This is a genomic window from Micromonospora sp. CPCC 206171 (genome assembly GCF_036906755.1).
GTDB classification, from domain to species: Bacteria; Actinomycetota; Actinomycetes; order Mycobacteriales; family Micromonosporaceae; genus Micromonospora; species Micromonospora purpureochromogenes.
On the sequence record NZ_JBAKHT010000037.1, the window covers coordinates 1 to 51,363 of the forward strand.

Below are 51,363 nucleotides of genomic sequence, written 5' to 3' on the forward strand. Positions count from 1 at the left end.
GGGTTGGGGCACGGTCGAGCAGATCACCGACCCCGAGTACTCGACCAAGGCGTTCCTCAAGGGTCTCAAGCAGGTCGACGGGTGGCAGGACATGCCGCTGACCAAGGCCGCCCAGACCGTGCAGGTCTCGGCCTACCCGGACCACTACGCCCAGTGGGAGCAGCAGGCCGCCGACCTCGTCGCCAAGCACTGGAACAACTGACACCGTGAACGACACGCTGGCCGGCACCCCGAACAGGGGTGCCGGCCAGCGGCGTACCCGCACCCGATCCTTACGATCAACGAAAAGAACGCCGATGGGTCCACGCCTGTTCGCGCGGACCCATCGGCTACGACTCGGTCGTCCGTACGGCGGCTCAGACGGCGCGGCGGCCCTCGAAGGCGCGGCCGAGAGTGATCTCGTCGGCGTACTCCAGGTCGCCGCCGACCGGCAGGCCGCTGGCCAGCCGGGTGACCGAGATGCCCATCGGCTTCACCATCAGCGCCAGGTACGTCGCCGTCGCCTCGCCCTCGGTGTTCGGGTCGGTGGCCAGGATCAGCTCCCGGACCGTCCCGCCGCTGAGCCGGGTCATCAGCTCGCGGATGCGCAGGTTGTCCGGCCCGATGCCCTCCAGCGGGTTGATCGCCCCGCCGAGCACGTGGTAGCGGCCCCGGAACTCACCGGTCCGCTCGATCGCCACCACGTCCTTGGGCTCCTCGACCACGCAGAGCACCTCGTCGGTGCGGCGCGGGTCGCGGCAGATCCGGCACTGGTCGGACTCGGCCACGTTGTAGCAGGTGGTGCAGAACCGGACCAGCTCCTTGACCTTGCGCAACGCGCCGGCCAACCGGTTGACGTCGGCAGGATCCGCCGACAGGACGTGGAACGCGATCCGCTGGGCACTCTTCGGGCCCACGCCCGGCAGCCGCCCCAGCTCGTCGATCAGGTCCTGGATGGCACCTTCGTACATCAGCCGGCTCAGAACCCGGGCAGGCCGAGGCCGCCCATGCCGCCGGCGACCGGACCCATCTTCTTCTCGGTCAGCTCCTTGGCCGCCTCGGCGGCGTTGTGCAGGGCCGCGACGACCAGGTCCTCCAGGGTCTCCACGTCCTCCGGGTCGACCGCCTTCGGATCGATCTTGATGCTCTTGATCTCACCGGCGCCGGAGACGGTCGCGGTGACCAGGCCACCGCCGGCGGTGCCGGTCAGCTCGGCCTCGGCCAGCTCGGCCTGCGCCTTGGCGATCTGCTGCTGCATCTTCTGCGCCTGCTTCAGCATCTGCTGCATGTTCGGCTGTCCACCTGGGCGCACGGAGGGCTCCTTCTCGCACTCGTCTGCTCGGCCGCGCCCAGCCTAGTCGGGCGGCGGCACACGTCCTCGGTGGCCGGCGCGCGCTCAGCGCGCGTCGACCTCGTCGATCTTCTCGGCGCCGAACGCCTCCCGGAGCAGCTGCACCGCCTGCTCCTCGCTGGACTGCCGGGCGGTCCGCTCGTCGATCACCTCGTCCAGCGGCTCGTCACCGGGGTCGAACCCCTCGTACGCCGGGGTCGCCGCCGGCTGCGGGGGGCCACCGCCGCGCAGCGGCCCGTCGAAGTCCGGGTCGTACGGCGGCTCGCCGGCCCAGTCGGCGTCCGCGGTCTTCCGCGCCGCCTGGGCGGGGCGTGCCGCCTTGCCCGTGCCGGCCGCCGCCGCAGCCGCCCGCGCCGCCGCGATCGCGCTGCTCACCGGCGCGCCGCCGGTCGCCGCCGCCGGCGACGGTGCCAACTGCGGTCCGGCCGGTCTCGGTACGGCAGTCGCGGTGGCCGTCCCCCCACCCGGGCGGGCCGGCTCCGGCCAGTCGCCGCCCGGGGTGGCGGTCGCGGCACCACCCGGACGGGCCGGCTCGGGCCAGCCCTCGTCGCCGCCGCTCGCACCACCGGGCCGGGCCGGCTCGGGCCAGTCCTCGTCGTCTCCGGCACCGTCACCCGGGCCGCTCGGGCCGGTCCCGCCCTGGGCCGCCGGGCCGGCCTGGGCGCGGGCCGTCGGGCCACCGGTACCACCGGACTGCCCCGCACCACCGGTCCGTCCTGCGCCGAGCCGCCCTGTGCTGCCGGGCCGTCCGCCGTCGCTGCCCGCCGAGCCACCGGCACCGCCGATAGGATCGGAGGCACCGTGGGTCGAACCGGCTGCGCCCATGGCGGTCCCAGCTCCCCCGGCCCCCGGGCCGCCGACCGAGCCACGGCCGGTGGACTGGCCGGCCGGACCGCCGGCGGCTCCACCGCCGGAGGCACCCGCTGGGCCACCCGAGTCCGCGCCCTCGGAAGCATCGGACGCACCACGCGGGGCCACGCCGTTCGGGCCAGCCACGCCGCCCGAACCCACACCGCCGGGAGGACCCGACGCACCGCGCGGACCCGCGCCGTTCGGACCTGCCGGACCGCCCAGGTCTCCACCGTTGGTCGCGTCGGACCGGCCTACGCCGTTCGCCGGGCCAGACGGGCCTACACCGCTCGCTGAGCCGGATGGGCCGCTCGGGCCCACGCCGGTCGGGCCGGCAGTGGCCGGGCCGGCGGGCGTGGGGGTCGGCGGGGAAGCCGGTCGGGTCGGGGCCGCCGCCCGGCTCGGGCCACCGAGCGTGGCCGCGCCGCGCTCGCCGGCCACCTCGCAGCGGATCTGCCAGCGACCGCCGAACTCCTCGTAGAGCGCGTCGGACAGCACGGAGATGTGGTTGCCCATCATCTGGGCGAGGACCGGCGACTTGACGGTCAGCACCACGGTGTCGCCGTCCACGTCGCGGACCACGGCGTCGCGCATCAGCGCCGCCGCGGGCTTCTTGATCCGGTTGACCTTGGCGACGATGTCCGGCCAGGCACGGCGTACCGCGACCGCGTCCAACGCACCCGGGGAACTGCTGCCCGGGCGGGGCGGCGCGGGGGTGGCCGGGTCGGGCAGCACCGCCTCCGGCGGCACCCGACGGGGCGCGGCCGGCGGGGTCACCGGCTCCGCCGCCGGAGCGGCCGTTGACACGGAGGCGTCCCGCGACTCCACGACCGGGGCGGGCGCGCTCGGGGCGTTGGGAGCGGGCTCGGGGCGTACCTGGGAAGCGGGGGCGACCGGCGCGGGGCCGGCGGCGGCCGACGGCAGGCCGGCGCCACCCAGGGTGAGCCGGCGCTCCATCCGTTCCAGGCGCTGGAGCAGGCCGCCGGTGGTGTCGTCGGCGCCGGGCAGCATCATCCGGGCGCAGATCAGCTCCAGCAGCAGCCGGGGCGCGGTGGTGCCGCGCATGTCGACCAGGCCGTTGTGCACGATGTCGGCGCAGCGGGACAGGGTGCCCGGGCCGAGCCGCTGGGCCTGGGCGGCCATCCGCTCGATGTGGTCGGCCGGACCGTCGATCAGACCCTTGGCCGCCGCGTCCGGCACCTGCTGGAGCACGATCAGGTCGCGCAGGCGTTCCAGCAGGTCGGAGGCGAACCGACGCGGGTCGTGCCCGGCCTCCGCCACCCGGTCGACGGTGGCGTACGCGGCGGCGCCGTCCCCGGCGGCCAGTGCGTCGCACATCTCGTCGATCAGCGCGGAGTCGGTGACACCGAGCAGCGCGGCGGCCCGGGCGTAGGTGACCCCCTCCGGGCCGGCGCCCGCGATGAGCTGGTCGAGCACGGAGAGGCTGTCCCGGGCGCTGCCGCCGCCGGCGCGCACCACCAGCGGGAAGACCGCCGGCTCGACGGTGACGCCCTCCGCCTCGCAGAGCTGTTCGAGGTACGGCCGGAGCGTCTTCGGCGGGATCAGCCGGAACGGGTAGTGGTGGGTCCGCGACTTGATCGTGCCGAGGACCTTCTCCGGCTCGGTGGTGGCGAAGATGAACTTGACGTACTCCGGCGGCTCCTCGACCAGCTTGAGCAGGGCGTTGAAGCCGGCCGACGAGACCATGTGCGCCTCGTCGATGACGTAGATCTTGAAGCGGCTGCTGGCCGGTGCGAAGAACGCCTTCTCGCGCAGCTCGCGGGCGTCGTCGACGCCACCGTGGCTGGCCGCATCGATCTCGATCACGTCGATCGAGCCGGTGCCGTCGATGGCCAGCGAGCGGCAGGACGCGCAGGTGCCGCAGGGCTCCGGGGTGGGGCCCTGCTCACAGTTGAGCGAGCGGGCCAGGATGCGGGCGCTGGAGGTCTTGCCGCAGCCCCGGGGGCCGGAGAAGAGATAGGCGTGGTTGAGCCGCCCGCTGCGCAGCGCCTGCGACAACGGCTCGGTGACGTGCTCCTGCCCGATGACCTCGGCGAAGGTGCGCGGCCGGTACTTGCGGTAAAGGGCCAGTGCCACCCGTACCGCCTCCTCTCGACCGAGCCATTCTGCGCCGGTCAGGCGCGGGTGACCACCCACCACCCCGTGACCTGACCCGCAGGTACGGTACCGGCGCCCGGAGACAAAAAGGCCTCCCGTGCACCCGGCAGAGCTCGCTTATCCTTGCTGCCTTCCGGCCCTGGGGAGGTTCACGAGGTACCGCCGCACGGGAGGTGACACCAGCCTACCCGACTCCCGGTCGATCATCAGGGGGTGGTGGGGTGGCCGGCCCGCCGGGGACCTGTATCCTGGCTCGCGGAGGATTCGCCTAGAGGCCTAGGGCGCACGCTTGGAAAGCGTGTTGGGTTAACACCCTCACGAGTTCGAATCTCGTATCCTCCGCTCTTCTGAGCAGCACAAACGCGAGGGCCGGCCCCATCGGGGACCGGCCCTTCGTCGTCTCTGCGTCGCTCTCGTCTCAGTTGTCGTCTCAGTCGCTCTCGTCTCAGTTGTCGTCTCACTTGTCCTGTTCCGGCCGGTCTGCCACCGGCCCGTCGCCGCTCTCCCCCGGCCGGCGCGGCGGGTCGCCCCAGAGCAGTCCGCCGAGCTGCTGCGCGATGTCCCGGCGTACCTGGTCGGTCATGCCGCCACCGACTAGCAGCGGGCGACAGCGCCAGTCCGCATCCCCTCGACGGGGGTCGTGGCCGGCGGATCTGGAACCCCGTGGGCTGTTCCCTCGCGGCCCAGCCGCGTAGCCCGTGGGACGGGGCCGGCACGCTCGCCGGCCCCACCGGATGTCGTGCAGGGTCAGGGTGCGGTCATGCGCAGGAGGTGTTGGCGGGTTTGCTCGACGTCGCCGAGGGCGCGGTGACCGCCGCCGTTGCGCAGCCATCAGTGGGAGTGGGGGTGCCGGTAAGGATCGTGTCACCAGCCGCAAAACGAGCACGACCAGTCCTGATCGCTGCTGCTCAGGGGGAGGTTTGTTCGTCGTCGCGTTCGGCGAGGTGGCGGTAGAGGGTGGCGTGGCTGACGCCGAAGGCCGCTGCGACTTGCTCGACCGGTTGGCCGGCGGCGAGAGCGGCCCGGGCCGTGGCGAACTGGTTCGGGTCGAGCTCGCGGGGCCGGCCGGGCTGCTTGCGCTGGGCCTCAGTGAGATCTTCGAGTGCGCCGGCAGCAGGGGGCATCGCGAATGTCTGCACGAAGTCGATGGCTGCCCGCAGGGTGTCTTTCAGCGGGGCGATGTCGCGGGCGACCTGGGCGAGGAGCATGCCGCCCTGAAAGGCGGAGAGCAGGAGATAGGCCAGTCGGGTGGGATCCGCCTCAGCGCTGATGCGGCCGAGCCTCCGCATCCGTTCGAGTCCATCTCGGAAGATGTCTCTCCACTGCTCGAACGCGTTCGCGAGTTCCGTGCGAACGTCAAGGTCCGTCTTGATGATCTCGCTGGCGAGCGAGCCGAGGCTGCAGCCTTCCTGGTAGGAGCGCTCGTAGGCGATGTAGAAGCCCGCCCATTCCCGAAGGGAGTCGAGGCTTTCAAAGTGGGTGAACCGCTCACTGCGATGGAACGTGAGGACCCGCTCGGCCTGCCACTCGATGACCGCGAGGACAAGGCTCTCCTTGGTCGGGAAGTAGTGGTTGAGCTGTGACCCGCTGATGCCTGCCGCGCGACGGAGCTGCTCGTTGTTCGTCGCGTGGACGCCCTTGGTGTAGATGAGCTCCGCGGCGTGCTCGAGGATGCGGGCTCGGGTCGCCTGCCCCTTGTCCGTGAGCTTCTGCCGCCCCCGAGCTTCCGTTGTGGCTTCCATGACACACACGATAACCCGGATTGGGCTTGACAGCCCACATTCGCGTCGCGTTGACTGCCATTAGTGGGCCAGCAAGCCCAAAAAGCGGCGCACAGAGCCGACGAGCACGAGATATACGGAGGCACCCATGAAGGCAATCGTCGCGATGGATCAGGCCGCAGAAGCAGCCGGGATCACACTCGCGGAGCGGCCTGAGCCGACGCCGGCGATCAACGACGTCGTCGTTGAAGTCCATGCGTCGGGCTTCGTCCCCGCGGAGTGGGAGTGGCCTTCGACATGGGTCGATCGATCCGGTCACGATCGCGCCCAGGCGATCATCGGCCATGAGTTCGCCGGAGTGGTCTCCTCCCTCGGCTACGGCACGACGGGACTCTCGCTGGGGCAGCGGGTGTTCGGGATCACGGACTGGCACCGCGATGGAACGCTGGCTGAGTACGCGGCCGTGGAGGCACGCAACCTTGCGCCGCTGCCGGGAAACGTCGACTTCACGGTGGGTGCGAGCCTGCCGATCTCCGGCCTGACCGCGTGGCAGGGCCTGTTCCAGCACGGTCGTCTTCAGGCGGGGCAGAGCGTCCTCGCACACGGCGCCGCCGGCGCCGTCGGGTCAGTGGTGACGCAGCTCGCCCGGGAGTTCGGCGCCTACGTCATCGGTACCGGTCGGGCGGCGGACCGCCAGGCGGCGCTCGACTTCGGCGCGAACGAGTTCCTCGACCTCGACCACGAGGATCTCGACGACATCGGCGGGGTCGACCTGGTCTTCGATGTCATCGGCGGTGATATCCAAAGGCGCTCGGCGAGCATCATCCGGCCTGGCGGGACGCTGGTGTCGGTGGTCGGACCTGTTGAGGCTCGCCCTGTCGACGGCTTAGCGGTCGACTTCGTCGTCGAGTCCGTTCCGAGTCAGCTGGTGGAGATCGTCGACCGGGTGCGAGACGGGCGCCTTCGCACGCACATCGGAACAGTCGCGACTCTCGACGACGCCATCGCCGCGCTCAACCCGACCGAGCGGCGCAAGGGCAAGACCGTCATTCGCGTGCGCCCCTGAGCGTCCTGGAATAGGCCAACAGCGCCGTCATGCTGACGCCCTACTGACGAGATCGGCACCCGACCCGACGCCGACGACGTCAGTGGGGCCGCTCAGTGCGCACCAGAGCGACCTGGCCGCGCTTCCCGGGGCCGGCGGCGATCGCCTCGGCGTGCGTGGCGGCGAGCGCCTCGCGCAACCCCGGCCTAGAGTTCCAGCTGCCGCTGAGCGCCGAGGAACATCCGGGTGCACGTCGTGCCGTCCACTGTCGGTGCCTACGCGGGCCTCAACGGCCCTTTCGTAATCGCCAACAGCCACGACCACCGGATCGCCGGCTACCTCGACAACCAACTTCACGGACAAGTGGTCAGCGACCCGGAGGACATCGCGGCGATACTGGCCGCGTGGGAGAACGTGCGCGGCGAGGCGCTGTCCCACTGGCAGTCAGTCGATCTCCTCACGGAAGTGGCGGAGACATGGACCTGATCAACGCGCGGTGGCGCAAGAGCAGCCGCAGCAGCGGCAACGGCGGTGCCTGCGTCGAGGTCGCCGACAACCTGCCCGGCATCGTCGGCGTACGCGACTCGAAGGACCCGACCGTCCCGGCGCTCGTCTTCGCGCCGGCGGCCTGGCGCGCATTCGTCGCCCAGGTCACCGAGCGAGCCTGAGCCGATCCTCGCCGGGAGCGCGGGACCGGGACTCCGGCCGGCACGGGGCGGATGGCCGACGATCCGGCGGGTACCGTCCGGTGATCTGCGGCGGCACCGAATCCGTCGTACACATGTTCCATCCACAGCCTGTGGATGGCGGAGGGCTCGGATGAGTTACCAGCTCAGCGCGGTGGTCGCGTACGTCGAGCTGCTCCGCGAGCAGACCGCCGAGCTGGACCACGCCGTCCTCGCCGCGCTCCGGCAGGACTTCGCGCTGCTGCCGGTGACCCCCCAGCTCGTGCAGGAGTTGACCGGCGCGCTGCCCGATTTCGCCACCGACGAGCCGAGCGCGGAGCAGCCGTTCCAGTTGCTCCTCTCGCCGGCGTTGGCGGAGCTGCTGGCCCGCTGGTCGCGGCAGGGGCCGGTGGCGTATCTGGAGGCGGAGTTCGCCGGGGGCCTCGGCTACCAGTCGGCGGTGGTGTGGCTGGGCGGCGCGCTGAGCTGGGGCCCGCGGGTCGACCGGCTCCTCGACGGGCCGCGCGCCGAGTGGCCGATCAACGCGGCGCTGGCCCGGTTGGGCGCCGAACCCGGCCCGTGGATCGACCCCTTCGCCGAGCTGGGCCTGCACCTGGAGCGGCACACCGACGGCTGGCTGGCTCACGGACGGCGGGGCCTGTCCGCGGACTACTGGGACGAGCTGGCGGAGGAGTGGGAATACCGGCAATCCGGCCAGGAGCAGCAACCTGAGCGGCCCGGTTCCGTTGGGGACTGGGGGATTCCATGAAATTGCGACAATTCGTATTCATTGCCACACTGCTGACGGCTGCCTCGATCTCGGGGAGCGGTGTTCGTCCACAGGGGCCGGACGTGCCGGCCCGACCGGTCGGCGACACCGAGGTGGTCCGGCTGAGCGGCCTGGCCGAGATCGAGTTCGGCGACACCGAGCAGGAGCTGACCCGCCGGGGCGTGCTGCGCGCCGAGGCCGACGCCTGCGGTCCGACGCTGGCCGGGCACGGGGCGGCCAGCCCGATCTTCGTGGACGACCGGCTGGTGCTGCTCTGGCTGGACGACCCGATGAGCACACCCGAGGGGATCACCGTCGGCACACCCGTCGAAGAGGTGCTGGCCAGCTATCCGGAGGCGACCCGGCTCGACGCTCCACAGCGGACGCACCGGTTCGACGGGCTGCTCGCCCGCGACGGCGACCGGGCGTACCTCTTCCTGCACGACGGCACCTCGGTCCGGGAGATCATCGCCGGGTACGCCGACTGGGCGCGCCGGCTCTTCGACGAGGGCTACGGCCCCTGCTGAACCGGCGAACGGCCGGCCCGGAGGCTGATTGTCGAAGATCAGCTCTCGTGGAATCATCTCCTCGCCCGCGCTGTAGCGCGCGGCGTCTCATGGGGGAGTTGATGTGAGGACAACCCTCTCCGCCTGCCCGGGGAACCGGAGCAGCAGGGGATTTCCACGGCTCGCGCTGGCCGCCGCAGCCGTGCTGACCGTCCCGGCGTTCCTGGTCGGACCGTCCGCCGCCGGCCCCGGCGCGACCACGCCGGCCGCGGCCGTCACCGGCTCGTCCACGACGACACCCACCGGAGCCGTCTCCTCGACATCGGCGGCGGCCGGCGCGGCCGGTGCCGACACCCGGGCGACCGCAGGCGGTGACACCTCCCCGCCGCCGGTCCAGTCCGCGATCGCAGGACTGACGACTGAGCAGACGCGCACCCGGTCGGCCACCGTCAGCCCGGCGCAGCGGCCTCCCCGCTCCTTCTGTGGCGGTGCACTGACCTTCGGCACTGTCAACAACTGCGGACTGATCATCGGCCAGGCCGAGGACACCTGGACGTTCACCACGACCGCCGACTCGGATGTCCTGTACGTCCAGGTGGTCGAGATGTCCGGGGTCAGCCTCTCCATCCGGGTGAAGCACCAGGAGGGCTGGACGGCCTGCGAGATCAGCGCCTACCACGAATACCTTGAGCAGTGTCGGCTCGGTCCTGCCGGCGCCTACACGCTCACGGTCAGGACCACGAGCGGCAGCGGGAATGGTGGTTACACCCTCTCGATCGAGTCGAGGCGGACGCCGTCGACCTGCGAGCAACTGCCGGCGGACGCCTTCTCGTGGGCGTCGGCAGGGGTCGGCGGCACCCTCCCGGCCGGGTTGGCCACTCGGTGCTTCACGTTCGACCAGCCCACCGGCAGCAAGCTGTTCATTGCCGAGCCGCACCTGCGTGATCTCACCTACCTGCACGCGGAAATAACGGACGCGCGCCACCAGGAGCTCTGCCAGACCCACTACGCCGACTTCGACTGCACGCTGAGCTCGGCCGGGCCGTACCGGTTCTTCATCGACCACATCGACGGCAAGGCGGCGACGTACAACATCAGGCTGCCGCGCATCTCTCAGCCGGTCGGTTGCTCGGCGCTGTCCCCGACCGACGGCCTCGGCGCGGCCGTCGGCCAGGGCCGGCTGGAGCCGAACCGGCGGGCCTGCCACTCGTTCACCAGCGCCACCGCCGGCCAGGCCGAAATCCTCGTCGACCAGCAGGTCTACCGGTGGAAGTTGTACGACAACGCTGGCGGCTACATCTGCGACCAGTCCTCCGTGGAGTACTGCGTCCTGCCCGCGGCCGGGTCGTACCCGCTGCTGGTGTGGAGCGGCAACGACTACAAAGCGCGCGACTACCAGGTAACGGTGACCACCCCGACCGCCTGAGGTCCGGTGGGTCGACCCGCCGAGCAGGCCGTACACCCGGAAACGCCCGGTCGGTCCATCCGGACCGACCGGGCGTTTTCGCAGCTCATGAGCGGTGGCGGCAGGACCTGCCGGTGGTCGCCGCCTGGGCGGTCACCGTCGCGGCGCGACCCCGGCCGCGGGTTGCCGCGTCGTCGCGGTGGTGAACAGGGACACCTGCACGGTGACCGACCGGCTGGACGCCAGGTGGCCGGCATCGCCGGGGAAGGTGGCGGTGTAGGTGTTGGCCCCACCGAAGCGCGGCGTGTCGGTGAAGGAGAACGTCCCGTTCGCGGTGGTGGTGACGCTCGGCAGGACGTGGGTGCCGAAGCGGTCCCGCTTCGCCATCTGGAGCGTCCACGGCGACGACACGGCGGCACCGGTGAACGCCAGCTTGCCGGTGACCGTGATCTTCGTCCGGTACGTGCTGGTCGGCGCCGACAGGGTGAGCGAGGACTCGGCCTTCGTGAAGTCGGTCAGCAGCCGCAGGGTCGGGTTGGTCCCGGTGTGGTCGGTGGTGACGGCGTAGAGCGTGCGGTTGTCGGCACTGACGGCGAGGCCCTGCCGCTCGACGTGGGTGTCCGTCGGCAGCTTGTAGCTGCGCACCAGGGTCCCGTCGAGCCGCTCGACCCGGATCGTCGAGGACGTCTGCTCCGACCTGTTGGTGTTGGCGACGATGACGAAGGAACCGTTCGGGGACGTCGTCACGGCCGTCGGCCAGGTGCCGGACGGGTACCCGCCCGCCGCCGACAGGTCCGTGGTCGAGAACCCCACGTGCTGGGTGGCGGCCGCCGTCTGGTCGCCGTTCAGAAATGAACAGCCCAGGATCACCCTGCTCGCGTCGGGCGTCAGCGCGGCGTCGTGCAGGCCGGTGCAGGTGTCCGACGGCATGGACGCGACCAGCGCAGGAGTACCGGACGAGACGTCGTACACGGTCGCTCGGCCCGAGGAGGGGGTGGTGACGGAGGACCGGTCCGCCACGAAGAGCAGATCCGGGTCGGCCGTACTGCTCCGCAGCAACGGGGGCCGGACGAACGTGCCGTTGAGCGGCAGGCCGAGGGCCATGACCGGCGCCTGTCCGCGCAGGTCGAGCGAGCCCAGCAGGCCCTTGCCGTACGTGCAGCCGTACCCGAAGTAGAGCTTCCCGCCGGCGGGCGCCAGCCAGGTGGGACAGGTGCCGGCGCCGATGCTGTAGCGGCGGGTCTCGGTCAGCGTCCTGGTGTCGATCGCGGCGATGGCGCCCGCCCCGATGAGCGCCACGTGCAGCGTCGCCCCGTCCGGGCTCAGCGCCATGCCGGAAGCATCCGGCAGGTTCGGGATCGTCGTCTGCGAACCGCCCGCCAGGTCCGTCACCCGCACGCCCGACCCCGTCCGCCCGGGGCTGAAGAAAAGATGCCCGCGCGTCGAGTCGACGACCATCTGCGCGTACGTCCCGATGCCGAGCCCGACCGTGCTGTCGGCGTGCGCCACGCCGGAGTTCAGCGGCGATGCGACGCCGAGCGTCGCGCCGAGCGTCACGACCATGAGGCGTGCCAGCTGCTTGACCCGCACGTCCCACCCCCCTTTGCCACCAAGATCCACCGGTACGTGCGGAGCAAGCTTAGGGGTAGGCCCCGCTCGGCGAGGCCCGCCCGGGCACCGTCGGGACGCTACCGAGCCGAAGGTAGGAGGATCGGCCTGCCGGATCAGCTGATCTCCTGGGCCCGATCACGAAACGCCCGGCAGCTCGCGAGGAGCTGCCGGGCGTTGCCGTGCCGAAAGGGAGCGTCAGGAGAGCGGGCCGCCGCTCTGCGGTCCGGCGACCCGGATGCCGTACCGCTGGGGCCAGACCCGGTCGGTACGCAGGCTCGCGCCGCTCCACGAGACGAACTGCGGTACGAGCCCGCCGGTGGAGCCGTGGAACGGCACCATCGAACCGGACGGATAACCGGGGGTGTCGCCGGTCACCTCCTCCCCGACCGACGTGACGACGGCGTCCAGCGGACCGGTGCCGTTGAGGTTCAACACCGCGACCGACGCGCCGAACTTGTCACCACGCTCGACCGTGCCCGGGATGCTCGGGTGGTTCTGGTCGAAGGCCTGGGCACCGCTGCCGGTGATCCCCGAGGCGGAGCCCTTGAGCAGGGTGACCACCCCGCCCTCGTCGGTCGGGCCGACCTCCTCGCCGGGCGAGCCGACCAGCACGTCCGCCCTCCCGTCGCCGGTGACGTCGCCGGTTGCCAGCGACGCGCCGAAGCGGTCGTTGTCCTCCGGCTCGCCCGGCACCCCGGCGGTGCGCTGCGTCACGACCCGGACCGCACCGGAGGACAGTCCGGCGGTCCGCCCCGTGAACACGGCGACCAGGCCGCCGTAGATGTGCGGGGTCTGGGCGCTGGGCGCACCGGCGACGACCTCGCCCAGCCCGTCGCCGTTCACGTCGCCGATGGCGAGCGTCTCCCCCAGGTACCAGGCGATGGTGTCGGTCTGGCCGATCGAGCCGAGGATCCCCGCGCCGGTGACCGCGGTGGCGCCGGCGGACGACACGCCTGTCGGCGAACCCCACATCAGGGTCACCATGCCGGTGCCGTTCCAGGACGCCCCGTCGTTCTCGAAGGGCGCGCCGATCACCAGATCGTTGTAGCGGTTGTTGTTGACCTTCCCGATCGCCAGCGAGAAACCGAACTTGTCGTTTCGCTCGGCGGCACCCGGCACGCCGGCCTGATCCTGCTGGAGGAACTGGGCACCGGTGGCGGTGAGACCGGTCGACCCGCCGTAGAGGACGGTGACCGAGCCGGCTTCCGTCTTGGTCCCGATCGCCTCCCCCCATGCGCCGACGGCGAGGTCCTCGCGGCCGTCCCCGTTGATGTCGCCGGCCGCCAGCGCCCCGCCGAACCAGTCCTGGCTCTCCGCCGCGCCCGGCACGCCCGCCGAACTCTGGTTGAAGTGCTTCGCCGAGCCGAAGACCAGGCCGCTGCTGCTGCCCGGGACGACCCACACCCCGCCGGCGTGGGACTTGTTGCCAGCGTCGACCTCGTCGGAGTCGCCGATCGCCAGGTCGTCGTACCGGTCTCCGTTGAAGTCGCCCGCCGCCAGCGCCATGCCGAAGCAGCTGCAGCCACCGTCGGAGGACAGCACCCCGAGGTAGTAATCCACCTGCGGGGCGGACGAGTAGCGCACCACGACGACGCCGGTCGGGTGGTAGGGCAGGTTGGGGTTGAAAGGATCACCGGTGACGGCCACGTCGTCGACGCCGTCGCCGTCGAAGTCGGAACGGGTGCCTCCGGTGCCCCGCACCGGCGTGGTCGCCTTCGCCACCCGCTGATGCTGGAGGACGACGCCGTCCCGGGTGAGGGTCTGGACGTCGTCCGCCGCCTGCGCGGGGGCACCGACCGCCAGTCCGGCCAGCACCGCCACCAGCGACACGCTCATGGTTCTTCGGCCCACAAAAACCCCCGATCGTCATGGATTGCCCCGACACGCTAGAGGCAGCGACGAACGGCGATAACTGGGCGAACGGGCAGGTCCGCCGTCGACCGGGCGGCAGCGTCCGCCGAACGGTCGATGCGTCCGTACGACCCGGCCCGGCCGCGGAGTCGGCGCGCCGTGGGTGGGTCGGAGCAGGCGTGCCCGGTCCGACCCACCCACGGGAAGCGGAACGCCCGGCCGATCCTCGCGGACCGACCGGGCGTCTCCGTCGATGGCGCAGCCGGTCAGTACCTACCGCCGCCGCCCTGCGGCCCGGCGATTCGGACGCCGTAATGCATGGGCCAGATCCGGTCGGTACGCAGGCTCGCGCCGCTCCACGAGACGAACTGCGGTACGAGTCCACCGGTGGAACCGTGGAACGGCACCATCGAACCGGACGCGTAGCCGGGCGTGTCGCCGGCCACCTCCTCCCCGGTCGACGCCACGACGGCGTCCAGCGGGCCGGTGCCGTTGAGGTTCAACACCGCGACCGACGCGCCGAACTTGTCACCGCGCTCGACCGTGCCCGGGATGTTCGGGTGGTTCTGGTCGAAGGCCTGAGCGCCGCTGCCGGTGATCCCCGAGGCGGAACCCTTGAGCAGGGTCACCACCCCACCCTCGTCCGTCGGGCCCACCTCCTCGGTCAGCGAGCCGACCAGCACGTCCGCCCGGCCGTCGCCGGTCACGTCGCCCGTCGCCAGCGAGGCGCCGAAGCGGTCGTAGCCCTCGGGCTCCCCCGGCACGCCGGCGGTGCGCTGCGTGACGATCCGGACTGCACCGCCGGACAAACCGGCGGTCCGCCCCGTGAAGACCGCGATCAGGCCGCCGTAGATGTCCGGCGACTGGGCGCTGGGCGCGCCGGCGACGACCTCGCCCAACCCGTCGCCGTTCACGTCGCCGATCGCGAGCGTCTCGCCCAGATTCCAGGCGATGGTGTCGGGCTGGCCGGTCGCGGGGCGCACCGCCGCTCCGGTGACCGAGGTGGCGCCGGTGGACGCCACGCCACTCGGCGAACCCCACATCAGGGTGACCATGCCGCTGCCGTCCCAGGAGGTGCCCCTGTTCTCCAGCGGCGCGCCGATCACCAGGTCGTTGTAACGGTTGTTGTTGACCTTCCCGATCGCCAGCGAGAAGCCGAAGTAGTCGTCGCGCTCGGCCGCGCCCGGCACCCCGGCCTGGTCCTGCTGGAGGTACTGGGCGCCGGTGGCCGTCAGGCCGGTCGCGCCACCGAAGAGGACGGTGACCGCGCCGGCGCCCGTCTTGGCCCCGATCCCCTCCCCGTACGCGCCGATGGCGAGGTCCTCGCGGCCGTCCCCGTTGATGTCGCCGGCCGCCAGCGTCGCACCGAACCAGTCCAGGTTCTCCGACGCGCCCGGGACACCCGGCGAACTCTGGTTGAAGTGCTGCGCCGCATCGACCACCAGGCCGGCACTGCTACCCGGGATGACCCAGACCCCGCCGGCGTGGGACTTGTTTCCCGGGTCGAACTCGTCCATGTTGCCGATGGCCAGGTCGTCGTACCGGTCGCCGTTGAAGTCCCCGGCGGCGAGCGCCAGCCCGAAGGCGTTGCTACCACCTTCGGGCGTCGCGCCACCGATGAGGTAGTCGACCTGCGGCGCGGACGAGTAGCGCACGACGACCAGACCGGTCGCGCCCGAGGGCAGATTTTCGTTGAGAGGATCAGCGGTGGCGGCGATGTCGTCGACGCCGTCGCCGTCGAAGTCGGAACGGGTTCCTCCGGTCCCCCGCACCGGTGTGGTCGCCTTCGCCACCCGGTGATGCTGCAGGACAACGCCTTCCCGCGTGATGACTCGCACGTCGTCCGACGCCTGCGCGGGGGCGCCCACCGCCAGACCGGCCAGCACGGCCACCAGCGATGCACTCGTAATTCTTCGACCCACCAAAACCCCCGATCGTGGTGAACTGCCCCGACACCGTAAAGGGACGGACGTTCGGCGATAACTGGGCGAACGGGCAGGTCGACCACCGGCTGGCTGGCACCGTACGCCGATCGGTCGATGGGCGGCGACCGCGACGCGAACGCTCCAGAGTGGAGAAGCCACCAAATTCCGGTCGGCTGTGACGGATCGTCGGTTTCCGGCGCTGGATCATGGGACGGGCGCGGAAGCCCGCTCCGGCCGTGACTCCCGCCGGCCGATTCCTGCAACAGACAAGGATCTGATGCATCACACTCCTCATCCGACCCGCCGTACCCGGCTCGCCGGGGCGTCCGGCCTCGCCGCGCTGCTCTCGCTGGCGGCCGCGACGCTCCCCGCCGCGCCGGCCGCCGCCGCGCCGCCCCGGGCGGACCTGGCGGTCACCGCCACCGCCATCGCCCCCCGCGACCAGGTCGTCGACGTGGGCGGCGGAGCCACCGTCGAGGTCCAGGTCCGCAACGCCGGCACCCGGTCCGCGTCGAACGTCACCCTGACCTACGGCCTGCCGGACGGCGCCTACTTCACTGACGGCAACGGCCCACCGGAGGGCTGGACCTGCGACTTCGGCCCGGCCGCCACCTGCACGTACGGGGCGCTGGCCGCGGGGGCGAGCGCACCGCCGCTGCGGTTCGACTTCTATCTCCCGCCCGCGCCGGCGGGCACCGTCTCGGCCGTCACCGCGACTGCGAAGACCACCAGCCCCGAACTCTCCACCAGCAACAACATGGGCAGCGCCCCGATCACGTACGTGCGAGGGGTGACCGACCTGGAGGTCCTCGCGACCCAGGCCGACCCCGCCCAACCGATCGTGGGCGACACCGTCAACGTCTCCGTGCAGGTGCGCAACGCCGGGAACATGACGGCGGAGCTGGTCCACGTCACGGTGCCGCTGCCGGCCGGCCTCACCCGGGTCAGCGAGGACTACAACAGCCCCTGGTACTGCGAGTTCGGCACCAGCCTCGTCGCCGGCCAGCCCGGCTGGGACTGCCTGTACTACCAGATGGTGGACGGGTGGACGCCCGAGCCGCTGCACCTGTCGGCCACCGTCACCGCCGCCGTCCCGGGCGACGTGGTGACCTTCACCGCCAAGGCGACCACCACCTCCCCGGAGGACAACCTCGCCAACAACACCGGTCAGACCTCCGTCACGGTGGCCGAGCCGGGGACGGTACGCGGCACGGTCTGGCTGGACACCGACCGGGACGGGGTACGCGACGCCGACGAGACCGGCGTGACCGGTGCCCAGCTGTCGGTCTGGGTACAGGACGACCAGACCGGCCAGACGTACGTGCGGGCCACCGTGGCCGCGGACGGCACCTGGACGGCGCTGTTCCGTTCCGGCGGGGTGGTCGCCAGCTTCACCGTTCAGGCGCCGTACTGCTTCGCGGACTCGGTCGACGGGGATCTGGCGATGTACCACAACTACTCGTACGGCGGCGGCAGCGCCTCCAGCAACCCGGCGACCCTGGCACCGGCCGGCGAGGCGATCATAGACGCCGCCGTGGTCCGCTGCTGACCTGAGACCACAAGCGGAACGCCCGGCCGATCCTCGCGGATCGACCGGGCGTTCTCGCTGTTCACGAGCGGTGGCGGCGGGATTTGAACCCGCGGAGGGGTTGCCCCCTCACACGCTTTCGAGGCGTGCTCCTTAGGCCACTCGGACACGCCACCGCCGACGAGGGTACAGGACCGCCGGTCTGGATGCCGAACCGGTATGCCCGCCTCCGGCCTGGCAGGATCTTTGCCATGAGTACGCACATCGGCGCGAAGCCGGGAGAGATCGCCGAGCGGGTCCTGATGCCGGGCGACCCGCTGCGGGCCAAGTGGATCGCGGAGACCTACCTCGAGGACGCCACGTGCTACTCGACGGTCCGGGGCATGCTGGGCTTCACCGGCCGCTGGAACGGCGTGCCGGTCTCCGTCCAGGGCTCCGGCATGGGCATGCCGTCCGCCTCCATCTACGCCCACGAGCTGGTCAACGAGTACGGCGTGAAGACCCTGATCCGGGTCGGCTCCTGCGGTGCCCTGACTGAGGACCTCCAGCTGCGCGACGTGGTCGCCGCGATCGGGTCCTCCACCGACTCGAACATGAACCGGATGCGGTTCGACGGGCTGATCGACTACGCCCCGGTCGCCGACTTCGGGCTGCTGCGTACCTCGGTGGAGGTGGCCGAGCGGCGCGGCATCAGCATGCGGGTCGGGCCGATCCTGGCGGCGGACGCCTTCTACACCGACCGGCCGGACCTCTACGACACCCTGGCCGACTACGGCGTGCTGGCGGTGGAGATGGAGTCGGCGGCGCTCTACACGATCGCGGCCCGGTTCAAGGCGCGGGCGCTGACCATCCTGACCGTCAGCGACCACATCAAGACCGGCGAGAAGACCACCGCCGAGGAGCGCGAGCAGACCTTCAGCCAGATGGTCGAGATCGCCCTGGACACCGCCATCGCCTGATTTCCCCTCCTTTCTCGGCGCCCCGTCATCCGCCCCGGATGGCGGGGCGTCGCCGTGTCCGGAGTGAGCACGGTCACGTGGTGAAACAATACGACCGGTCGTGCTTTTTGATTAGCCTCTCCCCATGACAGTCGACGGACGCGTCGCCCGCGGCGACCGGACCCGGGGCGCCGCGCTGGACGCCGCGGTGGTGCTGGCCACCGAGGTCGGACTGCACGGGCTCTCGCTCGCGCAGCTCGCCGACACGCTCCGGGTGAGCAAGTCCGGCCTGTTCGCGCACTGGCGCTCCAAGGAGGCGCTCCAACTCGCCACCGTCGACCGGGCGGTGGAGCAGTGGCAGGAGCGGATCATCGACCCGGCGCTGCGCGCCCCCCGGGGCGTCCGGCGGCTCTGGGCCCTGCACCAGGCCCGGATCGACTTCTACGCCGCCCGGGTGCTCCCCGGCGGCTGCTTCTTCGCCAGCACCGACTTCGAGTACAACGCGCGACCCGGCCCGGTCCGGGACCGGCTCGCCGAGGTGTTCGGCCGCTGGACCGCGTTCCTCGAACACCTCGTCGGGGAGGCGGTCGCCGCCGGCGAACTCCCCACCGACACCGACGTCCCGCAGTTGGCGTACGAGATCGACGCGCTCGGGATCACCGCCGCTCTGCGGTCCCGGCTGCTGGACCCCGACACCGCCTACCGGCACGCCCGCCAGGGCCTGCTGCACCACCTGCGGGCGTTGTGCCCCGATCCGACCCTGCTACCGGAAGGCCTCTCATGAGCCACGCCGTCGCCACCCCCTCCGCCGTCGAGTACGGCCACGTCGAGCACGTCAGCGTGTACTTCGACGACCTCGACGCCCTCGGCATCCTGCACAACTCCCGGTACGCGGTGCTGCTGGAGCGGGCCCTGACCGCCTACTGGGCCGAGCGGGGCGTCTCCTACCAGGGCGGGCAGCGCAGCGCGCCGGACACCTTCCACGCGGTCCGCGAGTTCACCATCACCTACCGCGCCCCGATCGCGGCCACCGGGCCGGTGGCGGTGCACTTCTGGCTCGAACACTTCGGCACCAGCAGCGCCGAGTACGCCTACCAGTTCCGCTCGCTCGACGGCAGCGTCGTGCACGCCGAGGGCCGGCGGGCGATCGTCCGGCTCGACCCGGCGACCCTGCGACCCACCCCGTGGACCGAGACCGGCCGCGCGGTGGCCGCGAACCTGCTCCGCCCCGCCCCGACCCCGGCCTGACCGGGCGGCGGGCGGTCAGCGGAAGAAGGCGCGCAGCAGGGCGGCGCTCTCGGACTCCAGGACGCCGCCGTACACCTCCGGCCGGTGGTTGAGCCGGCGGTCGCGCAGCACGTCCCAGAGCGAGCCGGCCGCCCCGGTCTTGGGCTCCCAGGCGCCGAAGACCACGGTGGACACCCGGGCCAGGACCAGCGCGCCCGCGCACATCGTGCAGGGCTCCAGGGTGACCACCAGCGTGCAGCCGTCGAGCCGCCAGCGGCCCAGCCGCTCGGCGGCCCGACGCAGCGCCAGCACCTCCGCGTGCGCGGTCGGGTCACCGGTCAGCTCGCGCTCGTTGCGCCCGATCGACAGCTCGGTCCCGTCCGGGCCGTAGAGCACGGCGCCGACCGGGATGTCGTCGGCGGCGTCCGCGCCGTCGGCGCCCGGGGCGGCCGTGTCCGGGCCGGTGACGGCGACCTCCAGCGCGCGGCGCATCCACAGTTCGTGCCGCTGCCGGCGGCCCGCCCCGTCCGGGTCGGCCAGCCCCTCGTCCGCGCCGGGCCCGACCCGACCGACGGCGCCGGGGGTCGGCTGCCCCCGACGTACGGTCTCCAGCGCCGGGTCGGTCGAGTCGACCGGCTCGGCGGCGCCGGCCTGCGGCGAACCGCCGCCCGACAGGGCGGCTCCGTCGCCGGACGGCGGGTCAGACCTCACGCAGTTCCTCGACCTCGTCGGCGCACCCGAGCACCTGGCACACCTCGGCCGTGACATCGGCCGGGAGCATCCCCTCGTGGGCGCAGAGCCGGAGCAGCTTCTGGGCGGAGATGCCCAGGTCGGCGAGGATGTCCGCGTCGCCCACCGGGTCCGCCTCGGGGTCGACCGCCGGCTGCTCGCTCTCCTCGGTCCCGGTGGACGGCCGGGGCTCCTCGCTCTCCTCCAGCCCGGTGACCGAGGTCTTCAGGTCACCGACGAGCAGCGCGCCCAGCCGGGACTCCTCGGCGTACGCGGAGTCGGAGCCGAAGATCCGCAGGTCCTCCCCCTCGTCCAGGCGCAGGATCACCAGGTAGGCGTCGTCCGCCTCGACGAAGAGCAGCGACAGGTCGGCGTCGGGCTCGACGTCGCGCAGCCGGTCGGCGACGTCGTCGATGTCGGAGGCGCCCCGTAGGTTCACCTCGGCGGCGCTCCACTCGCCCTCGTCGCGCACAGCGGCGGCAGCGAAGTACGACACGGTCCCCCCAAAGGCCTCGGCACAGCACGCCGACTCGTTACGCGATGCACGTTAACCGGTCGGGTCGGCAGGCGACCGGTCAACGCCCCGAAGGGCCGGTCAATCCTGAGAAAGTCGCCTCAGCCGGCGACGCGACGCCGGGTGGCGATCAGTTGTCGCAGCCGCTCGGTGCGCTCCCGCTGCGGCTTGTCCCGCTGTCGTACCGCGCGGGCCCCCGCCAGCTCGGCGAGAATCTGCAGGCGGCGACGGCTCCGCTCGGGGTCGAGCCGCGGGGTGGTCCAGGCCATACCGGAAAGCGTCCCCAGTCACAGCGAGTACGTCAAGATGGCGTTCGAAACGAAGCCGGGTGATGACACAGCGTCACCACATCGGCCAGTCCGCGCTGGTCGCCCAGCGCACGACCACGATCGCGAACGCGATGCTCCAACCACCCGCTGTGACGATCGCCACCCCGGTGCCCACGCCCCGGTCGCCGTACCGGACGAGGCCGAGGGCGGCCAGCCAGGCCACCACGCCGGCGATCACGGTCCACCACGCGTACCCGGAGACGCCGCGGCCGAGGAGGCCGAAGAGCACCAGCCAGGCGGCGGCGAGCGCGCCGCCGGCGGCCACCCCGCTGCCGGTCACCGGGTGCGGCTCGCGCCACGTCGGCCGGCGCGGCGGCCCCGACGGAAACAGACCCGAGGGGGTACGCGCCATGAACTGCCCGGCGGCCGGCCCGGCCGGGTACGTGGGCTGACCATCCATCGCCGTCACCGCTCCCGTCCACGCACCCCCGGCGCTCCGGGGGACCCTCCCACCGTAGCCGTCTGCCAGGATGTCCGGATGTCGTCGCGATCGACCGGCCGCCGTGCGCGTCCGGCGTACCCGGTCCTGCTGTTGCTGGCACCGGCGTTGCTCGCCGGCTGTGCGCCCGGCGACCGGCCGGCCGCCGCGCCGAGCACGGTCTGGGACGCTCCCTCCGCGACGGCCACCGCGGACCAGCCGGCGCCGGCCACGGCCGCACCCTCGGCGACCCCGGCCGCCCCGTCGGCGTCGCCGAGCCGCCCGCCGCTGCGTCGGGTCTTCCCGGTACGCGCCGGCAAGGTCGCCTACCACCCGACGCACTCGGCGTATCCGGGCACGGACATCTTCGCCGACTGCGGTGAGCCGGTGGTGGCGGTGACCGACGGGACGATCCTGGAGGTGAGCCGGGTGGACCGGTTCGACCGGCGGGGGCCGTTGGGGCCGTACAACGGCGGGCTCTCGGTGTCGTTGCTCGGTGACGACGGGGTGCGGTACTACGGCTCGCACCTGAGCGCGATCAGCGCCGGTGTGGACGCCGGCGTGCGGGTCCGCGCGGGGCAGCAGCTCGGCAAGGTGGGCCGGACGGGCAACGCCAACAACGTCTGCCACCTGCACTTCGGCCTGTCGCCGAAGTGCACCGGCCACGACGACTGGTGGATCCGCCGGGGCGTGGTGTGGCCGGCGAAGTACCTGGATTCGTGGCGCCGCGACGGCAACCGGTCGCCGGTCGCCGCGGTGACGTCCTGGCAGCGCGAACACGGCTGCCCGAAGGCCCCGCGCACGACCACGGACGCCGGCTGACCGGAGGCACGGGAGCCCGCGCAACACGGTCGTCACCCGACTGACACATTGACGAAAGTCTTGTCAATCGTTAACGTCCGCCTCAGAGAGCGCTCTCACAGATAACAAACCTCTCGATTCCGACGAACCGCGACCTCGGGCCCCCGATCCGGCGCCGCGCTGGAGGAACCATGAACCCTCCCGTCCCACCCCGCCGCACCCCCTGGGTGCTCGCCACCACCACCGCCCTGGCCGTCGTCGTCGCCGGTCTCGCCCTCACCGCCACCGCTCCCGCCGAGGCCGCCACCGTCGGCGCCGGCAGCTACACCACCGACCGGGTCGGCCCCCTGCCCACCGGCTGCGGGGACCTGTCCACCAACCCCCGGCAGTTCGTCACCGCCAACGCGCCCGCCGGCCCGGTCCCCACCAACGACTGGTGGTCGTCGTTGCTGTGGAAGCGGACCAACTGCGCGTACAGCGAGCCGCTGCACGCGCACCCCGCCTCCTACCAGCCGTTCGGCGACGGCCTCGGCTTCTCCGCCACCTCCACCCCCACCGTCACCGGCACGGCGACCGGGGTGGGCGAGTACAAGTACGCGTACGCCGAGGACATCCGGGTCGGCGTGACCGGGCTCGGCGCGCCGGTCGTCAAGGTCGACGACTGGACGGACTGGACGGTCAGCCCGTACTGGAGCGACGGAACGCGTACGCTGCGGGCCACCATCGGCCACGGCCTCCCGTTCGCCTACTTCCGGACCAGCGGCGGCGACGCGCTGATCAACCCCACCGGCGGCAGCCCGACGGTGTGGTCCCAGAACGGGGCCACCATCGGTTTCACCGTCCGCGGCCACGACTACGTCGCGTACGCCCCGACCGGCGCCACCTGGACCGTCGCCGGCGGACGGATCACCTCCACCCTGGCCGGCAAGGGCTACTTCTCCGTCGCCCTGCTGCCCACCACGCCGAGCACCGACGCCATCGCCCGCGCCGACCTCGCCACCACCTACGGCCGGTACGCCCACGCACACGTCACCGGCACCCGGGTCTCCTACTCCTACGACCAGGCCAGCAGCCGGGTCACCACCACGTACGCCGTCACCACCACACCCCGGGAGGGCACCGCCACCCAGACCGTGGTGAGCCTCTACCCGCACCAGTGGAAGGCGCTGGCCGGCGCCACCCCGATCGGCCAGAGCTATCCGTCCGCCCGGGGCCGGATGAAGGTGCTCACCGGCGTCAGCCAGTTCCGCACCGCGATGACCTACCAGGGGGTGCTGCCGGAGCTGCCCGCCGTCGCCACCGGAGCCGGCGCCGACCTGGCCCAGCTCAGGGACCAGCTCGCCGCGGTGCGGGGCAACCCGATGGACCAGCGTGGCACCGACACGTACTGGACCGGCAAGGGCCTCGGGCGGGCCGCCCGGATCGCCGAGATCGCCGACCTGGTCGGTGACACCGAGACGCGTACCGCCGCGCTGAACGCCATCCGGTCCACGCTGAACGACTGGTTCACCGCCACCCCCGGCAAGACAGCCCGGGTCTTCTACTACGACCGGAACTGGGGCACCCTGATCGGCTACCCCGCGTCGTACGGCTCCGACCAGGAGCTCAACGACCACCACTTCCACTACGGGTACTTCATCGCGGCCGCCGCCACGCTGGCCAAGTTCGACCCGACCTGGGCCACCACCGCTCAGTACGGCGGCATGGTGGACCTGCTCATCCGGGACGCCAACAACTACAGCCGCGAGGACAGCCGCTTCCCCTACCTGCGGGACTTCGACATCTACGCCGGGCACGACTGGGCCTCCGGGCACGGCTCGTTCGCCGCCGGCAACAACCAGGAGTCGTCGTCGGAGGGGATGAACTTCGCCAACGCCCTCATCCAGTGGGGACAGGCCACCGGCAACACCGCCGTCCGGGACGCCGGCATGTTCATGTACACCACCCAGGCGGCGGCGATCCAGCAGTACTGGTTCGACGTCGACGACGAGAACTTCCCGGCCGCGTTCGGGCATTCGACGGTCGGCATGGTCTGGGGCGACGGTGGCGCGTACTCCACCTGGTTCAGCGCCGACCCGGAGATGATCCAGGGCATCAACATGCTGCCGGTCACCGGCGGCCACCTCTACCTGGGTTACCGCCCGGCCTACCCCCGGACCAACTACGCCGAACTGGTCCGCAACAACGGCGGCGAACCCACGGTCTGGCAGGACATCCTCTGGCAGTTCCTGGCCCTCGGCGACCCCGACGCGGCACTGACCAGGCTGCGGGCCAACCCCGGCTACACGCCGGAGGAGGGCGAGAGCCGCGCCCACACGTTCCACTGGATCCGCAACCTGGCGGCACTGGGCCAGGTGGACACCGGCGTCACCGCGAACCACCCGCTGGCCGCCGTCTTCACCCGCAACGGCGCCCGCACGTACGTGGCCAGCAACATCACCGCCGCGCCGCTGACGGTGACCTGGTCCGACGGCACCCGGCTGACGGTCGCGGCCGGACGGACGGCGACCACCGGGGCGTACACGTGGAGCGGCGGCAACGCCAACGGCGGCGCGAATCCGAGCCCGACGCCGACCAGCCCGACGCCGAGCCCGACACCCACCACCCCGAGCCCGACACCGACCACGCCCCCGCCCAGCGGCTCACCGACGCGGTACCTGCTCCCCGGCGGTGGCCTGGGGGCGGCCGGCGGCACGGCGACCACCACGGTGGCCGGCGCCGGCGGCACCAACCACGACGGCACGCCGACCAACCCGGTGGTCTTCACCGCTACCGGGCTGACCATGGCGTACTCGGGTGGGCAGACCCGGTTCGACCTCTTCCTCGACGCCGGCTCGGCCGTCGGCAACGGGGTGCAGGCGCGGGTCTCCTACGACCTGACCGGTGACGGGACCGTCGACCGGATGGAGACGTACCGCTACTTCGCCACCGACCCGGTCGCCGGCTACGAGCACTACACCCAGAACGCCGGGCTGCTCTCCGCCACCGGCGCCCTCGGCAACCTGTCCAACGGCACGGTGAAGGTGGAGGTCTGGTCCGCCATCGGCACGAACCCGACCACCCTCGGCATCGGCGACCGCTCCGTCGTCACGCTGCCGTACGCCTGATCCGGCGTACCTATCACCAGCCCGCGCCGCCGGTCGTACTCCCGACCGGCGGCGCGGGCGCGTAGTTTGCAGGTCATGACCGCCCGGGATCCCATCGCCGACCTGCGCCGGATCGCGTTCCTGCTGGAACGGGCCAACGAGGCCACCTACCGGGTCCGGGCGTTCCGATCGGCGGCGAAGGCCCTGGCCGAGCTGCCGGCGAAGGAGGTCGCCGAGCGCGCCCGCACCGGCAAGCTCACCGAGCTGACCGGGGTCGGCGACGTCACGGCCCGCTGCGTCGCCGAGTCGCTGGCCGGCGAGGAGCCGGTCTACCTGCGCCGGCTGGTCGCCACCGAGGGCACCGACCTGGACGCCGCGGCCACCGCGCTGCGGACCGCGCTGCGCGGCGACTGCCACACCCACTCCGACTGGTCCGACGGGGGGTCGCCGATCGAGGAGATGGCGCTCGCCGCGGTCGAGCTGGGTCACGAGTACGTGGTGCTGACCGACCACTCGCCGCGGCTCAAGGTGGCCCGGGGCCTCACCGCGGACCGCCTGCGCAAGCAGCTCGACCACGTCGCGGCGGTGAACGAGGCCCTGCCCGCGGGGTTCCGCATCCTCACCGGCATCGAGGTGGACATCCTCGCCGACGGCTCGCTCGACCAGACCGACGAGCTGCTGGCCCGGCTGGACGTGGTGGTCGGCTCGGTGCACAGCGGGCTGAACGACGAGCGGGCGAAGATGACCCGCCGGATGCTGGCCGCGATCGACAACCCGCACCTGGACATCCTCGGCCACTGCACCGGGCGGATGGTGTCGTCCCGCCCGGCCGGGGTGAAGGGTCCGGGTGACCGCGCGCACCGGCCGCGTACCCGGGGCGAGAGCGACTTCGACGCGGACGCGGTCTTCGCCGCGTGCGCCGAGCGCGGCGTGGCCGTCGAGATCAACTCCCGGCCGGAGCGGCAGGACCCGCCGAAGCGGCTGATCCGCCGGGCCCTGGAGGCCGGCTGCCGGTTCGCCATCAACACCGACGCGCACGCGCCGGGGCAGCTGGACTGGCAGCGGTTCGGCTGCGAGCGGGCGGCGCTCTGCGGCGTCCCCGCCGACCGGGTGGTCAACACCTGGCCGGCCGACCGCCTGCTCAAATGGGCCCGCACCCGCCGCTGACCGCCCCGGCCAGATGGAGGGGGCCGCGACGTCGCCGAAACGGCGGTGTCCGCGAGCCGGGACACCGCCGTTTCGCCGCGATGGAGTGGATCAGTGTCGGACCGGCACGACGCCAGGTCCGGGCCGGCGGGGTCAGCGGGCGGCGGGCTCCGCGGCCGGAACGGCGGGGATGCCGGTGACGGCTTCGGCGCGCGGGCGGCGCCGGCCGACCAGGCCCTGCGTCACCGCGACGCCGAGCAGCACCACCAGGGCTCCGACGGGCTGGTGCCAGTTCAGCCGCTCGTCGAGCACCACCGCGCCGATCAGCACCGCGAAGATCGGGATCAGGTAGGTCACCGTGGAGGCGGTGCTCGCACCGGCCACCCGGATGTTGCGCAGGTTGATCACGAACGCCAGCCCGGTGCCGAGGGCGCCGAGCGTGAGCACGCTGCCCACCACCGGCGCCGACAGCTCGGTCGGCACCGGCGGCGCCCCGACCAGCAGCGGACCGACCACCGCGAGCTGCGCCGTCGCCACCAGCAGCTGCGCTGCGGAGAGCGACAGCCCGGAGTACGCGCTGCCGGCGATGAACTTCTTCTGGTACGGGATGGCCACGCCGTAGCAGGCCGCCGCGCCGAAGCACATCAGCTGGCCGGTGAAGTGCGAGCCGCCGACGCCCTCCCAGACGCCGAGCACCACCAGCACGCCGAGGAAGCCCAGCCCGAGCCCGACCGCCCGGCGCGCGGTCAGCCGCTCGGTGCGGAAGGCCAGCACCGCCAGCGGCAGCACGATGAGCGGCGTGGTGGCGTTCCAGATGCCGGCGAGCATCGACTCGACGCGCTGCTCGCCGTAGCCGAAGAGGGTGAACGGGAGCGCCACCCCGAACGCGGCGACCACGACCAGGTGCGCCCAGACCCGGGGCTCGCGGGGCAGCCGGTCGCGGAGCACGGCGAGCACCACCAGCAGGGTGAGCGCGCCGGTGGCCACCCGGTAGAGGGTGAGATGCAGCGGGTGCAGCTCCTCGATGCCGACCTTGATGAAGAGGAAGCTCGCACCCCAGATCGCGGCGAGCGCCAGGAAGCCGGGCAGCCAACTGCGCAGCGGCGCCCGGTCAGGGGTCACATGGGTGGTCACCCCTGACACTCTGCCGCAGGGGTACGACGATGTCCCGCGAAAATCGGACGCCGTGTCGACCGCCACAGCGGTCCCGCCACCGCGCCGTCGTCGACCGGTCGAGCCGGCGCGGGATCACCCAGGAACCCCGGCGGCGCACCGTCGTTGATCAGCCGGGAGGGGTGAGGCGTTGATGCTGCTGACGCGCGGGTCGGATCCGGTGCTCGACCTCGACGGCGGGTGGACGGTGCAGCGCGCGGAACGTCACCTGCGGGTCGGTGAGCTGGCCGGCGCCCGGCACGAGTGCGTCGACGGCCGGCTGGTGGTCACCCCGTTCCCGCCGGCCATCGAGAGCATCGCGATGGCGAGCCTGGCGAGCGCCCTGGTGCCGGCGGCCGAGGCGACCGGGCGGCACGTGCTCGGCCGGGTCAACCTGACCTTCTCGCCGACCTGCTGGATCCAGCCGGACGTCACCGTGCTGCACACCCTTCCCGCCACCGACGAGGAGGAACGGTGGGTGCCGGCGCAGCTGTGCGCCCTGGCCGTGGAGTTCGTCCGGCCCGGCGGGCCGGCGCCGGGCGGGGCGGACAAGCGGCGCCGCTGCGCCGAGGGCGGCGTGCCGTACTTCATGCGGGTGGAGATCGGCGGCTGGATGCGCCGGGTGGCGGTGGAGCTGTTCGGCCTCGACGGCGACGGGCACTACGTGCGCACCGCGCGGGCGGTCGGCGGGCAGCGGCTGCGCGCCCGGTCGCCGTTTCCGATCGACGTCGACCCGGCGCGACTGCTGCCCCGGACATGCCAAACACGCTCGACATCAGGGTCGGTCGGTCACGTAGGGTCGCAGCGTGGGACGAATCGATGACCTCGCGAACCGCTACGTGGCCGACTGGGCCCCGCTGAGCCCGACCGGCGCCACCTACGTCGGCATCGCCGGCTACGACGACCAGCTCGACGACCTCTCCCCGGCCGGCTACGAGGCCCGGGCCGAGCTGACCCGGCGCACCCTCGCCGACCTCGACGTGACCGAGCCGGACACGGAGACCGAGCGGACGGCCAGGGAGGCCATGCAGGAACGCCTCGGCCTGGACCTCGCCCGGTACGACGCGGGTGAGGTGACCAGCGAGGTCAACGTGATCGCCAGCGGGCTGCACGAGATCCGCATGGTCTTCGACCTGATGCCGACCGAGGGTGAGGCCGCCCAGGCCAACATCGCCGCCCGGCTCAACCGGTTCGCCACGACGCTGGAGGGCTACAAGACCACCCTGCGCGAGGCGGCCGCCGCCGGCCAGATCAGCTCGAAGGTGCAGCTGGTCGAGGTGGCCAAGCAGTGCGACGTCTGGACCGACCCGGACGGCGACAACTTCTTCCACGGCCTGGTGGAGCGGCTCGGCGTGGAGGGCACCCTCGGTGCCGACCTGCGCCGGGGCGCCGCGTCCGCCACCGCCGCCACCGCCGAGTTCGGCCAGTTCCTCCGCACCGAGCTGGCCCCGCAGGGCCGGGACAAGCAGGCCGCCGGCCGGGAGCGGTACGAGCTGGCCTCCCAGTACTTCCTCGGCGCGAAGGTCGACCTCGACGAGACGTACGCCTGGGGTTTCGCGGAGCTGGCCCGCCTGGAGGCCGAGATGCGGACGCTGGCCGCGAGGATCGTCGGCCCGGGCGCGACCATCGACGAGGCGGTGGCCGCGCTCGACGCCGACCCGGCCCGGACCATCAAGGGCAAGGAGGCGTTCCGGGACTGGATGCAGGCGCTGGCCGACAAGGCCATCAGCGACCTGCACGGCACCCACTTCGACATCCCGGAGCAGGTCCGCCGGATCGAGTGCTGCCTGGCGCCGACCAGCGACGGGGCGATCTACTACACCGGGCCGAGCGAGGACTTCTCCCGCCCTGGGCGGATGTGGTGGGCGGTGCCGCAGGGCATCACCGACTTCTCCACCTGGCGCGAGGTGACCACCGTCTACCACGAGGGCGTGCCGGGGCACCACCTCCAGGTGGCGCAGACGGCGGTCCGGGCCGAGCTGCTCAACCGCTGGCAGCGGCTGCTCTGCTGGGTCTCCGGGCACGGCGAGGGCTGGGCCCTCTACTCCGAGCGGCTGATGGACGACCTGGGCTACCTGGAGGATCCGGGCGACAAGCTCGGCATGCTCGACGGGCAGGCCATGCGGGCGGCCCGCGTGATCGTTGACATCGGCATGCACCTCGAGCTGGAGATCCCGAAGGACAATCCCTTCGACTTCCACCCGGGCGAGCGGTGGACGCCGGAGCTGGGCTGGGAGTTCATGCGGGCGCACTGCCGGGTGCCGGACGAGAACCTGCGCTTCGAGCTCAACCGCTACCTGGGTTGGCCGGGGCAGGCGCCGTCGTACAAGGTGGGCGAGCGGATCTGGCTCCAGGCCCGCGAGGAGGCGAAGGCCCGCAAGGGTGCCGACTTCGACCTCAAGGAGTTCCACCGGCAGGCGCTCGACCTCGGCTCGCTGGGGCTCGACCCGCTGCGCAAGGCGCTGGCCCGCCTCTAGGGCCTGCGTCAAAGCCCTGACCGGCCTGCGGCGGGCCCAGGCGACGCGGCTCGACCGAGGGCTTTTGGCACCGGCCCTGGGTGCGGTGCCGGGGGCGGGCGGGACGGCCCGCCCCCGGTCACCAGGGTGGTGGGACGAAGGTCAGGGGAGAGTGAGCTTCAGCGCCGGCCGGGCGGTCAGCGTGTTCGAGTCGACGAACGCCAGGTCGATCACCGGGTCGGTGAAGGTGACCGAGATCGGCAGGGTGACCGGGATGCCGTCCGGGAACGGCAGGTCCGGCGTCAGCGTGATCTTGATGCCGAGCAGCCGGCCGACGAAACGGGTGGCGTAGAACGCCACGTCGCCCTGCACGGTGAGCCGGTCGGTGACGTACTGCTGGTTGCGCCCCGCCGGGCCGTCCGCCACCAGCTTGAAGTCGTCGGTGACCGCCTTGCTCATGCTGAACTTCAGCGCCTTGAGCGTGCCGTTCGCGGTCGGCAGGTCGACGATCCCCTCGAACCGCAACGAGCTCATGGTGACCGAGGAGCCGGTCAACTTGGACGGCTGCTGGTCCACCGTCGGCTGCCCCGGCTCGGGGGCGATCCGCGGCAGCAGCTTGCCGGGCTCGACCTGGCCGGGCCGGCTCGGCTGACTCGGCCGACTCGGCGCGCAGCCGGTACGGCTCGACGTCCGACCGGTGGGGGTCGGACTGGCGGTCGGCGCGGCCGCCTTCGCGCTCGGTGTCGGGCTGGCCGAGGGGCTGGCGCTCGGCTCCTCACGCCCGCCCCCGGTGAAGAGGTCACCGATCCCGCGCAGGATGTCGCCGAGCACGCCGCCGTCGCGGGTGGGGGTCGGCGACGGGCTCGCGCTGGCCGACGGCGTGGCGGTCGGCGCGCTCCGGCTGGGGGTGGCGGAGGGGATGGCGGCCGGCGCGGACGGGCAGGTGGTGGTCGCGGCGGGAACGGGGACCGCCGGGGCGGCCTGCACCGATGACGGGCGGGTGGCGACCAGCCCGGCGGCGGAGAGGCCGAGCACCACCAGCGCCATGGCGAAGTAGCGCGGGTCGCGGGGCCCGGCCGGCGGGGCGTCGTAGCCGGTCGGAGCCGGGGCGGGACGTTCCGGCTCGTACGCCGGCGCGCCGCCGCGCTGGTGGGGCAGGGTCGGCAGCAACTCGTCCGCCAGCGTGGGGTCGTCGGATCCGGCGGTGTCCCGGTCCTCGTCACCCGGGGCGTCCACCGCGGTGGTGGGGGTATCGGTCGACCGGATCGGCGTCCAGGCGAAGCCGAGGGCGCTGCCGACCATGCCGAGCAGCAGGCCGACGAAGAAGCCGCCGAGGTTGAGACCCATCAGCGAGTAGATCGTGGTGACCGCGGCGACGATCGAGTAGAAGAGCCGCTGCCCCGGGCTGAACCAGAGCAGCAGCCCGCAGGTGAGCAGGATGACGGGGATCAGCAGCGAGTAGAGCCCGGTGGCTCCGGAGTGGAAGCTCAGGCCGTTGAGCGTCATCCGGGTGGAGGCGAACATCTCCACCCCGGCCAGCGCGGTGAGCAGGCCGCCCCAGAACGGCCGGGTCCGTCGCCAGCGGCGGAACCCCCGCCAGGCCCGGCCGAGGCCACCGGCGCGGACGTGTTGCGGTTCGGCGGTTGTCACGTACTCCTCCTCCTGGCGGAGCGGGGGAACGAGGGACCGGGACGTGGCCCGCGGCGCGTGCCCGCCGCGGGCCACGCTTCAGCTCAGAAGCATTCCTTGCCCTTGGCGGCGTCCCCGACGTTGACCTTCAGGCGGAGGCCGGTCAGGTTGAAGGTGGCCGCCGTGGTGTAGCGGGACACCTGCTCCAGGCCGGTGATGGTGACGTGCTGGGCGTCCTGGCCGAACGAGCCGGCCTGCGCCGACGCGTTCAGGTCTTTGGCGTCGCGGCCGATCCTGATGTTGGTGAACGTCGCGTTGCCGTCCAGGCTGTCCATCGCGATCAGCATGTCCTTGGCGGTCGCCGGCTTGTCGTCACCGGCGTTGATGGTGAGGACCACCGGCAGGCCGGGCAGGTCGGCCCGGACCGACTGGCAGAGCTTGTACAGCTCGGCGCTGCTGATCTCGGAGAGGGCGACGGGGTGGACCTTGCCGTTCTTCTCCTTGACGATGCCGCCGTACTGCTTGAAGCCGTCGCCCTCCAGGCGCTCGGCACCGATCTTGAAGGTCTGGCCGGAGACGGTGATGTCGGACGCGATGGCGCCGGACTGCATGCCGAACAGGACAGCGCCGGCGGCTGCGGTCGCGGGCACCATCATCGCGGCGAAACGCCGCCACCGGGTCCGTCCCGGGTTCTCGATCCGATCCTGCACGGGTTCCTCCTGGGTGGGGGGCGGTGCTCTTCGGGGTGGTGGTGTGTGCCGGTCGGTGGACGGGGGGCGTTGCGGGCCGGGCCATGTCACCTGTTACCGGCGGGTAACGAACGTGCGCATGATGGTGCACCCGGTGAGGCGTGGGTCACAAGACCCCACCTACGGTCCCGTAACTTGTGGACCACCCGCAGATCGACTGTCGTCACCCACGGTGGAACGAGACCCCGGACCCACGATCGGATCAAGCCCTCAAAAGGGGCATTCCGCCGCCGCATCGGTGACTCAGCGCAGTCAAACCATCGACAAGTTACGATTAAGTAACAAGTGCCGAGCGTGACGATGCGAACGCGAAAAGAGAGGGCGGGTCGACGAATCGACCCGCCCTCTTCGGAGTGCTACCGCGTCAGTGCTTCTCCCGCTCGCCCGACGCCGGCCGCTGGGCCGGCACCGTCGGCTCGTCGTCCGCGCGCCAGTTCGTCGACGCGGGCGGGATCTCGTCGGTCAGCGGTCCACCCTCGGCGGACTGCCGGTTCTCCACGGACTCATCCTGTCGCGTCGGCGCCTCGACCGGCGCCGGGGCGTCGTCCGCCCGGTGACGCGCGGCGGCGGACGCCCGGCGGCCGGCGATGACCAACCAGAGGCCCACCAGCAGCAGCAGCGCGCCGAGGACCGCCAGGGCGATCGGGAGCGTACGGCTGATGAGCTGGAGCTTGTCCCGAGTCTCCCCGGCCGACTTGGTGCTGTTGGCGATGGTCGCGTCGTCGTAGACGAAGTCCGCGTCCAGCAGGGTGACGGTGCTGCCCTGGTCCGGCACGAAGGTCTTCTTCTGCTGCTCGCGCACCTTCACGAAGTTGCCGCTGGTCGGCTCGACCCAGATCGTGCGGGTGTTGGTGTAGGTGACCTTGCCGGTGGTGGCACCCGGTGCCAGGGCGTTGGCCAGCGCGGTGAGCGAGCCGGCCGCCGTGTTCAGCTCGGTCTCCGGGATCGTCTGCACGTACCGGTACGCGTCGGTGCCGTTGACCTTCTCGGTGCCGTCGAACTCGATCGGCAGCCCCTTGCGCAGGTCACGGTCGAAGTAGACGTAGTCCTTCTTGTCCGCGTTGAAGGGGAACTTGTAGGTCTGCCCCTCGAAGGTCACCGAGTCGTTCTCGCTGGCCTCGCCGTCGGTGTCGAGGAACTGCTTGTCCCATTTCCGCGCCGCCGCCGTCTCGCGGTCGAGCGCCAACTCGGCCGAGTACAGGCTGACGTCCGAGTTGTTGTCGGTGCGGACCACCCGGCCGTACGCCTGCCAGACCACCGCCTCGCCGGCCAGGTCGCCGGTCATCTCCTTCTCGGTCGTCGACGCCTGCGGGACCACCTCGGTGGTCGCCTTCAGCGTGCCGGTCTGGATCGTCGGCTTGCCACCGACGACCTGCATGAACGTGGCGTTCTCGGCGACCGCGACGCTGGCTTTGAGGCAGCCGTCCGGCTTGCCCTCGGCGTTGCAGAACGTCAAGTCGTACGGCAGCTTCGTCACCGACGGAGCCACGTAGTAGGCCGTTCCCGCAGCGACTGCGAGAGACAAGACGCCGATGCCGAACAGCACGGCACCCAGGCGAGCCTTCACTGATCCTCCCCAACAAAGACGGTCAGCCGGTGTCCGGCGAGCGGTCGGTCTGTAAAACTGGGCCGCACGTTACTCCCGAGTCACATATCAACGCGACCCTCTGGACGGCTGATGTCTGCTCCGATCCCCGATCAGGTTCTGCGGCGACTGCCCGCGCTCGACGCGGTCCGGGTCATCGGCGCGCTCGCCGTCGTCGGTCACCACGTCGGTTTCGCCACCGGACGCAACACCGGCGACGCCGCCTTCGGCGCCTGGTTGTCCCGGCTCGACGTGGGTGTCGCCGTGTTCTTCGTCCTCTCGGGGTTCCTGCTCTTCCGGCCGTACGCACACGCGCAGGCAACGTACCAGCGTCCCCCCGCTGCCGGTAGATACCTCTGGCGGCGCGCCACCCGGATCCTGCCCGCCTACTGGGTGGCGGTGGTGGTCTGCCTGCTGGTGCTGCCGCACAACCGGGACGCGACGACCGGCGACTGGCTGCGGCACGCCACACTGACGCAGATCTACCAGCACGGGCAGCTCAAGCACGGCATCAGCCAGACCTGGAGTCTCGCCACCGAGGTCACCTTCTACCTGCTCCTGCCGATGCTCGCCGCGCTGCTGCTGGGCCGGCGCCCCCGCCCGGACCGGGTGTCCAGGATCGCGGTGGCCGCGCTGGTGGTGACCGGGGCGTGGGTCGCGCTGATGCACCTGGGCCTGCTCAGCCTCGGCCTGCACACCATGTGGCTGCCGTCGTACGCCGGCTGGTTCGGCGCCGGCATGGCGCTGGCCAGCGCGCACGTCGCACTGCGCACCGGCACCGGTGTCCGCTGGCGGTGGCTGGACGACCTCGGCCGCGCCCCGCTGGCCTGCTGGGCGATCGCCCTGGCCGCGCTGGCCGTCGCCACCACCCCGGTCACCGGCCCGCGCGACCTGGCCGAGCCCACCGCCGGCGAGTTCGCCACCAAGCTGGTCCTCTACCTGGTCGTCGCGGTCATGCTGATCATCCCGGTCGCGTTCGGCCCGCAGACCCGCACCAAGAGCGTCTTCGACAGCGTCCTCGGCCGGTGGCTCGGCCGGGTGTCGTACGGGCTCTTCCTCTGGCACCCGTTCGTGCTGGAGGGCATCTACCTCGTCGACGACCGGCCGGAGTTCACCGGCGACCCGCTCGGCACCTTCGCGCTCACCGTCGCCGGTGGGCTGGTCCTCGCCGCGGTCAGCTACTACGCGGTGGAGAAGCCCTTCCAGCGGTGGGGCGCTCAGTGGCCGCGCCGGAAGCGGCGCAGCACCAGCGAGAGCCAGAGCAGCGTGACGGTGGCGACCGCGGCCAACTGAGGCTGCCACGCGGTGTGCCCGCCACCGGTCGCCACGAACCACCCGGCGACCGCGAAGCAGGCCACCGGCAGCCAGCGCACGGTGCCCCTGCGCAGCCGGTGCATCCCGCGCCGGTCCGGCGGATGCAGGTGCGGCTCCAGCATCCGCCCGGCGAGCACGCCGACGAACACCAGCAGCGCCACACCGACCGCCGCCGGACCGCCCACCAGCAGCAACGCGCCGCCACCGACGAGCGCGGCGAGGAACCGGCCGCGCCGGCGGCGGGCCACGGCGGGCACCCGTGCCGGAGTACGCCTCGACGGCAGCACGGCCAGCACCGCGATCCCGGCGAGCAGCACCGCCCCGGCGCCGAGCGCCAGCACGTACCCGTCGTCCGGGGCGAAGCGGAGCTCCACCTTCCCGCGGTATCCCGCGGGCACCAGCCAGCCCTGCTGCCAGCCGTCCACCACGAACGGAGTCAGTGTCTTCCCGCCCGCGGTGGCGACCCAGCCGGCGTTCGCGTTCTCCCGCAGGGCCAGCACCCGCTCGCCGGCGTAGCCGGTGAGGTGCAGGTCCCGGCGGGTGGCGGACCAGCCGTCGATGCGTACCGCCGTCCGGGTGGCCGCCGGCTCCCCGGTGCCGGCCGCCGCACCACCGGTGGCCCCCGGCGTCGCCCCCAGCGGGGTGAGGGTGAGCTGCGTCGGCACGGCGAGGCGAGTGCCCGCCGCCAGCAGCCGGGTCTCGCCGAGGGCCAGCTGCAGCGGCTCCCGGGCGCCCGGACCGCAGAGAACGGCGTTCACCTCGCGCATCTCCAGCAGGTCGCGACGGTTGGCCACCAGCGCCGTCTGGCGCTCTTCGCCGGCCACCGAGACGGTGGGGCCGCTGCCGCAGGGCAGGACGACCCGCTTGAGGGGGTCGGCCCGGGTCACCGGGGTGGCCGGCAGCACGGTCAGCTCTCCCACCCCGACCGACAGGTTCCGGGTGAGCCGCCGGTACGGGTCGTACGAGCGGGCGGGGACGATGTCCGAGATCAGCACGGTGATCTCGTCGCTGCGCAGGGGCCGGTCGAAGAGGATCGTGCCGCCCGCGTCCAGCGCCCCGCCGCGCATTCCCTCGTCGCCGATCACGGTGACCCGCCACGGGCGGGCCGCCGCCGCGGTGGGCGGCAGGGCCATCCGCAGCCCGGTGATCGTGCGCGGCTTCGGCCAGGTGATCCGCAGCCACGGCTGCTGGTCGGAGTCGGCGGCGTACCAGGTGGTCGAACCGTCACCGTCGACCACCGCACCGGGCCGGGCGGCCGGGTCGGGCACGCCGACGGTCGAGGCGGCGATCGTCGGGGTGACCCCGGTGGTCACTACCGCCGCGCCACCGGCGTCGAGCAGCGCGTTGAGTGCCGCCCCCGGCCTCGGCCGGGCCCGGAGGGCGACCTGGTAGCCGGCGGCGACCGGCAGGTCCACGGTGCGGTCGATCTTGTCGGAGTCCTCGGAGGTCCGCACCAGCCCACCGTCGCAGATCGGCCGTCCCCGGTCGAAGACGCATGCCGGCACGGACGGCGCGGCGGTGAGCACCATCGAGGCGGGCGCGTCGGTGGCCGGCGGGGACGGCAGGACGAGGGTACGGGCTGCCCGCACGCCAGGGATGGTGAGCTCGGAGATGCCCACCCCGCCGAAGCCGGCCCGCACGTCGAAGACCTGCTCGACGGTGACCCGGACGACCCGCGTCGGGTAGCCGTCGGGCAGGGCGACGTCCAGGACCCGGCCGGAGGTCTCCACCGTGGTCTGCTGCCGCCCGGCGGTCACGGTGACCTTGGTGGGCAGCGAGTCGGCCCCGGTGTCGAAGGTGATCCGCAGGTTGCGGACGACCTGGGGCTGGAGCAGCTCCACCTCGAACCACTGCCCGGTCGCCACCGTGCCCGGTGCGGACCGCCAGGACGTGCTCAGGTCACCGTCGACGGCCGCGTACGGCTGGTGCTCGGGGCGGGCGCCGCCCAGCGGCTGCGCCTGCGACCAGGCGCTGGACGCGGAGACCCCGCCGATGCCGAGGTACCGCACCACGGTCGACGCCGCATCGCCCCAGTCCGGCAGGTAGTCCCGGGCCGGGGCGTCGAGGCGGGGCCGCTCGCCCGGGGTCAGGGTGGCTGAGGCGTTGTCGTGCTGCTGCCCGAAGGCGACCTCGCGGCGGCGCAGCCCGTCGGTGAGCGTGACCGGCGTGTCGCCGAGCTGGGCCGGACGGTCGCCGGCGAGCACCGTCGGCGCGTCGGAGAGCCGGCCGGACGCGGCCAGCGGCAGCAGTGACTCCGCCCCGCCCACCACGGTGGTCACGTCGTCCGCGTCGTACGCGACGACCGCGTCGACGGAGCGGCGTACCTCGAACACCTCCAGCGCCCGGACCTTGGCGTCCAGACCACGGTCGACGAAGTTGCCGGGGAGCCAGCCACCGCCGACCTCGGGCCCGAACCCGCGGACGGGGGCGATGCCGGGCGAGCGGAGCAGCGCCTGGCGCACCACCACCGGCTGGGTGGCGCCGCTGCGGCCGTAGTCGAGGTCGGAGCGGAGCAGCAGGTATCGCACTCCGGAGCGGGCGAGCAGGTCGGCCAGGCCGGCCGAGCCCTGCCCGTTGGCCAACGCCGACTCCACCGCGTCGAGCAGCCGGATGGTGCCGGGCGGAGTGAGCGGCACCGAGCTGCGCACCGCCCAGGGGCGTTCCAGCAGCGGTTGGGTGATCTCGTCGCTCGGGCTGCCCCAGAGGTAGCGGGGGAACCGTGCGGCGGGCACCACCAGCACGCGGTCGTCGCCGACGTTGCGGTCCAGCCAGGTCGTCGCCGCCTGCCAGTATCCGGGGACGTCGCGGAAGCTGCCCGCTGCGGCCAGCCCGCCGCCGAGCGCCGGGGCCGCCACCGCGCCGACCGCCACCAGGGCCGTCCCGGTGACCAGGGCGGCGCGCAGCCGGACCGGCTGCAGGAGGCGGGGCAGCAGGGCGGCCAGCTCGGGGCGGTCCCCGGTACGGGCGGCCCGCAGCACCAGCCCGACCAGGTGGGCCAGGCCGAGGATGAGCGGCAGCCGGAGCACCACGTCGAACTTGTGCACGTTGCGCAGCGGCGCGCCCGCCGCGTCGAGGAAGGTGCGTTGGGTCTGCGCGCCCAAGCCGTCGAGCTGCCCGACGTGGCCGAGCCCGACCAGCGCCAGCCCGACCAGCAGCCCGGTGACCAGGAAGCGCCGGTACGGCATGCCGCGCCGGGCCAGCCCGGCGATGCCGAGACCGGCCACCACCAGCGTGGCGACCACCAGCGGCTGCTCGGTGGCCAGCCGCCAGCCGGCCGTCCACGGCGGCCCGTACGCCCCGTTGAGGTACGCGTGCCAGTGCGACGCGCCGCGCAGCACGGTGGTGGTGTCGGTCGGCGCGGTGGTCACCGGCGCGGTCTCGATGTAGTCCAGGAAGGGTGGGCTGAACCGGCCGAGCAGCAGCAGCGGCACCAGCCACCAGGCGGTCGCCGCCGCCACGGCCAGCCCCCAGGCGAACAGGGCCTTCACCCGCAGCCGGAACGGATGCAGGCCGACCAGCCAGAGCGCGGCCAGCGGCACCACCGCCAGCACCGCGGTCGCGTTGACCCCGCCCGCGCAGGCCACCACCAGCGCCGACCGGGTCACCGCCCGGCGCACCGACGCCCCCCGCGCCAGCCCGACCAGCGGGACGAGCACCCAGGGCGCGATGGCGCTGGGCCACGCCTCGACCGAGATGGGGCCCAGCTCGGTGAGCAGCCGGGGGGAGAGCGCGAAGGCCACGCCGGCGAGCAGCCGGGCCCACGGGGTGCCGATGTGCAGTCGCTCGGCGAGCCGGACCACGCCGGTGCAGGCCACTGTCATCACCAGCGCCCACCAGAGCCGCTGCACCACCCAGGCGGGCAGGGCCAGCAGCTTGCCGGCCAGGAAGAACGGGCCCATCGGCCAGAGGTAGCCGTACGCCTGGTTCTGGAGCTGGCCGAAGGTCCCGTCCGGGTCCCAGACGTGCAGGGACCGGGTCAGCCATCCGGCCGGATCGATGGCGAGGTCGACCTTGGTGTCGATGACCACCAGCCCGGGGTCCTGGAGGAACGCGAGGGCGGACAAAGCCACACAGACCGCGACCAAGCGAAGGCGCCACACCATTCTCGGCGTGGTGTCCGGCCTCTCGGCCGGCCCCGGGCGGCCCGGCGACTGCAGCATCTCGTCTCCGATCGGGCATTGCGGCTTTCGTGACGCAGCCCATAGTGTGACGCGACTGTGAAGATTACTCGGCAGTAGGAGTGAGCGTTGGAAGCACCGGCTGCCGCCACCACCCGGCACGTACTGTTCCTCAACTGGAGAGACACCCGGAATCCGGAGGGCGGCGGATCGGAGGTCTACGTCGAACGGATCGCCGGGGAACTCGTCCGGCGCGGTCACCGGGCGACCCTGCTCTGCGCCACCCACACGGCGGGCCCCGCCGAGGAGACCACCGCCGACGGCGTACGGGTACTGCGCCGCGGCGGCCGGCATACGGTCTACCTGCGCGCCGCCCTGGTCTACCTGGCCGGCGCCCTCGGCTTCGGCCCGCTGAGCCGCCGGCAGGGCGGCCGGCCCGACCTGATCGTCGACGTCGGCAACGGCCTGCCCTTCCTCTCCGCCCTCTACGCCCGCCGCCCGGTGATCGCGCTGGTGCACCACGTGCACCGGGAGCAGTGGCCGGTGGTGCTCGGCCGCTGGCTCGCCAGCTTCGGCTGGTGGGTCGAGTCCTGGCTCGCCCCGCGCGTCTACCGCCGCTGCCAGTACGTCACGGTCTCCGCCGCCACCCGCGACGAGCTGGCCGGCCTCGGCATCGACCCGGCCCGGGTCGCCATCGTGCACAACGGCACGCCCGACATGACGGTCGGGCCGGTGACCCGCTCACCGCAGCCCTCCCTGGTGGCGCTCGGCCGGCTGGTCCCGCACAAGCAGGTCGAGGTCGCACTGCAGGCCCTCGCGCAGCTCGGCGACGAACTGCCCGGACTGCACCTGACCGTGGCCGGTCAGGGCTGGTGGGAGCCGCAGCTGCGCCAGCTCGCCGCCGACCTCGGGGTCAGCGACCGGGTCCGGTTCACCGGCTTCGTCACCGACACCGAGAAGCGGGAACTGCTCGCCGCCGCCTGGGTGGCGCTGACCCCGTCGCTCAAGGAGGGCTGGGGGCTGACCATCGTCGAGGCCGGCGCGGTCGGCACCCCGACGGTGGCGTTCCGGGGCGCGGGCGGGGTCGAGGAGGCGGTGGTCGACGGCGAGACCGGCCTGCTCGCCGACGACGTCGACGACTTCGTGGCGAAGGTACGGCTGCTGCTGACCGACGACGCCTACCGCAGCACGATGGGGGAGGCGGCCCGCGCCCACGCGGCCCGGTTCACCTGGCCGGTCTCGGGCGAAAAGTTCGCGGCCCTCGTGACGAGGGCCGCGAACGTGCCGGCGGGAGCGCCGGTGAAGCAGATGGAGCAGTCCTACTTGTTGCCGTAGATCAGCGGCAGGTTGGCACCACCGTCGCCGCTGCCGCCCGACTCGGTACGGGCGGCCTGCTCGGCCTCCGCCGCCTCGGACGCCGTCGTGCCGGTCAGTGTGGTGGCCAGCGCCACGGTGCCGAAGGCACCCAGAGCGATCGCGGCGACCGCGACCAGAACCAACGAGAGAGCACTGCGCATGGCGCTTTCTTCCTCCTCCTGAGCTGCGTGCGCGGGACGTTACCACCAAGTAGTCAGCGCCGGGAGGGCCGCGAGGCCGATCAATGAGGGCCCGTACGGCGGCCGGGTCAGCGGGCGGCGGGATTCTCGTAGAGGCTCAGCTCCGGTCCCGCGTACACCTCGCGCAGCCCGGTCAGGGCCGCCGGGTCGACCGGCCGACCCCTGGCGGTCCGCTGCACCACCACCCAGCGCACCCCGGTCGCGGTGACCGGGCCGCCCGCCCCGAGCACCCGCCCCACCTCCGCGGCACGCTGGTTCTCGCCGCTCACCTCGGTCGTACCCACCCAGAGCGTGTCGTCGACCAGCACGTCGGCGTCCACGTAGCGGGGCAGCGGGTCGAGCACCGTCCGCCCGCCGTTCCACGGGTAGGCCCGGTAGGCACCGAACGGCAGCGACAGGACCTCCCCCGGCTGCCCGTCCAAGCGCCGGGCGACGGCGTCCCAGTCCGCCGGGTACTGCACCGGCCGCAACCGGCCCGCCGCGCCGAACGCCAGGTCCGGCATGACCACCACCGGCAGCAGCAACGCCGCGCCGAGCAGCGCCCGGCCACCAGCCACCGCACCCCGGGTGGTCACCATGGCGGCCAGCCGCTCCGCGCCGAGCGCGCCGGCCAGGACCAGCAGCAACGCGTACGGCACGAGGAACTTCTGCCCGTCCCGGAGCAGCCCCGCCCCCGGCACCGTGGCGACCGCCCAGCCCAGCAGCGTGGCGAGCCCGGGCAGCACGCCGAGCAGCGCGGCGAGGAATCCGCCGGCGGCCAGCACCGCCAGCCGCGTCGCCACCCCCGCCGGCCAGCGCCGCCGCAGGGTCCGGAAGCCGAGCACCGCCAACGCCAGCAGCAGCACCGTGGCGACCGGGGCCAGCGGGGAGGACCGGCTCACCGGGGTGGTCTGCGCGTTCCAGATCCCCCCGGTGCCGGCCAACGCGCCCAGCACCCCGCTCCAGTTCTCCGCCCGGGCGGAGAAGGCCGCCACCCCGTCCGGGTCCGACCGCGCGTCCGCTCGCGTCAACGCGGTCACCAGCAGCCAGGGCAGGTTCAGCAGCAGCACCGCGCCCACGGCCAGGGCGGCCAGCCGGGCCGCCCCGCGCCGGGCGACCAGCACGGCGACGGTGACCAGGGCGACCACGCCGCCGGTCGGGGTCACCACCGCCGGCAGGGCCGCCAGCACCAGCCGGCGCAGCGCCTTCGGCCGCTGTTCGGGTACGGCGACCGCGGCGGCGACCAGCCAGGGCAGCGCACCGTACGCCAACAGCAGCCCCCAGTGCCCGATCAGCAGCCGCTCGGCCAGGTACGGCGTCCAGGTGTAGCCGACCGCGGCCACCGCCCGGGTGGCCGGGTGCCGCGCGGGCACCAGCCGGCCGGCCCCGATCGCGGCCGTCAGCAGGATCGCGGCGAGCGCCACCCGTTGCAGCAGCCAGCCCGGCGCCACCTGGCTGGCCAGCGAGATCAGCGCGTCCAGCGGCACCGCCCGGGGCAGCGACTCACCCGGGGCGACCAGCTCGGCCCGCCACGGCTGGTCCGGCACGAACACCATGTCGTAGCTCAGCACCAGACCGGGCGCCGCCAACGGGGCCAGCACCGCCACGGTGACGGCCAACCCGGTCGCGACGAGCATCGACCTCTCCCGCAGGGTTGACCTCCTCACTAGGCTGACCCGGCAAAAGGGCGCGCCGGCGTGGCGACACTGTACGCGCGCCCGGGCAGGCCCGGCGGAGCCGGCGACACGGGGCGGACATGGTGACAGGGTCGGACGACGAACAGGGCCGCGCGGCCGGGCTCGGCAGGGCCGGGGTCGCCGTCACCCTGGCCGGCGTCTTCGTCAACGGCCTGGCGTACGTGGTGCCCGTCCTCGGTGCCCGCCACCTCGACCCGGCCGGGCTGAGCGCGCTGGCCACCCTGCTGGCGCTCGGCGCGATCGGCGGCGTCGCCAGCACCGGCCTGCAGATCGCCGTGGCCGTGCACCGCGCGCGGCACGGGCGGGCCGCCACCACGCGCCCCACCCTGGTCACCGTATTTGTCACCGCCGCACTGCTGGCCGTGGTCCTCCCGGTCTCCGCCGTCGCGCTCCGGCTGACCGGCCCGGCGGTGCTGCTGCTGGGCGTGCTCACCGTCGCCGTGGTGGCGGCCGGCCGCTGGCTCGGGGAACTCCAGGGCGACCAGCGCTTCCTGCGCCTGGCCGTCGGGATGGCGCTGCTCGCCGCCGGCCGGTACGGCGGCATGATCGCCGGGCTGGCCCTCGGCGGCGGGCTGACCGGCGCCCTGCTGGCCGGCGCGGTCACCTCACTGCTGGTGCTGGCCCTGCTGGTCCGCCTCAACCGGGGGGCCGGCATCGACCCGGTCTCCCCGACGCTGGACTCCCGTACGGTGCTCACCGCCAGCGGCGCCACCCTCGCCATGCTGGTCGTCTCGTACGCGGACCTCCTGCTGGCCCGCCGGTACCTCCCGCCGGACGCCTCCGGCGTTTACGCCGTCGGCACCGTACTCACCAAGGGGGCGCTGTGGGCGCCGCAGGTGGTGACCGTGATCGCCCTGCCCCGGCTGGCCAAGGGCGACCGCCGTACGCTGCTCGCCGCGCTGGCGCTGGTCGGCGCGGCGGGCGCAACATTGGTGCTCGCCACCGCGGTCGCCGGCGGCCTCGCCTTCGGCCTGGCCGGCGGCGCCGAATACACCGCCTACGGCCGGTACGCGCCCCTCTTCGCCGCCACCGGCGCCCTGTACGCGCTGGTCTTCGTCCTGATCAATGCTCGGGTGGCGGCGTCCACGCGGTGGCCCTCCGCGCCGATCTGGGCCGCCACCGTCGCGTTCGTCGGCGCGGTCGCCACCGTCGTGCCGCACTCCGTCGCCGGGATCGCGGGCGCCGCCCTGGCCACAGCGGCGCTCACCACGGTGGTCACCGGGGCGATGACGATCCGCCGCGAACCGGACAGCACGTCCACTTCGACCCGTCCGGCCCCTACCGTGACGTCCGTGGGTCATGACACCCTGCGAGGTGGTTGACCAGTAGACGGGGGTTTCTGGTGGCGGTGGCCGACACGGGCCGAGGGACGGCCGGTGCCCGCCGGTCATCCCGCTGGCTGCTCGTCCTGTACGTGATCTGCCTGCTGGCGGCGACGCCCACCGGCGCACCGCGTCCGGTTGCCGGCAGCGGCCTCTCCGCCGACCGGCTGACCGCCCTCTTCGACAGCTACGGCGACACCTCCGGCCGGTGGACCGGCGCCGACCGCACGACCTCGGTACGGCTGCCCGACGGCCGGCTGCTCTGGCTCTTCTCCGACACGTTCCTCGGCCCGGTCAACCCGGACGGCTCGCGCCCGCGCACCGCGCCATTCGTCAACAACTCGGCGGTCGTGCAGCACGCCGACGGACTGGACGAGACCCTGCACGGCGGCACCCCCGACGAGCCGCGCGCCCTGATCCCGGCGCCGTCACCCGGGGAGTTCCACTGGATCGGTGACGCGCAGGTCGTCGGCGACACCCTCCAGGTGCTGGCCAACCGCTACCGGCGCACCGGTGCCGGCCCGCTCGACCACACCCTGCTCGGTACCTCGCTGGCCACCTTCGCCCTGCCCGCGCTCACCCCCACCGGGGTCCGACCCCTGCCCCTGGACGCCCGGATCTCCTGGGGGTCCAGCCTGCTGCGCGACGACGGCCACACCTACGTGTACGGCACCGAGGCGGCCGGCCAGTCCAAGTTCGCCCACCTGGCCCGCGTACGCGGGGACGACCTCGGCGGCCCGTGGGAGTTCTGGACCGGCGGTGGTTGGTCCACCGACGGCCGCGCCTCCGCCCGGGTGCTCAGCGGCGTCGGCACGGCCTACGGCGTGCAGCGGGTCGACGGGCGGTACGTGCTGGTCACCCACGAGAACAACCTGGTGTTCAGCGCCGACCTGGTGGCCTACTCGGCCGCCACGCCGACCGGCCCGTTCGACGGCCCCGACTACCTGTACCGCGCCCCGGAGACCGCCGCCGGTCACCTCGTCTACGACGCCGACCTGCATCCCGAACTGGCCCGCCCCGGCAAGCTCCTCGTCTCCTACAACGTCAACGACGTCGATGACGCGGTCACCTACGCCGACGCCGGTGTCTACCGCCCACGATTCGTCGAGGTCGACTGGCCGCGCCCCCGCCCCGACCGCGCGGACGTGCCCCCCGCGCCCACGACCCTCACCGCCCGACCGGGCGGCGCCGGCACCGCTGAGCTGACCTGGCCCGCCGTACGCACGGACAGTGAACTGCACTACCAGGTGCACCGCCGGGATGTCACCGCCGGCCATACCCACTTCGTCCGGATCGGCGAGCCGACCGCTGAGCCCCGCTTCTCCGCCGACTTCCTGGTCGACCGGCACGACTACGAGTTCCGGGTCACCACGGTCGGCCGGCGTGGCGAGAGCGCGCCCTCGCCGACCGGCCGGATGACCGCCAGCGTGCCGCCCCCGCCCCCGCCGACCGGCCTGCGCGCCCAACCCGGACGCTCCGGGGACGTCACCCTCACCTGGAACCCGATGCCCTTCGTCCAGCTCTTCCGGGTCCGGCAGCGTGACCTGACCACCGGGGAACGAACGTCGATCGGCACGTTCACCGGTACCCACACCACGGTCGAGTTCCTCCAGCACGCCAGGACGTACGAGTTCACCGTGGTCGCGGTCGGCGGCGGCGGCGACAGTCCGCCCTCCCCGCCGGTCCGCGCGACCGCGGTCGTCACACCCCCGGCCGCCCCGACCGGCCTCACTGCCATGGCGCGACCGGACGGGAGCGTCCGGCTGACCTGGCGGACACTCGGCCGCGGGGTCTCCTACCGGGTCCACCGACGCGACGTCAGCTGGGAGCAGGCGTACGCGCCGCCGGCGCTGGAGTCCGAGGCCAGCCACGTCGCCCGTCACCTGGAGCACGGCCGCGAGTACGAGTTCACGGTCAGCGCGGTGAACAGCGGTGGCGAGAGCCCTCAGGCCGACCCCGTTCGCATCCTGGCCCGCTACGCTCCGCCGGACGCCGCCCCGCGCGACGTGCGCGCCGAGGCCGGGCCGGGGAGCGTCAAGCTGTCCTGGCGCTCGTCCGTGTCGGGCGGCTGGCACCGGGTCTACCGGCGGGACCTGACCGTCGGGGAGCGCGACTTCACGGAGGAGGCGATTCCCACCCAGGGCACCCGCACCACAGTCGCGGGTTTGCGCAACGGCCACGAATACGAGTTCGCGGTGGCCGCCGCCAACCAGGGCGGCCCCGGCCCGCTCAGCGAACCCGTCCGGGCCACTCCGCGGCTCCCCACGCCGACCGGGCTCACCGGAACGGCCGGCGGGAACGGCGAGGTGCGGCTGAGCTGGGTGTCGGCGGGCCCGGGCCTGGCCTACCGGGTGCAGCTGCGTGACGCCACCGCCGGCGAGACCTGGCGGACCGATCCGTACCCGGTGCACGACACCCGGCACACCGCAGCGCTGCTGATCCGGGGCCACCGCTACGAGTTCCGGGTGGCCGCGACCGACGGGAAGACCGACGGGAAGACCAGCGACCCGGTGTCGGTGGAGGTCCGGTGATCCGGCTCAGTCGCCGGCGGCGAGCCAGCTGCCGAGCAGGTGGTGGTCGATCGAGTCGGGCCGGCCCAACGGCCGTCCCTCGGCCGCCCGGCGGCGCAGCTCGTCCCGGGTGAACCAGCGCGCCTCCAGCAGCTCCTCGCCGTCCACCCGGACCTCCTCGGAGGCGGCGGTGGCCCGGAACCCGACCATCAGCCCGGCCGGGAACGGCCAGGCCTGCGAGCCCTGGTACGACAGCGCGGAGAGGCTCACCCCGGCCTCCTCGGCCATCTCCCGGCGGACCGCGTCCTCCAGGCTCTCGCCCACCTCGACGAACCCGGCCAGCGTCGAGTACGACCCCTCCGGAGCGCCGGCGTGCCGGGCCAGGAGACAACGGTCGGGCGACCCGGGCGCCTCGACCAGCACGATGATCGCCGGTTCGATCCGCGGGAAGAGCAGCCGCCCGCAGCGCGGTCCCGAGCAGGCCCGCACGTGCCCGCCGTCGCGTGCCACCGTGGCCGAGCCGCAGCTGCCGCAGTACCGCTGCTGCCGGTGCCAGTGCAGCAGCCCGCGCGCGTACGCCTGCACCGCCGCCTGGGCCGGGTCGAGCCAGGCGACCAGGGCGCGCACGTCCGCGGTGGCGGCCGCGCCGGCCAGCTGGGCCGCCTCGGGCGCGGTACGCCCGGAAAGGTCCACGGCGAACACCGGAGCCTCGCCGTCCAGCCCCAGGAAGACGGTCTCGTCGGCGGCGACGAGCACCTCGGGGGCGTCGGCCGGGCTCAGCCGGACCGGCGTCTGGTCGGCGGCGACGAGGCAGTGGTCCCGCCAGAGCGGCAGCAGCACGGCCCCGGGATCGGTCAGCCGGGCGGAGACCCAATCCCGGTTGCCGCGCAGCGCTCCCGCCCGGTCCAGCCACCCGCCGCCGTACGCCAGCACCCGATCCGCCACCCGCACACCGTGCCACGGCGGCGGGAGGGCCGGGTGAGCGGGGGCCGGCTGCAGGTTGCCGCTGGTCCGACTCGGCGCGAGGGGCTGACAGCCGCGCCTGCGCATCCATCGTGGGCGACGACACCGGCCGCGCTGCGCTGGTCTGGCCGTCGGCGACCGCGAAGCCGGTCCGGCTGCCGGTGCCCGCCGGCACGTCGCTGGCCACGGCCCGCGACATCGACGAGGACGGCACAACGGTCGGCACCAGCAACGATGAGCGGCCGTACGTCTGGTTCCCGGACGGCACCCACCGCGAGCTTCCGATGCCACGCATCGACGGTGTGCAGACCGCGGCCGCCCGGGTCTCCAGCATCCGGAACGGCTGGGCGACGGGGGTGGCCGGCCGGTTCACCCGCGGGGGTAAGAAGGGCACGAAGGCCGAGCGGGCGAACAGCGCGCGGGCGGTCCGGTGGAACGTCCGCACCGGGGAGGTACGCGTTTTCGGGGAGTTGCAGGGGATTCCGGACGAGGTGAACGCGCAGGGCTGGCAGGTCGGCACGGACAAGCAGGGCCGCGCGGTGCTCATCGCCGACGCCGAGCCCGTGGTGCTGCCGGCTCTGGCCGGCGGACAGCCGACCGCCGTGTCCAACATCGCGACCACGTTGAGCGACGACGGGCGCACTGTCGCCGGACAGTCGGACGATGCGACGGACACGATCCAGGCTGTCGTGTGGCGCTGCCGGTAACGGGATCCGACAGATCTTCGCAATCGGTCGGTTTGTAGGGCAAGGCTCATTACGTAAAGGACCAGGAGATCCCCGGAGAGGGCCGACCCGGCCGGGGCCGGCCCTCTCGCCGGCGTTCCCGGGGACACCCGTGCCACCGCGGCGGCAGCCCGGGCGAGCGGGGTCGACACGCGGTGACGATATTGACCGGCCCGCACGATGTCGTCCGGCCGAGAGTTGGCTACCGTAGGTGTCTCTCCGGGGGCCCGCAACCCCCCAAGTGGTACGTCCCGATAGAGGTGGCTGTGACCCTGTACGGCGACAAACGTGTCTCCGACGACCGGCCCACGGTGCAGGTCACCGCGGTGACCTGGCCGGGCGACGAGCCGGAGCCGACCGGCAGGCCCGGCTCGGGCTGGTCACGGTCGCGCCGGGGCCGGCTGCTGCTCGCCGGCGGCCTGGCCGCCGTGGTGCTGGCCGGGGTGGGCGGTGCCGGTGCCTACGCGTACGCCGGGGACGTGCCCCGGGGTACGACCGTGCTCGGCGCCGAGCTCGGCGGCCGGAGCCGGGACGAGGCGGCTCGGGAGCTGCGCGCCGAGTTGGAGCGCCGGGCAGCCACCCTGAACGCCCCGCTGACCGTGCTGGTGGGGGAGCAGAAGGCGGAGATCAGGCCGGCCGACGTGGGCCTGGCCATCGACGTGGAGGCCACGGTGGCGGCGGCCGCCGAGGCCGACGCGCACCCGGTGAGCCGGCTGCTCGGTTCCCGCACGGTCGACCCGGTGGTCACGGTCGACGCCGACCGGCTGGACGCGGCGCTGCGCGGGGTCGTGGGCAAGCAGGGTCGCGAGATGACCATGCCCGCGATCATCTTCACCGGCACCACCCCGAAGCCGGTGTACCCGAAGCCGGCCCTGTCGGTGGACCGGGAACACTCGGCCCAGGTCGTCAAAGCGGGCTGGCTCGCCGGCGACCAGGTGACCGTGCCGCTGGTGGAGAAGGCCCCGGCGACCACCGCCGAGGAGGTGGACCGGCTGGTCGAGGAGCTGGCCCGACCGGCGGTCGCCAAGCCGGTCACGCTCACCACCGACAAGGGCACCGTGACCATCCCGCCGGCGGCGATCGCGCGCGGCCTGCGCTTCTCCACCGACGAGGCCGGCAAGCTGACCCCCCGGGTGGACGTGAAGCGGCTGCGCGCCGCCCTCGGCGACAAGCTGGCGTCGATCGAGTCGCCGCCGAAGGACGCCACGATGACGATCTCCGGCGGCAAGCCGAAGATGGTGCCCGGCCGCGCCGGCCAGCAGCTCGACTCGGCCGCCCTCGGGCGCGACCTGCTCGCCGTCCTGCCCAAGGCGGACGGGCGGACGGTCAGCGGCCAGCTCAAGCCGGCCGAGCCGGAGCTGACCGAGGCGAAGCTCGGCGCGCTGGGCATCAAAGAGCGTGTCTCCACCTTCACCACCCGGTTCCCCGGTGGTCTCTCCTCGCCGCGCAGCCAGAACATCGTCCAGGCGGCCAAGGACGTCGACGGCACGGTGGTGAAGCCGGGTGAGACGTTCTCCCTCAACGGCCACACCGGCGAGCGCGGGTACGACCAGGGCTACAAGGACGCCCCGGTGATCGTCAACGGCAAGCTGGTGCCCGGCGTGGGTGGCGGCGTCTCGCAGTTCACCACGACGCTGTTCAACGCCACCTACTACGCGGGCCTAAAGGACGTGGAGCACAAGCCGCACTCGTTCTACTTCAGCCGCTACCCGGCGGTGATCGAGTCGACCATCTTCTGGCCGGACCTGGACTTCAAGTTCCGCAACAACACCCCGCACGGCGTTCTGATCGACACCTCGTACACGTCGAGCACGATCACCGTGTCGATCTGGAGCACGAAGATCTACGACAGCGTCAAGACCGAGTACGGCCCGCGCCGCAACATCACCGCGCCGAAGACGGTCCACCTGGAGCCCGGTCCGACCTGCATCGCCGCTGCGGGGAGCGCGGGGTTCAGCCAGGACGCCTTCCGGGTCATCAAGAAGGACGGCAAGGTCGTCAAGCGGGAGAAGTTCAGCTGGACCTACGACGCCGAGCCCCGTTTCATCTGCGGCCCCGAGCCGTCCTGACCCCGGGCACGACGAAGCCCCGCCGGCTGGTCGCCGGCGGGGCTTTTCTGTCGTACGCCCGCTCAGGGCCGCGCCTCGGCCAGTCCCTGCCGTACGCCGTCGGCATCGCGGTCCGTGCCGTAGACGGGGGTGTCGGGCTGCTGGCGCCAGCTCTCGTCGAGGGTGCCGGCGTCGACCGGGTCGAAGCCGAGCGAGTCGACCAGCTGCATCACGAGCTGCTTGGCGTCGGCGTCGTCGCCGGCCACCGGCAGGCCGATCCGGTCGCCGGCGCCGGCCGGGCGGCCGTTGTCCATCAGGTGCTGGGCCTGAATGTTGTTGAAGGCCTTCACCACCCGGGCGCCCTTGAGGTGCTCGGCGGTCCACCGGCTGGAGCTGAGGCTGCGGTCCAGTAGTTCGGGGATGTCGCCGTCGCGCTGCGGGTAGTAGTTGTCGGCGTCGACGACCACCTTGCCGTCGAACAGCTCCGGGGCGAGCTCGGGGACGGCCAGCAGCGGGATCGCCACGATCACCAGCTCGGCGTCCTGCACGGCCTGCTCCAGCGTGCCCGCGGTGGCGCCGGTCTCCTGCGCCAGGTCGGTGAGGGTCTGCGGCCCCCGCGAGTTGGCGACCGTCACGTCGTGGTCGAGGGCGCGCAGCCGCCGGGTGAGGGTGCCACCGATGTGCCCCGAGCCGATGATTCCGATCTTCATGACCACTCCTGCCTCCGCCGGTCCCGACGGTCAGTTCCGGTCGTACGGTGAAACAGGTACCCCGACCGGTCCGCACCGATTGCGGACGAGGCGTACTCCACGTCACGTTTCCCGCCATTACGGCGGGGGACCACGCGGCGGCGCGGGTCCCGCACCGACGGTACCGAGAAGACGTGGGTCACCCGGGCGATTCGCCGAACGAGGGGCAGGTTGATTTCCGGGGGTGGATATACCAATCAGGGCCACCCCTTGAAAGGGGTGGCCCTGATCGAATGGTTGTCCGGCGGTGTCCTACTCTCCCACACCCTCCCGAGTGCAGTACCATCGGCGCTGGAGGGC

General features: G+C 72.8%; 41 protein-coding genes, 2 tRNA genes, 1 other RNA gene and 2 pseudogenes. 23 read left to right on the forward strand and 23 right to left on the reverse strand.

Annotated elements, in window-relative coordinates; all coding sequences use genetic code 11:
• Positions 1-202 (forward strand): annotated as a pseudogene (locus V6U89_RS27510) (hypothetical protein); the annotation flags it as partial.
• Between the two features lie 154 nt (positions 203-356).
• Here V6U89_RS27510 and recR read toward each other — a convergent pair.
• The 4 genes from recR to ffs all read right to left on the reverse strand — a co-directional run bounded on the left by recR (position 357) and on the right by ffs (position 4,473).
• Complete coding sequence (recR, locus tag V6U89_RS27515; protein WP_179802253.1) at positions 357-950, reverse strand: recombination mediator RecR; 594 nt, start codon at positions 948-950, stop codon at positions 357-359.
• A gap of 8 nt (positions 951-958) precedes the next feature.
• Positions 959-1,267, reverse strand: a complete 309-nt coding sequence (locus tag V6U89_RS27520) for a YbaB/EbfC family nucleoid-associated protein (RefSeq protein WP_218896632.1) — start codon at positions 1,265-1,267, stop codon at positions 959-961.
• Positions 1,268-1,375: 108 nt separating this feature from the next.
• A complete protein-coding gene (locus V6U89_RS27525) occupies positions 1,376-4,276 on the reverse strand; it encodes a DNA polymerase III subunit gamma and tau (protein WP_334575278.1) in 2,901 nt (966 codons plus the stop codon).
• Between the two features lie 107 nt (positions 4,277-4,383).
• An RNA gene (gene ffs, locus V6U89_RS27530) (signal recognition particle sRNA small type) lies at positions 4,384-4,473 on the reverse strand.
• 81 nt (positions 4,474-4,554) lie between these two features.
• Here ffs and V6U89_RS27535 point away from each other — a divergent pair.
• Positions 4,555-4,639 (forward strand) — tRNA-Ser (locus tag V6U89_RS27535).
• Between the two features lie 115 nt (positions 4,640-4,754).
• On the opposite strand, the gene V6U89_RS27540 is transcribed toward V6U89_RS27535, so the two are convergent.
• Complete coding sequence (locus V6U89_RS27540; protein ID WP_334575281.1) at positions 4,755-4,880, reverse strand: hypothetical protein; 126 nt, start codon at positions 4,878-4,880, stop codon at positions 4,755-4,757.
• A 325-nt stretch (positions 4,881-5,205) separates the two neighbouring features.
• Complete coding sequence (locus V6U89_RS27545) at positions 5,206-6,039, reverse strand: TetR family transcriptional regulator (protein ID WP_334575286.1); 834 nt, start codon at positions 6,037-6,039, stop codon at positions 5,206-5,208.
• 127 nt (positions 6,040-6,166) lie between these two features.
• On the opposite strand from V6U89_RS27545, the gene V6U89_RS27550 reads away from it, so the two are divergent.
• The 6 genes and pseudogenes from V6U89_RS27550 (at position 6,167) to V6U89_RS27575 (ending at position 10,429) form a co-directional block, all read left to right on the forward strand.
• Positions 6,167-7,084 carry an NADP-dependent oxidoreductase gene (locus V6U89_RS27550; protein WP_334575290.1) on the forward strand — a complete coding sequence of 306 codons (918 nt, stop codon included), beginning with the start codon at positions 6,167-6,169 and terminating at the stop codon, positions 7,082-7,084.
• A gap of 222 nt (positions 7,085-7,306) precedes the next feature.
• Positions 7,307-7,549: pseudogene (locus tag V6U89_RS27555) on the forward strand (Scr1 family TA system antitoxin-like transcriptional regulator); the annotation flags it as partial.
• Positions 7,540-7,731, forward strand: coding sequence for a DUF397 domain-containing protein (locus tag V6U89_RS27560; protein ID WP_334575294.1), 192 nt, complete (start codon positions 7,540-7,542; stop codon positions 7,729-7,731). The pseudogene V6U89_RS27555 and the gene V6U89_RS27560, both read left to right, overlap by 10 nt.
• Positions 7,732-7,882: 151 nt before the next feature.
• A complete protein-coding gene (locus tag V6U89_RS27565; RefSeq protein ID WP_334575299.1) occupies positions 7,883-8,497 on the forward strand; it encodes a hypothetical protein in 615 nt (204 codons plus the stop codon).
• A gap of 32 nt (positions 8,498-8,529) precedes the next feature.
• On the forward strand, positions 8,530-9,024 hold the full coding sequence (locus V6U89_RS27570; RefSeq protein ID WP_442933996.1) for a hypothetical protein: 495 nt from the start codon (positions 8,530-8,532) through the stop codon (positions 9,022-9,024).
• Between the two features lie 103 nt (positions 9,025-9,127).
• Complete coding sequence (locus V6U89_RS27575; protein ID WP_334575308.1) at positions 9,128-10,429, forward strand: hypothetical protein; 1,302 nt, start codon at positions 9,128-9,130, stop codon at positions 10,427-10,429.
• Positions 10,430-10,561: 132 nt separating this feature from the next.
• Here the strand turns inward: V6U89_RS27575 and V6U89_RS27580 are convergent, their stop codons facing one another.
• From V6U89_RS27580 to V6U89_RS27590, 3 genes are all read right to left on the reverse strand, one after another.
• On the reverse strand, positions 10,562-11,998 hold the full coding sequence (locus V6U89_RS27580; protein WP_334575312.1) for a hypothetical protein: 1,437 nt from the start codon (positions 11,996-11,998) through the stop codon (positions 10,562-10,564).
• Positions 11,999-12,214: 216 nt separating this feature from the next.
• The gene (locus tag V6U89_RS27585) at positions 12,215-13,855 is read right to left on the reverse strand and encodes a hypothetical protein (RefSeq protein WP_334575316.1); all 1,641 of its coding nucleotides are present in this window, start codon (positions 13,853-13,855) and stop codon (positions 12,215-12,217) included.
• A 281-nt stretch (positions 13,856-14,136) separates the two neighbouring features.
• Positions 14,137-15,663, reverse strand: a complete 1,527-nt coding sequence (locus V6U89_RS27590; RefSeq protein WP_334575320.1) for a hypothetical protein — start codon at positions 15,661-15,663, stop codon at positions 14,137-14,139.
• Between the two features lie 409 nt (positions 15,664-16,072).
• Here V6U89_RS27590 and V6U89_RS27595 point away from each other — a divergent pair, with 409 nt between their 5' ends.
• Positions 16,073-17,344 (forward strand): hypothetical protein, encoded by a 1,272-nt coding sequence (locus tag V6U89_RS27595; RefSeq protein ID WP_334575324.1) that lies wholly within the window; start codon positions 16,073-16,075, stop codon positions 17,342-17,344.
• A gap of 68 nt (positions 17,345-17,412) precedes the next feature.
• On the opposite strand, the gene V6U89_RS27600 is transcribed toward V6U89_RS27595, so the two are convergent.
• Positions 17,413-17,499: transfer RNA gene (locus V6U89_RS27600), tRNA-Ser, on the reverse strand.
• A gap of 75 nt (positions 17,500-17,574) precedes the next feature.
• Between V6U89_RS27600 and deoD the strand changes: the two genes are divergently transcribed.
• The 3 genes from deoD (at position 17,575) to V6U89_RS27615 (ending at position 19,509) form a co-directional block, all read left to right on the forward strand.
• Positions 17,575-18,282 carry a purine-nucleoside phosphorylase gene (deoD, locus tag V6U89_RS27605; protein ID WP_088959848.1) on the forward strand — a complete coding sequence of 236 codons (708 nt, stop codon included), beginning with the start codon at positions 17,575-17,577 and terminating at the stop codon, positions 18,280-18,282.
• A 124-nt stretch (positions 18,283-18,406) separates the two neighbouring features.
• Positions 18,407-19,045 carry a TetR/AcrR family transcriptional regulator gene (locus tag V6U89_RS27610; protein WP_334575328.1) on the forward strand — a complete coding sequence of 213 codons (639 nt, stop codon included), beginning with the start codon at positions 18,407-18,409 and terminating at the stop codon, positions 19,043-19,045.
• The gene (locus V6U89_RS27615; protein WP_334575333.1) at positions 19,042-19,509 is read left to right on the forward strand and encodes an acyl-CoA thioesterase; all 468 of its coding nucleotides are present in this window, start codon (positions 19,042-19,044) and stop codon (positions 19,507-19,509) included. Before V6U89_RS27610 ends, V6U89_RS27615 begins: the two co-directional genes overlap by 4 nt.
• Positions 19,510-19,524: 15 nt before the next feature.
• Here V6U89_RS27615 and V6U89_RS27620 read toward each other — a convergent pair whose 3' ends face one another.
• The 4 genes from V6U89_RS27620 to V6U89_RS27635 all read right to left on the reverse strand — a co-directional run bounded on the left by V6U89_RS27620 (position 19,525) and on the right by V6U89_RS27635 (position 21,460).
• Positions 19,525-19,980 carry a nucleoside deaminase gene (locus V6U89_RS27620; protein ID WP_334575419.1) on the reverse strand — a complete coding sequence of 152 codons (456 nt, stop codon included), beginning with the start codon at positions 19,978-19,980 and terminating at the stop codon, positions 19,525-19,527.
• Between the two features lie 208 nt (positions 19,981-20,188).
• Positions 20,189-20,713, reverse strand: a complete 525-nt coding sequence (locus V6U89_RS27625; protein WP_334575338.1) for a tRNA adenosine deaminase-associated protein — start codon at positions 20,711-20,713, stop codon at positions 20,189-20,191.
• 119 nt (positions 20,714-20,832) lie between these two features.
• Positions 20,833-21,000 (reverse strand): hypothetical protein, encoded by a 168-nt coding sequence (locus tag V6U89_RS27630; RefSeq protein ID WP_170285394.1) that lies wholly within the window; start codon positions 20,998-21,000, stop codon positions 20,833-20,835.
• 73 nt (positions 21,001-21,073) lie between these two features.
• Complete coding sequence (locus V6U89_RS27635; protein WP_334575342.1) at positions 21,074-21,460, reverse strand: hypothetical protein; 387 nt, start codon at positions 21,458-21,460, stop codon at positions 21,074-21,076.
• Positions 21,461-21,538: 78 nt separating this feature from the next.
• Between V6U89_RS27635 and V6U89_RS27640 the strand changes: the two genes are divergently transcribed.
• The 3 genes from V6U89_RS27640 to V6U89_RS27650 all read left to right on the forward strand — a co-directional run bounded on the left by V6U89_RS27640 (position 21,539) and on the right by V6U89_RS27650 (position 26,532).
• Entirely contained in the window at positions 21,539-22,300 is a 762-nt protein-coding gene (locus V6U89_RS27640) for a M23 family metallopeptidase (protein ID WP_334575347.1), read from the forward strand.
• Between the two features lie 170 nt (positions 22,301-22,470).
• Positions 22,471-25,386 (forward strand): glycosyl hydrolase, encoded by a 2,916-nt coding sequence (locus tag V6U89_RS27645; RefSeq protein WP_334575351.1) that lies wholly within the window; start codon positions 22,471-22,473, stop codon positions 25,384-25,386.
• Positions 25,387-25,461: 75 nt separating this feature from the next.
• On the forward strand, positions 25,462-26,532 hold the full coding sequence (locus V6U89_RS27650; protein WP_334575356.1) for a PHP domain-containing protein: 1,071 nt from the start codon (positions 25,462-25,464) through the stop codon (positions 26,530-26,532).
• Between the two features lie 132 nt (positions 26,533-26,664).
• On the opposite strand, the gene V6U89_RS27655 is transcribed toward V6U89_RS27650, so the two are convergent.
• Positions 26,665-27,645: a DMT family transporter gene (locus V6U89_RS27655; protein ID WP_334575358.1), complete on the reverse strand. Its 981-nt coding sequence runs from the start codon at positions 27,643-27,645 to the stop codon at positions 26,665-26,667.
• A gap of 172 nt (positions 27,646-27,817) precedes the next feature.
• Here V6U89_RS27655 and V6U89_RS27660 point away from each other — a divergent pair, with 172 nt between their 5' ends.
• Together V6U89_RS27660 and V6U89_RS27665 are read left to right on the forward strand one after the other, a co-directional pair.
• Entirely contained in the window at positions 27,818-28,486 is a 669-nt protein-coding gene (locus tag V6U89_RS27660) for a Uma2 family endonuclease (RefSeq protein ID WP_334575362.1), read from the forward strand.
• On the forward strand, positions 28,470-30,140 hold the full coding sequence (locus V6U89_RS27665) for a DUF885 domain-containing protein (RefSeq protein ID WP_334575364.1): 1,671 nt from the start codon (positions 28,470-28,472) through the stop codon (positions 30,138-30,140). The genes V6U89_RS27660 and V6U89_RS27665 overlap by 17 nt, the downstream gene beginning before the upstream one ends.
• A gap of 141 nt (positions 30,141-30,281) precedes the next feature.
• On the opposite strand, the gene V6U89_RS27670 is transcribed toward V6U89_RS27665, so the two are convergent.
• From V6U89_RS27670 to V6U89_RS27680, 3 genes are all read right to left on the reverse strand, one after another.
• Positions 30,282-31,769, reverse strand: coding sequence for a DUF6114 domain-containing protein (locus V6U89_RS27670; RefSeq protein WP_334575368.1), 1,488 nt, complete (start codon positions 31,767-31,769; stop codon positions 30,282-30,284).
• Between the two features lie 83 nt (positions 31,770-31,852).
• Positions 31,853-32,458 carry a DUF6230 family protein gene (locus V6U89_RS27675; protein WP_334575373.1) on the reverse strand — a complete coding sequence of 202 codons (606 nt, stop codon included), beginning with the start codon at positions 32,456-32,458 and terminating at the stop codon, positions 31,853-31,855.
• 403 nt (positions 32,459-32,861) lie between these two features.
• Positions 32,862-34,064, reverse strand: coding sequence for a DUF3068 domain-containing protein (locus tag V6U89_RS27680; RefSeq protein ID WP_334575377.1), 1,203 nt, complete (start codon positions 34,062-34,064; stop codon positions 32,862-32,864).
• Between the two features lie 111 nt (positions 34,065-34,175).
• Between V6U89_RS27680 and V6U89_RS27685 the strand changes: the two genes are divergently transcribed.
• Positions 34,176-35,375, forward strand: coding sequence for an acyltransferase family protein (locus tag V6U89_RS27685; RefSeq protein WP_334575379.1), 1,200 nt, complete (start codon positions 34,176-34,178; stop codon positions 35,373-35,375).
• Here V6U89_RS27685 and V6U89_RS27690 read toward each other — a convergent pair.
• Positions 35,300-39,466, reverse strand: a complete 4,167-nt coding sequence (locus V6U89_RS27690; RefSeq protein WP_334575383.1) for an alpha-(1->3)-arabinofuranosyltransferase — start codon at positions 39,464-39,466, stop codon at positions 35,300-35,302. The genes V6U89_RS27685 and V6U89_RS27690 overlap by 76 nt on opposite strands.
• A 177-nt stretch (positions 39,467-39,643) precedes the next feature.
• Between V6U89_RS27690 and V6U89_RS27695 the strand changes: the two genes are divergently transcribed.
• On the forward strand, positions 39,644-40,849 hold the full coding sequence (locus V6U89_RS27695) for a glycosyltransferase family 4 protein (RefSeq protein ID WP_334575388.1): 1,206 nt from the start codon (positions 39,644-39,646) through the stop codon (positions 40,847-40,849).
• Here the strand turns inward: V6U89_RS27695 and V6U89_RS27700 are convergent.
• On the reverse strand, positions 40,834-41,031 hold the full coding sequence (locus tag V6U89_RS27700) for a hypothetical protein (RefSeq protein ID WP_334575393.1): 198 nt from the start codon (positions 41,029-41,031) through the stop codon (positions 40,834-40,836). The two genes, V6U89_RS27695 and V6U89_RS27700, sit on opposite strands and share 16 nt — an antisense overlap.
• A gap of 107 nt (positions 41,032-41,138) precedes the next feature.
• Complete coding sequence (locus tag V6U89_RS27705) at positions 41,139-42,686, reverse strand: hypothetical protein (RefSeq protein ID WP_334575397.1); 1,548 nt, start codon at positions 42,684-42,686, stop codon at positions 41,139-41,141.
• Between the two features lie 119 nt (positions 42,687-42,805).
• Between V6U89_RS27705 and V6U89_RS27710 the strand changes: the two genes are divergently transcribed.
• Entirely contained in the window at positions 42,806-44,068 is a 1,263-nt protein-coding gene (locus V6U89_RS27710) for a polysaccharide biosynthesis protein (RefSeq protein WP_334575402.1), read from the forward strand.
• Positions 44,065-46,599 carry a fibronectin type III domain-containing protein gene (locus V6U89_RS27715; protein WP_334575404.1) on the forward strand — a complete coding sequence of 845 codons (2,535 nt, stop codon included), beginning with the start codon at positions 44,065-44,067 and terminating at the stop codon, positions 46,597-46,599. The genes V6U89_RS27710 and V6U89_RS27715 overlap by 4 nt, the downstream gene beginning before the upstream one ends.
• Positions 46,600-46,605: 6 nt before the next feature.
• Here the strand turns inward: V6U89_RS27715 and nudC are convergent, their stop codons facing one another.
• A complete protein-coding gene (gene nudC, locus V6U89_RS27720; RefSeq protein ID WP_334575408.1) occupies positions 46,606-47,529 on the reverse strand; it encodes an NAD(+) diphosphatase in 924 nt (307 codons plus the stop codon).
• A 104-nt stretch (positions 47,530-47,633) separates the two neighbouring features.
• On the opposite strand from nudC, the gene V6U89_RS27725 reads away from it, so the two are divergent.
• Together V6U89_RS27725 and V6U89_RS27730 are read left to right on the forward strand one after the other, a co-directional pair.
• Positions 47,634-48,248 carry a hypothetical protein gene (locus V6U89_RS27725; RefSeq protein ID WP_334575412.1) on the forward strand — a complete coding sequence of 205 codons (615 nt, stop codon included), beginning with the start codon at positions 47,634-47,636 and terminating at the stop codon, positions 48,246-48,248.
• A gap of 278 nt (positions 48,249-48,526) precedes the next feature.
• Entirely contained in the window at positions 48,527-50,335 is a 1,809-nt protein-coding gene (locus V6U89_RS27730) for a VanW family protein (RefSeq protein WP_334575416.1), read from the forward strand.
• 62 nt (positions 50,336-50,397) lie between these two features.
• Here V6U89_RS27730 and V6U89_RS27735 read toward each other — a convergent pair whose 3' ends face one another.
• The gene (locus V6U89_RS27735; RefSeq protein WP_442933995.1) at positions 50,398-51,024 is read right to left on the reverse strand and encodes an NADPH-dependent F420 reductase; all 627 of its coding nucleotides are present in this window, start codon (positions 51,022-51,024) and stop codon (positions 50,398-50,400) included.
• Positions 51,025-51,363: the final 339 nt, after the last annotated feature.

What these genes read in the sequence shown, in the direction of transcription:
- recR (WP_179802253.1), bottom strand. Translation starts at nt 950, where the DNA reads ATGTACGAAGGTGCCATCCAGGACCTGATCGACGAGCTGGGGCGGCTG.
- V6U89_RS27520 (WP_218896632.1), bottom strand. Translation starts at nt 1,267, where the DNA reads ATGCAGCAGATGCTGAAGCAGGCGCAGAAGATGCAGCAGCAGATCGCC.
- V6U89_RS27540 (WP_334575281.1), bottom strand. Translation starts at nt 4,880, where the DNA reads ATGACCGACCAGGTACGCCGGGACATCGCGCAGCAGCTCGGCGGACTG.
- V6U89_RS27545 (WP_334575286.1), bottom strand. Translation starts at nt 6,039, where the DNA reads ATGGAAGCCACAACGGAAGCTCGGGGGCGGCAGAAGCTCACGGACAAG.
- V6U89_RS27550 (WP_334575290.1), top strand. Translation starts at nt 6,167, where the DNA reads ATGAAGGCAATCGTCGCGATGGATCAGGCCGCAGAAGCAGCCGGGATC.
- V6U89_RS27560 (WP_334575294.1), top strand. Translation starts at nt 7,540, where the DNA reads ATGGACCTGATCAACGCGCGGTGGCGCAAGAGCAGCCGCAGCAGCGGC.
- V6U89_RS27565 (WP_334575299.1), top strand. Translation starts at nt 7,883, where the DNA reads ATGAGTTACCAGCTCAGCGCGGTGGTCGCGTACGTCGAGCTGCTCCGC.
- V6U89_RS27585 (WP_334575316.1), bottom strand. Translation starts at nt 13,855, where the DNA reads ATGAGCGTGTCGCTGGTGGCGGTGCTGGCCGGACTGGCGGTCGGTGCC.
- V6U89_RS27595 (WP_334575324.1), top strand. Translation starts at nt 16,073, where the DNA reads ATGCATCACACTCCTCATCCGACCCGCCGTACCCGGCTCGCCGGGGCG.
- deoD (WP_088959848.1), top strand. Translation starts at nt 17,575, where the DNA reads ATGAGTACGCACATCGGCGCGAAGCCGGGAGAGATCGCCGAGCGGGTC.
- V6U89_RS27610 (WP_334575328.1), top strand. Translation starts at nt 18,407, where the DNA reads ATGACAGTCGACGGACGCGTCGCCCGCGGCGACCGGACCCGGGGCGCC.
- V6U89_RS27615 (WP_334575333.1), top strand. Translation starts at nt 19,042, where the DNA reads ATGAGCCACGCCGTCGCCACCCCCTCCGCCGTCGAGTACGGCCACGTC.
- V6U89_RS27620 (WP_334575419.1), bottom strand. Translation starts at nt 19,980, where the DNA reads ATGCGCCGCGCGCTGGAGGTCGCCGTCACCGGCCCGGACACGGCCGCC.
- V6U89_RS27630 (WP_170285394.1), bottom strand. Translation starts at nt 21,000, where the DNA reads ATGGCCTGGACCACCCCGCGGCTCGACCCCGAGCGGAGCCGTCGCCGC.
- V6U89_RS27635 (WP_334575342.1), bottom strand. Translation starts at nt 21,460, where the DNA reads ATGGATGGTCAGCCCACGTACCCGGCCGGGCCGGCCGCCGGGCAGTTC.
- V6U89_RS27640 (WP_334575347.1), top strand. Translation starts at nt 21,539, where the DNA reads ATGTCGTCGCGATCGACCGGCCGCCGTGCGCGTCCGGCGTACCCGGTC.
- V6U89_RS27645 (WP_334575351.1), top strand. Translation starts at nt 22,471, where the DNA reads ATGAACCCTCCCGTCCCACCCCGCCGCACCCCCTGGGTGCTCGCCACC.
- V6U89_RS27650 (WP_334575356.1), top strand. Translation starts at nt 25,462, where the DNA reads ATGACCGCCCGGGATCCCATCGCCGACCTGCGCCGGATCGCGTTCCTG.
- V6U89_RS27660 (WP_334575362.1), top strand. Translation starts at nt 27,818, where the DNA reads ATGCTGCTGACGCGCGGGTCGGATCCGGTGCTCGACCTCGACGGCGGG.
- V6U89_RS27685 (WP_334575379.1), top strand. Translation starts at nt 34,176, where the DNA reads ATGTCTGCTCCGATCCCCGATCAGGTTCTGCGGCGACTGCCCGCGCTC.
- V6U89_RS27700 (WP_334575393.1), bottom strand. Translation starts at nt 41,031, where the DNA reads ATGCGCAGTGCTCTCTCGTTGGTTCTGGTCGCGGTCGCCGCGATCGCT.
- V6U89_RS27705 (WP_334575397.1), bottom strand. Translation starts at nt 42,686, where the DNA reads ATGCTCGTCGCGACCGGGTTGGCCGTCACCGTGGCGGTGCTGGCCCCG.
- V6U89_RS27710 (WP_334575402.1), top strand. Translation starts at nt 42,806, where the DNA reads ATGGTGACAGGGTCGGACGACGAACAGGGCCGCGCGGCCGGGCTCGGC.
- V6U89_RS27735 (WP_442933995.1), bottom strand. Translation starts at nt 51,024, where the DNA reads ATGAAGATCGGAATCATCGGCTCGGGGCACATCGGTGGCACCCTCACC.